Annotated in this window: 46 protein-coding genes and 5 tRNA genes (2 of these 51 only partly in view); 17 read left to right on the forward strand and 34 right to left on the reverse strand. The window is 42.7% G+C overall.

Translation table 11 applies throughout. From position 1 onward, the window contains the following. Positions 1-347 carry the 5' end (the start) of a transposase gene (locus WDV74_RS11710; protein ID WP_338882965.1) on the reverse strand. The gene continues 862 nt to the left of window position 1, outside the view, so 347 of the gene's 1,209 nt are visible here — the first part of the coding sequence; the start codon lies at positions 345-347; the stop codon falls past the left edge of the window. Positions 348-369: 22 nt separating this feature from the next. Here WDV74_RS11710 and tnpA (WDV74_RS11715) point away from each other — a divergent pair, with 22 nt between their 5' ends. Next, a complete protein-coding gene (gene tnpA / locus WDV74_RS11715; protein WP_338885602.1) occupies positions 370-786 on the forward strand; it encodes an IS200/IS605 family transposase in 417 nt (138 codons plus the stop codon). 177 nt (positions 787-963) lie between these two features. Here the strand turns inward: tnpA (WDV74_RS11715) and clpB are convergent, their stop codons facing one another. The 3 genes from clpB to rluD form a co-directional block, all read right to left on the reverse strand. After that, the gene (gene clpB, locus WDV74_RS11720) at positions 964-3,537 is read right to left on the reverse strand and encodes an ATP-dependent chaperone ClpB (RefSeq protein ID WP_338882966.1); all 2,574 of its coding nucleotides are present in this window, start codon (positions 3,535-3,537) and stop codon (positions 964-966) included. A 129-nt stretch (positions 3,538-3,666) separates the two neighbouring features. After that, complete coding sequence (yfiH, locus tag WDV74_RS11725; RefSeq protein WP_338882967.1) at positions 3,667-4,398, reverse strand: purine nucleoside phosphorylase YfiH; 732 nt, start codon at positions 4,396-4,398, stop codon at positions 3,667-3,669. A 7-nt stretch (positions 4,399-4,405) separates the two neighbouring features. Beyond that, positions 4,406-5,383, reverse strand: a complete 978-nt coding sequence (gene rluD, locus WDV74_RS11730; RefSeq protein ID WP_338882968.1) for a 23S rRNA pseudouridine(1911/1915/1917) synthase RluD — start codon at positions 5,381-5,383, stop codon at positions 4,406-4,408. A gap of 147 nt (positions 5,384-5,530) precedes the next feature. Here rluD and bamD point away from each other — a divergent pair, with 147 nt between their 5' ends. The 3 genes from bamD to pheA all read left to right on the forward strand — a co-directional run bounded on the left by bamD (position 5,531) and on the right by pheA (position 8,497). Continuing rightward, positions 5,531-6,253, forward strand: a complete 723-nt coding sequence (gene bamD / locus WDV74_RS11735; protein ID WP_338885603.1) for an outer membrane protein assembly factor BamD — start codon at positions 5,531-5,533, stop codon at positions 6,251-6,253. 442 nt (positions 6,254-6,695) lie between these two features. Beyond that, positions 6,696-7,028, forward strand: a complete 333-nt coding sequence (raiA, locus tag WDV74_RS11740) for a ribosome-associated translation inhibitor RaiA (protein ID WP_047771873.1) — start codon at positions 6,696-6,698, stop codon at positions 7,026-7,028. 314 nt (positions 7,029-7,342) lie between these two features. Continuing rightward, the gene (gene pheA / locus WDV74_RS11745) at positions 7,343-8,497 is read left to right on the forward strand and encodes a bifunctional chorismate mutase/prephenate dehydratase (protein WP_338882971.1); all 1,155 of its coding nucleotides are present in this window, start codon (positions 7,343-7,345) and stop codon (positions 8,495-8,497) included. Positions 8,498-8,546: 49 nt separating this feature from the next. On the opposite strand, the gene tyrA is transcribed toward pheA, so the two are convergent. From tyrA to ffh, 7 genes are all read right to left on the reverse strand, one after another. Beyond that, complete coding sequence (gene tyrA / locus WDV74_RS11750; protein WP_338882972.1) at positions 8,547-9,668, reverse strand: bifunctional chorismate mutase/prephenate dehydrogenase; 1,122 nt, start codon at positions 9,666-9,668, stop codon at positions 8,547-8,549. A 5-nt stretch (positions 9,669-9,673) separates the two neighbouring features. Beyond that, positions 9,674-10,768, reverse strand: a complete 1,095-nt coding sequence (locus WDV74_RS11755) for a 3-deoxy-7-phosphoheptulonate synthase (RefSeq protein ID WP_338882973.1) — start codon at positions 10,766-10,768, stop codon at positions 9,674-9,676. 672 nt (positions 10,769-11,440) lie between these two features. Continuing rightward, positions 11,441-11,794 (reverse strand): 50S ribosomal protein L19, encoded by a 354-nt coding sequence (gene rplS / locus WDV74_RS11760; RefSeq protein ID WP_338882974.1) that lies wholly within the window; start codon positions 11,792-11,794, stop codon positions 11,441-11,443. Between the two features lie 65 nt (positions 11,795-11,859). Continuing rightward, positions 11,860-12,612, reverse strand: coding sequence for a tRNA (guanosine(37)-N1)-methyltransferase TrmD (gene trmD, locus WDV74_RS11765; RefSeq protein WP_338882976.1), 753 nt, complete (start codon positions 12,610-12,612; stop codon positions 11,860-11,862). Positions 12,613-12,649: 37 nt separating this feature from the next. Continuing rightward, positions 12,650-13,198, reverse strand: a complete 549-nt coding sequence (gene rimM / locus WDV74_RS11770; RefSeq protein ID WP_338882977.1) for a ribosome maturation factor RimM — start codon at positions 13,196-13,198, stop codon at positions 12,650-12,652. A gap of 18 nt (positions 13,199-13,216) precedes the next feature. Then, complete coding sequence (gene rpsP / locus WDV74_RS11775) at positions 13,217-13,465, reverse strand: 30S ribosomal protein S16 (protein ID WP_338885604.1); 249 nt, start codon at positions 13,463-13,465, stop codon at positions 13,217-13,219. Positions 13,466-13,602: 137 nt separating this feature from the next. Beyond that, positions 13,603-14,964: a signal recognition particle protein gene (ffh, locus tag WDV74_RS11780; RefSeq protein ID WP_338882978.1), complete on the reverse strand. Its 1,362-nt coding sequence runs from the start codon at positions 14,962-14,964 to the stop codon at positions 13,603-13,605. Between the two features lie 198 nt (positions 14,965-15,162). Here ffh and WDV74_RS11785 point away from each other — a divergent pair, with 198 nt between their 5' ends. Both WDV74_RS11785 and WDV74_RS11790 read left to right on the forward strand, forming a co-directional pair. Then, positions 15,163-15,954, forward strand: a complete 792-nt coding sequence (locus WDV74_RS11785) for an inner membrane protein YpjD (RefSeq protein WP_338882979.1) — start codon at positions 15,163-15,165, stop codon at positions 15,952-15,954. A gap of 51 nt (positions 15,955-16,005) precedes the next feature. After that, a complete protein-coding gene (locus tag WDV74_RS11790; protein ID WP_338882981.1) occupies positions 16,006-17,289 on the forward strand; it encodes an HlyC/CorC family transporter in 1,284 nt (427 codons plus the stop codon). 384 nt (positions 17,290-17,673) lie between these two features. Here the strand turns inward: WDV74_RS11790 and luxS are convergent, their stop codons facing one another. The 18 genes from luxS to gpt form a co-directional block, all read right to left on the reverse strand. After that, positions 17,674-18,189, reverse strand: a complete 516-nt coding sequence (gene luxS / locus WDV74_RS11795; protein WP_338882982.1) for an S-ribosylhomocysteine lyase — start codon at positions 18,187-18,189, stop codon at positions 17,674-17,676. A gap of 163 nt (positions 18,190-18,352) precedes the next feature. Further along, positions 18,353-19,912: a glutamate--cysteine ligase gene (gshA, locus tag WDV74_RS11800; RefSeq protein ID WP_338882983.1), complete on the reverse strand. Its 1,560-nt coding sequence runs from the start codon at positions 19,910-19,912 to the stop codon at positions 18,353-18,355. Between the two features lie 196 nt (positions 19,913-20,108). Continuing rightward, positions 20,109-20,185, reverse strand: a tRNA-Arg gene (locus tag WDV74_RS11805). Positions 20,186-20,270: 85 nt separating this feature from the next. Further along, positions 20,271-20,347 (reverse strand) — tRNA-Arg (locus WDV74_RS11810). 85 nt (positions 20,348-20,432) lie between these two features. Beyond that, positions 20,433-20,509, reverse strand: a tRNA-Arg gene (locus tag WDV74_RS11815). Positions 20,510-20,590: 81 nt separating this feature from the next. After that, positions 20,591-20,667, reverse strand: a tRNA-Arg gene (locus tag WDV74_RS11820). An 8-nt stretch (positions 20,668-20,675) separates the two neighbouring features. Further along, a tRNA-Ser gene (locus WDV74_RS11825) sits at positions 20,676-20,768 on the reverse strand. A gap of 430 nt (positions 20,769-21,198) precedes the next feature. Then, complete coding sequence (gene csrA / locus WDV74_RS11830; RefSeq protein WP_010845367.1) at positions 21,199-21,384, reverse strand: carbon storage regulator CsrA; 186 nt, start codon at positions 21,382-21,384, stop codon at positions 21,199-21,201. A gap of 247 nt (positions 21,385-21,631) precedes the next feature. Further along, on the reverse strand, positions 21,632-24,259 hold the full coding sequence (alaS, locus tag WDV74_RS11835; RefSeq protein WP_338882985.1) for an alanine--tRNA ligase: 2,628 nt from the start codon (positions 24,257-24,259) through the stop codon (positions 21,632-21,634). A 342-nt stretch (positions 24,260-24,601) separates the two neighbouring features. Continuing rightward, positions 24,602-25,678 (reverse strand): recombinase RecA, encoded by a 1,077-nt coding sequence (gene recA, locus WDV74_RS11840; RefSeq protein ID WP_338882986.1) that lies wholly within the window; start codon positions 25,676-25,678, stop codon positions 24,602-24,604. Positions 25,679-25,781: 103 nt separating this feature from the next. Then, positions 25,782-26,285 (reverse strand): nicotinamide-nucleotide amidase, encoded by a 504-nt coding sequence (gene pncC, locus WDV74_RS11845; protein WP_338882987.1) that lies wholly within the window; start codon positions 26,283-26,285, stop codon positions 25,782-25,784. Between the two features lie 116 nt (positions 26,286-26,401). Further along, positions 26,402-28,552 carry a bifunctional acyl-ACP--phospholipid O-acyltransferase/long-chain-fatty-acid--ACP ligase gene (gene aas, locus WDV74_RS11850; RefSeq protein WP_338882988.1) on the reverse strand — a complete coding sequence of 717 codons (2,151 nt, stop codon included), beginning with the start codon at positions 28,550-28,552 and terminating at the stop codon, positions 26,402-26,404. Positions 28,553-28,672: 120 nt separating this feature from the next. After that, the gene (gene aroL, locus WDV74_RS11855; protein ID WP_273558942.1) at positions 28,673-29,203 is read right to left on the reverse strand and encodes a shikimate kinase AroL; all 531 of its coding nucleotides are present in this window, start codon (positions 29,201-29,203) and stop codon (positions 28,673-28,675) included. A gap of 165 nt (positions 29,204-29,368) precedes the next feature. Then, entirely contained in the window at positions 29,369-30,622 is a 1,254-nt protein-coding gene (proA, locus tag WDV74_RS11860; RefSeq protein ID WP_338882989.1) for a glutamate-5-semialdehyde dehydrogenase, read from the reverse strand. A gap of 27 nt (positions 30,623-30,649) precedes the next feature. Continuing rightward, complete coding sequence (gene proB / locus WDV74_RS11865; protein WP_273558938.1) at positions 30,650-31,756, reverse strand: glutamate 5-kinase; 1,107 nt, start codon at positions 31,754-31,756, stop codon at positions 30,650-30,652. A gap of 110 nt (positions 31,757-31,866) precedes the next feature. Then, the gene (gene crl, locus WDV74_RS11870) at positions 31,867-32,268 is read right to left on the reverse strand and encodes a sigma factor-binding protein Crl (RefSeq protein WP_273558937.1); all 402 of its coding nucleotides are present in this window, start codon (positions 32,266-32,268) and stop codon (positions 31,867-31,869) included. A gap of 71 nt (positions 32,269-32,339) precedes the next feature. Next, positions 32,340-33,587, reverse strand: a complete 1,248-nt coding sequence (gene frsA, locus WDV74_RS11875) for an esterase FrsA (RefSeq protein ID WP_273558935.1) — start codon at positions 33,585-33,587, stop codon at positions 32,340-32,342. Between the two features lie 18 nt (positions 33,588-33,605). Further along, positions 33,606-34,064, reverse strand: coding sequence for a xanthine phosphoribosyltransferase (gene gpt / locus WDV74_RS11880; RefSeq protein WP_273558934.1), 459 nt, complete (start codon positions 34,062-34,064; stop codon positions 33,606-33,608). Positions 34,065-34,311: 247 nt separating this feature from the next. Between gpt and pepD the strand changes: the two genes are divergently transcribed. Next, a complete protein-coding gene (pepD, locus tag WDV74_RS11885; protein ID WP_338882990.1) occupies positions 34,312-35,772 on the forward strand; it encodes a beta-Ala-His dipeptidase in 1,461 nt (486 codons plus the stop codon). 63 nt (positions 35,773-35,835) lie between these two features. Here the strand turns inward: pepD and dinB are convergent, their stop codons facing one another. Together dinB and WDV74_RS11895 are read right to left on the reverse strand one after the other, a co-directional pair. Further along, entirely contained in the window at positions 35,836-36,891 is a 1,056-nt protein-coding gene (gene dinB, locus WDV74_RS11890) for a DNA polymerase IV (RefSeq protein WP_338882991.1), read from the reverse strand. A gap of 176 nt (positions 36,892-37,067) precedes the next feature. Further along, positions 37,068-38,276, reverse strand: coding sequence for a transposase (locus WDV74_RS11895; protein WP_338882992.1), 1,209 nt, complete (start codon positions 38,274-38,276; stop codon positions 37,068-37,070). A 22-nt stretch (positions 38,277-38,298) separates the two neighbouring features. Here WDV74_RS11895 and tnpA (WDV74_RS11900) point away from each other — a divergent pair, with 22 nt between their 5' ends. Then, the gene (tnpA, locus tag WDV74_RS11900) at positions 38,299-38,715 is read left to right on the forward strand and encodes an IS200/IS605 family transposase (RefSeq protein WP_338885605.1); all 417 of its coding nucleotides are present in this window, start codon (positions 38,299-38,301) and stop codon (positions 38,713-38,715) included. A gap of 128 nt (positions 38,716-38,843) precedes the next feature. Here tnpA (WDV74_RS11900) and WDV74_RS11905 read toward each other — a convergent pair whose 3' ends face one another. Continuing rightward, positions 38,844-40,886, reverse strand: coding sequence for a choline transporter (locus WDV74_RS11905; protein WP_338882993.1), 2,043 nt, complete (start codon positions 40,884-40,886; stop codon positions 38,844-38,846). Positions 40,887-41,095: 209 nt separating this feature from the next. Here WDV74_RS11905 and betI point away from each other — a divergent pair, with 209 nt between their 5' ends. From betI to betA, 3 genes are read left to right on the forward strand one after another with little or no spacing between them, the layout of a single operon-like run. Then, positions 41,096-41,692, forward strand: a complete 597-nt coding sequence (gene betI, locus WDV74_RS11910; RefSeq protein ID WP_273558931.1) for a transcriptional regulator BetI — start codon at positions 41,096-41,098, stop codon at positions 41,690-41,692. Positions 41,693-41,718: 26 nt separating this feature from the next. After that, entirely contained in the window at positions 41,719-43,197 is a 1,479-nt protein-coding gene (gene betB / locus WDV74_RS11915; protein ID WP_338882994.1) for a betaine-aldehyde dehydrogenase, read from the forward strand. Positions 43,198-43,224: 27 nt separating this feature from the next. Beyond that, entirely contained in the window at positions 43,225-44,904 is a 1,680-nt protein-coding gene (gene betA, locus WDV74_RS11920) for a choline dehydrogenase (protein ID WP_338882996.1), read from the forward strand. Positions 44,905-45,040: 136 nt separating this feature from the next. On the opposite strand, the gene WDV74_RS11925 is transcribed toward betA, so the two are convergent. Next, positions 45,041-45,523 (reverse strand): YtxH domain-containing protein, encoded by a 483-nt coding sequence (locus WDV74_RS11925; RefSeq protein ID WP_338803308.1) that lies wholly within the window; start codon positions 45,521-45,523, stop codon positions 45,041-45,043. Between the two features lie 209 nt (positions 45,524-45,732). Between WDV74_RS11925 and WDV74_RS11930 the strand changes: the two genes are divergently transcribed. Together WDV74_RS11930 and WDV74_RS11935 are read left to right on the forward strand one after the other, a co-directional pair. After that, positions 45,733-48,036 carry a TonB-dependent hemoglobin/transferrin/lactoferrin family receptor gene (locus WDV74_RS11930; protein WP_338882998.1) on the forward strand — a complete coding sequence of 768 codons (2,304 nt, stop codon included), beginning with the start codon at positions 45,733-45,735 and terminating at the stop codon, positions 48,034-48,036. A 111-nt stretch (positions 48,037-48,147) separates the two neighbouring features. Then, on the forward strand, positions 48,148-48,651 hold the full coding sequence (locus WDV74_RS11935; protein WP_338883000.1) for a sigma-70 family RNA polymerase sigma factor: 504 nt from the start codon (positions 48,148-48,150) through the stop codon (positions 48,649-48,651). Positions 48,652-49,091: 440 nt separating this feature from the next. Here WDV74_RS11935 and WDV74_RS11940 read toward each other — a convergent pair whose 3' ends face one another. After that, on the reverse strand, positions 49,092-49,397 hold the full coding sequence (locus tag WDV74_RS11940; protein ID WP_338883001.1) for an RHS repeat domain-containing protein: 306 nt from the start codon (positions 49,395-49,397) through the stop codon (positions 49,092-49,094). A 341-nt stretch (positions 49,398-49,738) separates the two neighbouring features. On the opposite strand from WDV74_RS11940, the gene WDV74_RS11945 reads away from it, so the two are divergent. The 4 genes from WDV74_RS11945 to WDV74_RS11960 all read left to right on the forward strand — a co-directional run. After that, complete coding sequence (locus WDV74_RS11945; RefSeq protein ID WP_338883003.1) at positions 49,739-50,236, forward strand: hypothetical protein; 498 nt, start codon at positions 49,739-49,741, stop codon at positions 50,234-50,236. Positions 50,237-50,296: 60 nt separating this feature from the next. Next, a complete protein-coding gene (locus WDV74_RS11950) occupies positions 50,297-56,083 on the forward strand; it encodes an RHS repeat-associated core domain-containing protein (protein ID WP_338883004.1) in 5,787 nt (1,928 codons plus the stop codon). Continuing rightward, positions 56,076-56,936 (forward strand): hypothetical protein, encoded by an 861-nt coding sequence (locus tag WDV74_RS11955; RefSeq protein ID WP_338883005.1) that lies wholly within the window; start codon positions 56,076-56,078, stop codon positions 56,934-56,936. The genes WDV74_RS11950 and WDV74_RS11955 overlap by 8 nt, the downstream gene beginning before the upstream one ends. A 385-nt stretch (positions 56,937-57,321) precedes the next feature. After that, positions 57,322-57,671, forward strand: the 5' portion of a protein-coding gene (locus WDV74_RS11960) for an RHS repeat-associated core domain-containing protein (protein ID WP_338883007.1). 580 nt of this gene lie beyond the right edge of the window; only the first 350 of its 930 coding nucleotides appear in the window; it begins with the start codon at positions 57,322-57,324; its stop codon lies beyond the right edge, outside the window.

Raw genomic sequence — 57,671 nt, forward strand, 5'->3', positions numbered from 1 at the left:
TGCGGGTAGCGGAATGAGTCATGTTGACCACGTTTTTTGAAGCGGGGGAATGCAGCCCGCTTCTGGAAGAAATTTTTGTAGCCGCGCTCCAGATCTTTCAGTGACTGCTGCAACGGTTGCGAGGGAGATTCTTTCAGCCATTGTGTTTCAGGTACGGATTTCCACTCAATCAGCCATGAAGCCATTTTGGTGTAGGGGAGATATTTATTCCCTGCTGCATGGTTCTCATTCTGGAGTGCCAGTGCACGGTTAAAAACGAAGCGACAAGCCCCTGCGAAGCGTCGCATATCGCGCTCCTGCTGACCATTTGGTCTTAACTGGAATTTGAAGGCTTGAAGTCGTTTCATGACTATCATTATACTTTGGTCTATGACAAAAGAAACTGATAGTCGACGCGGAAGACACGGTGTTTTCCTGATGCACGTCCACTTGGTATTCGTCGCCAAGTATCGACGAAAGATATTCGATCTTGATGCCATCGAAAAGCTACGCAGCTACTTTAGCAGCGTATGTGCTGATTTTGGTGTTGAACTGGTTGAAATGGACGGCGAATACGACCACGTGCATTTGCTGATCAACTCCCCGCCAAAGCTCGCAGTATCGAATCTGGTCAACAGTCTTAAAGGCGTTTCCAGCAGGCTGCTTCGGCGTGACCGTCCAGATATTGCTCTACGCTATTACTACAAAGGCGTTCTGTGGACACCGAGCTATTTTGCAAGCAGTTGCGGAGGTGCGCCGATCTCGATCATCCGGCAATACATCGAGCAGCAGAAAACACCAGGTTAGTCGGAAAACCGCGCCTGATAAAAAGAAAAAAGAGGTGCAAATACACCTCTTATACCAATCTAACGTCAAGATGCGTGTGATTTATCCCCGCTTCGTGGGGATAAATCAGGTTTCATATAGTATTGTAAATTGCAACTTGCAGTTTAATGCGTATTAAAACTTTCTAAGCAATCATTATCATTGTGTTGCAACAATACGATTGTCTTCTAATTTCAACGTTACTAACTTACCTGGTATCAATTTACCAGAGAGAATTTGCTGAGCCAGTGGATTTTCAATCTCTTGCTGGATGGCCCGTTTCAATGGACGAGCGCCATATACAGGATCAAAACCAGCTTCGCTTAGTTTTTCCAACGCTGGCGGTGTTATCTCCACTTGATAACCATGATCTTCCAAACGCTGATATAAACGCTGCAATTGAATATTCGTAATAGATTTCAGATGTTCTTTCCCTAATGGGTGGAACACCACAACTTCATCAACCCGGTTAATAAACTCAGGCCTGAAATGATGACCAACCACTTCCATCACCATATTTTTCATACCCATATAATCCAATGTACCAAAGCGTTCTTGAATCATATCGGAGCCTAAGTTAGAGGTCATAATCACAACGGTGTTACGAAAATCAACTGTTCTTCCTTGACCATCAGTCAAACGGCCATCATCCAATACCTGCAACAAAATATTGAAAACATCTGAGTGGGCTTTCTCTACTTCATCCAGCAAAATGACAGAATAAGGACGACGGCGCACCGCTTCTGTCAAATACCCACCTTCTTCATATCCAACGTAGCCGGGAGGCGCTCCCACCAACCTTGAAACGGCGTGTTTTTCCATAAACTCTGACATATCAATGCGTACCATAGCATCATCACTGTCAAACAAGAAATTAGCCAACGCCTTACACAATTCTGTTTTTCCCACTCCTGTCGGTCCTAAGAACATAAAGGAACCGATTGGACGATTAGGATCAGATAATCCTGCTCTGCTACGACGAATTGCATTCGATACTGCATCAACTGCTTCATTCTGCCCTATCACGCGCTTGTGCAATTCTTGCTCCATACGCAGTAACTTATCTTTTTCACTTTCCAGCATTCTAGATACAGGGATCCCTGTCCAGCGCGCGAGTATTTCAGCAATTTCAGCATCCGTGACTTTGTTACGTAGCAACTTCATATGACGATTTTCTGCTGTTGTTGCTGTTGCCAGACGTTTTTCCAATTCTGGAATTTTTCCGTACTGAATTTCAGACATTTTAGCCAGGTCGCCACTACGGCGAGCTTTTTCTAATTCAATACGGACATTTTCTAATTCAGCCTTGATATTCTGGGTGCCACTAAGTTCAGCTTTCTCCGCTTTCCACTCTTCTTCCAATTCAGAATATTCACGTTCTTTTTCTGCCAGCTCTTCGTTCAGCATCTCTAAACGTTTTTTACTGGCATCATCCGACTCTTTTTTCAGTGCTTGCTGCTCAAGTTTTAATTGAATAACCCGACGCTCAAGGCGATCCAATGCTTCTGGTTTAGAATCCATCTGCATACGCAGACTTGCCCCTGCTTCATCAATCAAATCAATTGCTTTATCAGGCAGCATACGATCAGAAATGTAGCGATGAGATAATGTTGCAGCCGCCACTATAGCCGGATCAGTAATTTGGACGTGATGATGCAACTCATATCGCTCTTTCAATCCACGTAAAATAGCAATCGTGTCCTCAACCGTAGGTTCTGCCACATAAACTTTCTGGAAACGACGTTCTAAAGCCGCATCTTTTTCTATATATTGACGATATTCATCAAGTGTTGTAGCTCCAACACAATGCAGTTCCCCACGAGCCAGAGCGGGTTTTAGCATATTACCAGCATCCATTGCGCCTTCGGCTTTGCCAGCGCCTACCATAGTGTGCAACTCATCAATAAACAGAATGACTGAACCTTCCTGTTTGGCAAGATCGTTCAAAACACCTTTCAAACGCTCTTCAAATTCACCACGATATTTAGCACCGGCTAATAACGCTCCCATATCAAGAGACAGAACACGTTTGTTTTTCAGCCCTTCTGGAACCTCACCATTGACAATACGCTGTGCCAATCCTTCAACAATCGCGGTCTTCCCAACCCCTGGCTCACCAATAAGGACAGGGTTATTTTTGGTTCTACGTTGCAATACCTGAATAGTTCGACGAATTTCTTCATCACGCCCGATCACAGGATCTAATTTGCCTTGTTCAGCACGTTCAGTCAGATCAATAGTATATTTCTTTAATGCCTGGCGCTGATCTTCTGCGCCTTGCTCATTCACTTTTTCACCACCACGCATTTGTTCTATTGCCTTAGTGATTTTATCCTTAGTTGCTCCCGCCGCTTTCAACATGTCACTTAATGTTCCACGTTCTTCTATCGCTGCCAGAACAAAGAGTTCAGAAGAAATGAAGTTATCACCTGATTTTTGTGCAAGTTTGTCACACAGGTTTAAATAACGTCCCAGTTCGTTGGATACCTGCACATCTCCACCATTGCCTTCTACTTTCGGCAATCGGTTCAGAGCCTGATTCAGTTGATCATTGAAACTTCCTGTATCCACCCCTGCCGAGGCCAATAAAGGACGTACTGAACCGCCTTCTTGATTGATTAATGCACTCATCAAGTGGATTGGTTCGATGAATTGGTTATCACGCCCTAACGCGAGGGATTGGGCGTCAGAGAGAGCAAGTTGGAATTTATTGGTAAGACGATCCAGGCGCATAACACCTCCAATACTGGTCAGAATTTGCTACTGGAGACTAGATAAGGTCATTCCTTAAATATTCAAGGTCTTCTGAAAAGTTAATTGGAAACTTACCGCTATACGCCAAAGATCGTCCTGTAAGGTAGGTTATCGCAACCAGATTAAAGTTGCCATTCGCCCTGTATTACCATCACGACGATAGGAGAAAAAGTTTTTTTCCTCCGTGACAGTACATGCGGTTCCACCAAAAATCTCCGTTATTCCTACTGACTGCAACTTTAATTTAGCCAGTAAGTAAATATTTGCCAGAAACTTATTACCATAAGATGTAAAAGCTTGTTCCAGATCAGGATTGGTTGCGATGAAAGCGTCCCTAACCTCACTTCCCACCTCAAATTTTTCAGGACCAATAGCAGGTCCCAACCACACACGGATCATATCTGGTTTTGCGTTAAATCGAGACACGGTATTCTCCAACACTCCGGCACATAATCCGCGCCATCCAGCATGAGCCGCCGCAACCTCATCACCAGAAATACTGCAAAAAAGAACGGGTAAGCAATCTGCTGTCATCACAGCACAAACCTGATCAGGGATATTCGTGTAAACGGCATCGGCCTGATTATTCACCAATGGCTGGCCATCAAGTGTGATAACACGTGTTCCGTGTACTTGCTCCAACCATGTAGGTTGCTGCGGTAATTGAGCATATTCAACCAATCGTGTTCTATTCCATTCCACGTATTCTGGAACGTCCCCAACATGATTACCTAGATTTAAACTGTCATATGGGGATTGGCTTACTCCACCTAAACGGGTAGTACTGCAAGCGCCAACATTATCAGGCTGTGGCCAATCAGGAAAAATCAGTGATGTCATTGACTACCTACCAATCCATCTCATCTTTGAAAGTCTCGGCATCCACTTTCATGACTTCAATTAATTTAACCATGTCGTCCGGTAATGGAGCGTGCCATTCCATCTCAATTCCAGTGATCGGATGGTAAAGACGTAACATGGTTGCATGCAATGCCTGACGATCAAAATTACGCATCACTTCGCGAAATTTATCAGAAGCCCCTTTTAAGGGACGAGGCCGACCGCCGTACAGAGGATCACCCACCAACGGGTGTTTTATATGTGCCATGTGCACACGAATTTGGTGGGTTCTGCCTGTTTCCAAGCGCAAACGCAAACGGGTATGTGCCCGGAAATGTTCCATAACACGATAATGGGTAACAGCAGGTTTTCCCATAGGATGTACCGCCATATGTGTTCGTTTTGTTGGATGGCGGGAGATAGGTTCTTCTACCGTTCCTCCTGCCGTCATACATCCCAAAGCAACCGCTTCATATTCACGAGTTATTTCACGTAGTTGCAAAGATTCCACCAAACGAGTTTGTGCCGGAACGCTTTTTGCCACAACCATTAGCCCTGTCGTATCTTTGTCAAGACGATGAACAATACCTGCACGGGGAACATCTGCAATTTCAGGATAATGATATAGCAAAGCATTCAATACAGTACCGTCAGGATTACCGGCTCCCGGATGAACAACCAAATCACGAGGTTTATTAATGACCAAAATATCGTCATCTTCATAGACAATATTCAGTTCGATATTCTGAGGCTCCCAACGTGCATCTTCTTCAATGATAGCATCAACGGAGATTTCTTCACCGCCCAAGACTTTTTCTTTTGGTTTGCTAATTAATTTGCCATTAACTTGAACTTTATTATCCAAGATCCACTCTTTTATACGTGACCTAGAGTAATCGGGGAACAATTCAGCCAAAGCTTGATCTAAGCGTTGACCAAGCTGAGATTCAGCGACTATTGCATTAAGTCGGATTTGTTGTGCCATATATAACTTCTATATTTTACGTTGAGTTTTGACGGCGAGGCCGTTTCATTTAAAATAGTGTGCTATTGTAACCCCATATTTTGCCGGGAGCTTCACGGACAGTCTCCCAGAAAACACTCAGAGGATAATCAACACGTGATGATTCGCATGAAATATCTGGTGGCAGCGACCACATTGAGCCTGGTTCTATCTGGATGCTCCAGCAATAAGGATGCTGTTCCTGATATCCCGCCATCTCAAATTTATTCAATTGGGCAAGAAAAGCTGCAAGAAGGTAACTATAAAGCGGCTATCAAGCAATTGGAATCCCTTGATAACCGATATCCTTTTGGCCCATACTCCCAACAAGTTCAACTTGATCTGATCTACGCCTATTACAAATCAGCGGAATACCCACTGGCTCTCGCATCCATTGACCGTTTCATGCGCCTGAATCCAACCCACCCTAATATCGACTATGTGCTTTATATACGTGGTTTAGTTTCGCTAGCTCTGGATGACAGCCTATTACAAGGCCTTTTCGGCATTGATCGATCAAATCGTGATCCTGAACATGCCCGTGCTGCATTCCGTGATTTCAATCAGCTGGTGCGTTATTATCCGAACAGTCAGTATTCAACTGATGCTACCAAGCGGTTAATCTTCCTCAAAGAACGTTTAGCCAAATATGAACTTGCAGTTGTGCAATATTACACTAAACGCAGTGCTTATGTAGCTGTCGTCAATCGGGTAGAACAGATGCTACGAGATTATCCTGATACTAATGCAACTCAGAAAGCACTCCCTTATATGGAGTTAGCTTATAAAGAATTAGGGCTGACGGCTGAAGCCAATAAAGTGGCACAGTTAATCGCTGCCAATCCCGTATAAAATCTCATTCCATCAGATTTGAACAAGTGATCAAAAACAGCAGCCATTTAGCTGCTGTTTTTTTATCTAATAATGGAGTTCTAAAGTTGTATCGTTATCAGAAAATATCGCTGCTAGAAGTATGATTTTGTAAGACTTGCTTTTTGTTCTATTTGACCAACAGACTGAGCATATTTGGCTATATCCATATCTTCATTATTTTCATCTTGAAAATAATTCATATTTTATGACTATAACGCCATTTAATAATTCCATAACTGACCAATAATGGCGCATAATTCCTCCCTTCGCAACAAATATTCTCCATATCTTCCTTGGCTATCACAATTTCGTTACTCACTGCCAAAATCACTCAATAAAAGTGATTTAGATCATTCTTTTTATGCAAAATGGCGTTATGCTGGATGTATCAAAGACGGAGTAACATCAAAGAGGTAACTATATGTTAGTGAACATTACCAGCAAACAAATGGAAATTACCCCCGCAATTCGTAGCCATGTAGAAGACCGTCTAAGTAAGTTGAGCAAATGGCAAGTCAATCTAATCAATCCACATATCGTACTATCAAAAGAACCACAAGGATTCTTGGTTGATGCCACAATCGGTACACCGAATGGAACGTTAGTGGCTAGTGCTAAACATGAAGATATGTATGCAGCAATCAATGATCTGCTGACAAAATTAGAACGTCAACTCAATAAAGTGCAGCATAAAGCAGAAGCTCGCCGTACAGACAATAGTGTTAAAGAGTCCAATCTCAACTTAGAAGTATAGTCCTTCCTGATTATTTCCCTAACGCGCTCAATGAGCGCGTTTTTTACTGGCTGTTGACACTCCATGCTAAATAGGTTAATTAAACTACATTATTGAAACTATAAAGTAGCAGGCTAAAGGCCAAATGATTATCAAACCGTCTTTGTACTTTTTCTTTTTTTTCACCTTCTCATCAGGAGGTTGATTCGTTTCAAAGAAAATTTCAGAAGACGAATAAAAGCCTCCCATTGACAGGGAGGTTTTTTGTTTTACTGATCCCAAACATATTTACGATACACAGGCTACACTCATAATAAGAATATCAGGAACATACTATGGAACGAGACTTAGTGAGTTTACGAGAAGAAATTAGTCATATTGATGCGGAACTGCTGGATCTACTTGCTAAACGCCGAAAATTAGCCAGTGACATTGCCCAGACAAAACTGCTCGATCATCGCCCTATCCGAGATAAAAACCGTGAACGAGAGTTATTGAATGCATTGATTGATAAAGGAAAATCACGTGGATTAGATGGATTTTACATTACACGATTATTTCAGATGATCATTGAGGACTCTGTTCTCACCCAACAGGCTTTATTACAGCAATATCTGAATCAGACACCTTACGATTCCGCCCGTATTACTTTTTTAGGGCCAAAAGGTTCATATTCTCATATTGCCGCTCGACAATTTGCCGCTCGTCACTTTAATCAGTTGGTTGAGTGTAGTTGTCACAAATTCTCAGATATTTTCTCACTGGTTGAGATTGGTCAGGCTGATTATGGCATCCTGCCACTGGAAAATACCAGCTCAGGGGCAATCAATGAGGTTTATGATTTATTGCAACATACCCCTTTATCCCTTGTTGGAGAGATAACTCTGCCAATCAACCACTGTCTACTGGTTGCCGGACAAACTGATATCTCAAGGATAAAAACCGTTTATAGCCATTCCCAACCTTTTCAACAGTGTAGCCAATACCTCAATAAATATCCTAACTGGAATATTGTCTACTGTGAAAGCACCGCTGCTGCGATGCAAAAAGTGGCTGAACTCAACTCGCCAGAAATAGCCGCATTAGGCAGTGAGGCCGGCGGCACTCTTTATGGATTACATGTTTTAGAAAACAACCTGGCAAATCAGCAAGAGAATAGCACTCGCTTTATTGTCGTTTCCCGCAAATCTATTGACGTATCCGAGCAAGTTCCTGCCAAAACCACGTTTATTATATCCACCGGACAGCGAGCTGGAGCACTGGTTAATGCTCTCATTATCCTAAAGAAACATGATATCCCTATGAGTAAATTGGAGTCTCGCCCAATAAATGGCAAACCGTGGGAAGAGATGTTTTATATCGATGTACAAGCCAATCTGCGCTCTATGAAAATGCAACAAGCATTGAAAGAGTTGACGGAAATTACACGCTTTCTGAAAGTGTTAGGATCTTACCCATCAGAAAATGTAATACCGATTGATCCTGTCTAAAGTAAAAAAACACAAAACCGGATAGACGTATCCGGTTTTGAAATAAGGCCTATATTCGGTTGTCACTAGCCTGCTGCAAAAGCACCCTGCTTTCCTTCATAAATCGAGCTGCTTCATCACCAAACCAATCTCTCACTTGGTTAAAACTCTCAATAAAAGCTGATTTATCTTGATGATCCAAGATGTTCAGCACTTGTCCGAAACTTTGGTAATACCGACGTATAAGTGCAATATTTTCAGGACTAGACATAATAATATCAGCATACAGTTGGGCATCTTGTGCAAATAATCGACCTACCATCGCTAGCTCCAATCGATATATCGGTGAAGATAATGAAAGCAATTGTTGTAAGTCGATATTCTCCTTTGCAAGATGCCGTCCGTAAGAGAAGGTAGTGAAATGACGTAACGCCTGAACGAAACTCATATTTTTATCATGCTTCTCTGCGGTAATTTGATGCAACCTTGCTCCCCATACTGATATCTGTTCCAAAAACCATTGATACGATTCTGGATAGCGCCCATCACAATACACAACCACTTGCTTAGCAAAGCTACCTACATCTGGCCCAAACATAGGATGCAATCCTAAAACCGGCCCTTTATGTACTTCAAGCATCGCATTTAGCGGTTTTTGCTTGATTGAAGCCAAATCAACTAAAATGCATTGTTCTGGCAACGGGGGTAATTGACGGATAATCTTCTCTGTCAAGTGAATAGGGACACTGACGATCACCATCCCTGCTCCGGCTAATATATGTTCGGCGTTATCCCAATCGTCAGCTTCGAGCACCCTGACTTCATAGCCAGACAGTGTCAACAATCGACTGAATAATCGGCCCATTTTGCCAGAACCACCTACAATGACAACAGATCCCAAATGAGTACTGAGTTTTTTAAAGCCTTTGTTATTTTCACTGACATAAGATTCTCGCATAATTCGGCGTAAGACATCTTCAATCAAATCAGGCGGAATTCCCATATTTTCCGCCTCCTCACGGCGGGAAGCCAACATAGCAGCTTCCCGGTCAGGATCATAAATCGGTAAGCCAAGTTGACTCTTAACTTCACCAACTTGCGCCACTAAATTCATTCTTTTTGCCAGCAACGATAATAAAGTTTTATCTGCCTCATCAATTTGAGCTCTCAGCTGTGACAATTCTGCTGTCATATTGATTATCCTGCTTTTTCCATCATTATGTTTCGATTAGCTAAATGTGGAGCGATTTGTTGGTGCAGTTTTTTCAATATTTGCTCCGTAGTCTGCCAGCTAATGCAGGCGTCTGTCACCGAAATACCATACTTCATCTCAGAACGAGGTTGTTCAGAGGATTGATTTCCCTCATGAATATGGCTTTCCAACATAATCCCAGTGATGGATTGATTTCCGGATATAATTTGTTCAGCAACAGAATCCACAACGATACTCTGGCGACGAAAATCTTTACTGGAATTACCGTGACTACAATCAATCATCAGCGATGGTATCAACCCTGCCTTAATCATCTGACGTTCACAATCAGCAACGTGTTCTTCGCTGTAATTCGGCACTGCACCACCACGCAATATCACATGTCCATTCGGATTACCTTGAGTTTGTAGCAAACAAACTTGACCTGACTGATTTATCCCCATAAAGCGATGAGGCATTGCTGCTGCTTTCATGGCATTAATTGCTGTATTCAAACTACCATCCGTGCCATTTTTAAATCCGACGGGTACAGACAATCCTGATGCCATTTCACGATGAGTTTGAGATTCCGTTGTTCTTGCACCAATTGCTGACCAGCTAAATAGATCCCCTAAGTATTGGGGATTATTGGGATCAAGTGCCTCATTAGCCAATGGCAATCCCATTTCGACCAAGTTCAACAACAGACGACGGGCAATATGCAGCCCCGCATCCATATCAAATGAACCATCCATATAAGGATCACTAATTAACCCTTTCCAACCAACGGTTGTACGAGGCTTTTCAAAATAGACACGCATAACAATATACAGACAATCACTCAATTCAGCAGAAAGCACTTTCAAACGACGGGCATAGTCTAGGGCTGCATCCACATCATGAATTGAACATGGACCACATACCACTAATAAACGAGGATCACGATGCTGAATAATGTCAGCGATAGTATTACGCGCGTTTGTGATGGCATGTCGATCATGGCTATTCAACGGATATTTCTGTTTCAACTCCTCCGGTGTAATGAGGACTTGTTCACCAAGGATATGAACGTTATTCAGGGCGTCTTTTTGCATGATCATTTCTACCTGCCTTATCTGTTTAATGTTTATCTAAGTGTCTGATGAATAACATACCATGAGCCGTAAAGAATACAATCCAAAATCGTAAATTAATTCCACAAACCGTAAATATTTTTTTACAAAAATACAGAGACTATTTATAGTATGAACAGTCAAAAAAACCATTGAATTTTATTTTCATGTAAAAATATATAAATAATTCTTAAAACTAACCCATTGTAAATTAAATTTCACAATCACATAAAAATAATCTATCTAAAACTTATGTATCACTTGTTACAAAAAAATATTCTTATAAATAAATCAATAAAAACAACATCTCAATCTTATTTTTATTTAAATAAAACAATAATATTAATGTTTATATGAAACTATAAAACAATATCTATAAACGATAGCTATACCCAGAGATCTAAAGCTACGATTAGCAGCCTGGAAGTGAAGATATAAATCAAACCGATACAAAAGCCTGTATTACCAATTTTTATTTTTCTCTCAAACATATAGTAAGGATAAATATGATAACACTAATATTTACCATAATAATCAAATAGTTATATATATTATGCAGAAATGAAATTGGACAGGCAGACGGAATCTTTGAAATTTAGAATGTAAAAAGGCCAGCATATATGCTGGCCTTTAATAACTTTCGGATGTAGCAAAAGCGTATTATTTTGCGTTCAAACGCTCTTTAATACGAGCCGCCTTACCAGAACGCTCACGCAGGTAGTACAGTTTAGCTCTACGAACAGCACCACGGCGTTTAACAGTAATGCTGTCTACGACTGGGGAGTGAGTCTGGAATACACGCTCAACGCCTTCGCCGTTAGAAATCTTACGAACAGTGAATGCAGAGTGCAGACCGCGGTTACGAATCGCAATAACCACGCCCTCGAATGCCTGCAGACGCTTTTTAGAACCTTCAACGACCCATACCTTAACTTCCACGGTATCACCCGGACGGAATGAAGGTACGTCTTGCTTCATCTGCTCTTGTTCAAGTTGTTTAATAATGTTGCTCATAATAACTCTCTTACCCTAGGTAAACTGATATATCAAAGACATCCCTTCAACGGAATATGTCTGGATTAATTCGTTGCCTGATCTCGATATTCCCGTTGGAATTCAGATAGCAACATCCTTTGCTCGTCAGTCAGAGCTAGGTTTTCTAGAAGTTCGGGCCTTCTTAACCAGGTTCGGCCAAGCGACTGTTTCATTCGCCAGCGATTAATTTCCGCATGGTTTCCCGACAGCAAAACTGGGGGTACTTCCATACTATCTAACACTTCAGGGCGAGTATAATGTGGGCAATCCAACAATCCATCAGCGAATGAGTCTTCTTCTGCCGATGCTTGACGCCCCAATACTCCCGGAATAAACCGTGATATCGAGTCAATCATCGTCATTGCAGGAAGCTCTCCCCCACTGAGAACATAATCACCGATAGACCATTCTTCGTCAATTTCGGTTTGGATGATACGCTCATCAATACCTTCATAACGCCCGCAAACCAGAATTAATTTCTCATTTGCTGCCAGTTCACAAACTCCCTGTTGATCGAGTTTGCGTCCCTGAGGTGAAAGATAAATCACCTTTGCACCATCACCTGCCGAAGATTTAGCTGCATGAATGGCTTCCCGTAATGGTTGCACCATCATCAGCATGCCTGGACCACCGCCATAAGGGCGATCATCAACAGTACGATGCCGGTCGTGGGTAAAATCCCGCGGATTCCAGCATTCGAGACTCAACAGGCCATTTTTTACTGCCCGACCAGTTACCCCGTAATCGGTTATTGCGCGGAACATTTCAGGAAACAGGCTAATAACCCCAATCCACATACTGCGTCCCACTCATTTAAACCGTTTTTACCGGAGATTAAAAACCAGGATCCCAATCTACCTCAATAGTTTTGGTAGCGAGATCGACTTTCTTGATAACCTGCCCATCAAGAAACGGAACCAGCCGCTCCTTGATACCGAATGCATCTTTCAGGTTTGCTTTTATCACCATCACATCGTTAGAACCCGTTTCCATCATGTCATGAATGATTCCAAGGTTATAACCAGCTGTATTTATTACTTGGCAGCCAATAAGGTCTTTCCAGTAATAATCACCTTCTTCCAGTTCTGGTAATTGGCTACAATCCACTACAACTTCACAGTTAGTGAATAAATTCGCCGCATCCCGATCATCAATACCTTTGATTTTGATGATAATATCTTGGTTATGGTATTTCCATGCTTCTAGTTCAATGTGTTGCCATTGACCTAAGCGTTGAATAAACCACGGTTGATATTCAAAAATGTCTTCGGTGTGTTCGGTGGAAGAAAAAACTCTGAGCCAACCACGAATGCCATATGAAGATCCTAATTTCCCCAATACAATTGGCTCAACAGGGGGCTTCAGGCCAGATTGTTTGCTCATTGTTACCACCGCGACAGATTAAGCTACTTTCTTAGCGTCTTTGATCAGTGTAGCAACACGATCAGACACAGATGCACCCAGACCAATCCAGTGTTCGATACGGTCCAGATCTAAACGCAGAGCTTCTGCTTTTCCTGAAGCGATTGGGTTGAAGAAACCAACACGCTCAATAAAACGACCATCACGCGCATTGCGGCTATCGGTCACGACTACTTGATAAAACGGACGCTTTTTTGCGCCGCCACGAGCTAAACGAATTGTTACCATAACATCCTCATTAGTTAGCAAAACAACCAGACGCCATCGAGGAATGGCGTCCGGCTGTCCATTTAAAAGCCCGAAAATTTTACTCACTTTGGCGCAAAAAGCAATCCAAAGAACATTTTCTTTCGTAACTTTGTTGATTATCGCCCCATAAATCCCGGTGGCAGCATACCTTTCATGCCTCGCATCATTTTTGCCAACCCCCCTTTCTTCATTTTTTTCATCATACGCTGCATTTCATCAAACTGTTTCAACAATCGGTTGACATCCTGCACCTGTGTACCCGATCCCATCGCAATACGGCGCTTACGGGAACCTTTGATGATTTCTGGTTTTTCACGCTCTTTGCGGGTCATGGAATTAATGATGGCTTCCATTTTAACCAGAACCTTGTCATCCATTTGAGATTTAACAGCGTCAGGGATCTGTGATATTCCCGGCATTTTGCTCAACATGCTAGCCATTCCGCCCATGTTACGCATCTGTTTAAGCTGTTCAAGAAAATCGCTTAAATCAAAACCATCCCCTTTTTTCAGTTTAGATGCCAATTTTTCCGCTTGGGTACGATCCACTTTGCTTTCAAGTTCTTCGATCAATGAAAGCATGTCTCCCATGCCCAAAATACGGGATGCAATGCGATCAGGATAGAAAGGTTCTAATGCATCCGTTTTTTCACCAACACCGAGGAATTTGATGGGTTTACCCGTGATATGGCGGATAGAAAGCGCAGCACCGCCACGCGCATCACCATCTACTTTGGTCAGAATAACCCCTGTTAATGGCAATGCTTCATTGAATGCTTTTGCTGTATTTGCCGCATCTTGACCTGTCATTGCATCAACAACAAACAAGGTTTCAACAGGATTAATAGCCGCATGAACCGCTTTGATTTCATCCATCATAGCTTCATCAACATGCAAACGGCCTGCTGTATCGACTAATAGCACATCATAGAATTTCAGCTTAGCATGTTGGATTGCTTTATTGACAATATCAACGGGTTTTTCCTGTGGTTCGGAAGGGAAAAAGTCAATTCCAACCGTTTCAGACAGAGTTTCAAGCTGTTTGATTGCCGCTGGTCGGTATACGTCAGCAGAAACAACCAAGATTTTTTTCTTGTTTTTCTCTTTCAGCAACTTACCTAATTTAGCAACGCTGGTCGTCTTACCTGCACCTTGCAAACCAGCCATAAGAACCACCGCGGGAGGTTGTGCGGAAAGGTTCAATTCACTGTTAACCTCTCCCATCGCCTTAACCAATTCATTCTGAACGATTTTGACGAATTCCTGGCCTGGAGTCAGACTTTTGTTAACCTCATGCCCCACAGCGCTCTCTTTAACGCGTGCAATAAAATCACGCACAACAGGCAATGCAACATCCGCTTCGAGCAAAGCCATACGAACTTCGCGCAGCGTATCTTTAATATTATCTTCAGTCAGCCGTCCACGACCACTGATATTGCGCAATGTGCGCGATAGTCTGTCAGTTAAATTATCAAACATTGTCTCAGCTCAGATATCTACAAGTGGGTCTACCTGTAAGGCAAATTTCGCAAATTATAGCACGATGCTTATGTGATCTCTGCAAAGAGATTCCCAAGTATGATTAACAACGGTTGGAGGCTACTCTTGCTAGCGGTATACTTAAATTTCAGGTTCAATCCATACCCAATGGATTTAATTGCGAAAACGATAAACGTTATGCTGATATTTTCAATTATTGCTTTACTTGCCTATCTCATAAACCTGACACTCATCGTGCCCGGTTTATTGCGCCAACAAAACAGTTATCAAAAACTGGCACTTTCTTTTGCAATTGTAGCGTTAGTCACTCACGCAATTGCATTGAAATACCAAGTTTTTCATGTCAGCAGTGGACAAAATCTCACGTTATTGAATTTAGGCTCAATTGTCAGCTTGCTTATGTGCATCATCATGACAGTCGTCGCTTTCCGTGGACGTGCATGGTTTTTACTACCTATTGTTTACAGCTTTGCCATGATAAATTTGATACTAGCTAGCATGATGCCGGGAGAATTTATTACGCATCTTGAAGGCAGTGTCGAATTATTTATTCATATTGGGCTGGCATTACTCGGCTATGCTACTTTACTCATCGCAGCACTTTACGCATTGCAACTTGGTTGGTTGGATCATCAACTTAAAAAGAAAAAACTCACATTCACCTCTGGCATTCCTCCATTGATGACAATTGAGCGCAAAATGTTTCACATCATCCAAGTTGGTGTAATTTTACTAACATTAACACTATGTACTGGCATCATGTACATGGATGATATTTTTAGTAAAGAAAATATTCATAAATCTGTTTTATCTATCATTGCATGGTTTATTTACGTTATTTTGCTTTGGGGACATTATCATGAAGGGTGGCGCGGAAAGCGTGTTATTTGGTTCAACTTAATTGGCGCATTTATTTTAACGCTGGCTTTTTTCGGTAGCAGGTTATTGCAGGAAATGATGATTTATTAATGAGTTAATTATCATCGCCAATTTGTATAATTATTAGGAAGGAACTCTGTTTTGGAGAACGTTTCAACAAGTACATTGATTATAATTCTTATTGTCATGGTTATTGTTTCGGCTTATTTCTCTGCCTCAGAAACTAGCATGATGACAATCAACAGATATCGCTTACGCCATTTGGCTAAACAGGGGAACAATCCCGCACGCAGGGTAGAATCTCTGTTGCGCCATCCAGACAGACTCATTAGTCTGATACTTATCGGTAATAATCTCGTCAATATCTTAGCGTCCTCTCTTGCTACTATCGTTGGTATGCGTCTCTATGGTGATGCCGGTGTTGCTATTGCAACAGGTGTACTCACATTCATTATTCTTGTTTTTTCTGAAGTGATGCCAAAGACCATCGCAGCGCTTTACCCTGAAAGAGTTGCATTCCCAAGTAGCTTCCTGTTACGCCCACTCGAAAAAATTATGCTACCCCTTGTTTGGTCATTTAATAAAATCAGTTTACTACTTATGCGCTGTTTGGGTATCAAAACCTCTAATATCCGCAGTGATGCCGTCAGTAAAGACGAGCTACGCACAATTGTGAATGAATCAAACGCCAATCTATCACGCCGTAATCAAGATATGCTGCTCTCAATATTAGATCTTGAGAAAGTCACCGTTGGTGACATTATGATCCCACGTAATGAAATTGTCGGTATTGATATTAACAATGATTGGAAATCCATTATCAGGCAACTGACACACTCTCCACATGGACGTATTGTGTTATATCGAAATTCCCTTGATGATGCTATCGGTATGCTCCGAGTGCGTGAGGCCTATCGACTGATGATGGAAAAAAAAGAATTCACAAAAAGAAATTTACTCAAAGCCGCAGATAAAATCTATTTCATCCCTGTTAGCACACCACTAAATATCCAACTTATTAATTTCCAACATAACAAGCAAAAGGCGGGATTAATCGTTGATGAATATGGCGATATTCAAGGATTAGTAACTGTCGAGGATATTTTAGAAGAAATCGTCGGTGATTTTACTACATCCATGTCTCCAACTCTGGCAGAAGAGGTTCTTCCGCAAAGTGACGGCTCCGTTCTGGTTGGTGGTACAACTAATATCCGTGAATTAAATAAAGCTTTCTGTTGGGCGCTTCCCGAAGATGGTCCAAGGACAATGAATGGAATGATTTTGGAAGAACTCGGCGAAATTCCTGAATTAAACACTCAAGTGCAGATCAATGAATATAATTTTGAAGTTCTTGCGGTACAGGACAATGTTATCAAGCAAGTTCGTGTAACACCGATAAACCACGATATAAAATTCAGTGGATAATTTAATCGACATATACACTTAAGCCAATATTCAGCTTTACCTATTTTTAACAGACAGTAAAACTGAGTATGTATTTTTTTATTTAATTAAAAACCACCTTTTTAATTTTATCTTCTAATGATTTCTATTAACTATCAGATTGTTAAATTCATAAGGCTCATACCATGATTTAATGCAATAAAGAAACTTCCCTATTATTATAAATCAATACATCATATTCCATTTTTCTATATGTCGATTCTCAAGTAAATTAGAAAAAAAAGAACCATCAATATAGGGCTAGTAAGATAAGCTAGCCCTTCAATAACATAAAGCAAATTTGGCTGCTTAACCGAAAACTCCATAGCCAAATGTCATCGTTGTTGAGATACCATATCTAACAAACTAAACCTGAAGCTCCACTAGTTTTTCTTCAGGCAATGCCAATTCATCGTTATAATTGACACGAACACCAGAATCAAGAATACGCTGAGCAATATCTTGAGCTTCTTTCAATGAGTGCATTTCATATGTACCGCACTGATAAATGTTCAATTCTGGGATCTGGCTCTGATCTTGAACTTTTAGCACGTCTTCCATTGCAGCTTTCCAAGCATCAGCTACTCTCAATTCTTCTGGAACACCGATCAAGCTCATATAAAAACCAGTACGACATCCCATTGGAGAGATATCAATGATTTCAACACCATCACCATTCAAATGATTGCGCATAAAACCCGCAAACAAATGTTCAAGTGTGTGAATACCTCGTTCTGGCATCACTGCATTATTAGGAACACAAAAACGTAAATCAAATACTGTAATAGTATCTCCATGGGGAGTTTTCATTGTCTTTGCAACTCTAACAGCAGGTGCCGCCATACGGGTATGGTCAACTGTAAAACTATCTAATAAAGGCATAATATTACCTCCTAAGGTATCAGATTTTTTACGAAGATTTTTTTAAGATGGATGAAACCTTTTCATTTGTAGCTAGTCATAATATAGGAAGACGCGCAAAATTGTTATCATCCTATTCTCTAAGATATTTTATTTGGCCACCATCGGTGGCCATTTTCTTTTTTTAATACCCCGCATGAAGTTTTAAATACTCTTCAAAACTCATACTATCTTGCTGTTCAAGGCTATGCTGACGTGATACAGAAGCTTCACGCTCAATGGAAAAATTTTCATCATCCAAAATTGAATAATGTTCTTCAACCAATTCACTATGATACTGCTCTGCCAGTTCTAACCCAAATCCAACTATCCCCTGAGATTTCATCTTGTTCAGGACTCGTGCTGAAAACGTTAGCGATGGATCTTCAAACATATTAACCAATTCTTTACAAACTGATTGATATTGGGTTCCTGAACAGGCATCCAAGACTTCAGCAACTCGCTCTAAATCCCTGAATAATTCCTGCCCTACGATCTTAAATGGCTGTTGCTCAATTCCATAACCAAGGTTAATAGACAACCCTGGCTTGCGTCCTTCTAAGATAATTTTATTCCAGTTTCCACGACAACATGCAAGCTCCTCATTTCCCATTTCAGGAGCATCAGCCAAAGCACACCATATCAAAAATAAGTCAAGAAAACGAATTTGCGTCTCATCAACGCCAATAGAGGAAAAAGGATTAATATCTAAAGAACGCACTTCAATATATTCTATACCACCTCTCAATAAAGCGTCTGAAGGTGATTCTCCTTCTTTCGTAACTCGTTTTGGACGTATCGGTGCATACAGCTCATTTTCAATTTGAAGAACATTAGTGTTGAGCTGTAAATATTTATCTCCTTTTTTGATACCGATTGCCGCAAATTCTTTAGATGGCTTATGAATTGCTTTCTTGAGACCTTCTACATAAGTATGAAGATTATTAAAAGTAATATTCAGATCACTTTGCGATTTGTTGGTATACCCCAGATCACTCATCCTCAACGAAGTCGCATAAGGCAGATAACAAGTCCCTACCTCTGTTTTTTCAAAAGATAATGCTGTATTTCGTCCACGTAAGAACGAAGAACAAATTGCCGGTGATGCACCAAATAAATAAGGGATTACCCAGCCAAAGCGGTAATAATTACGGATCAAACGCAGGTAACCATCTGAAATCAGATCTTTTCCTGTTTCGGCATCTTTAATACCTAACCATGCCTGCCAAAAACTCATTGGTAGAGAAAAATTATAATGCACACCAGAAATTGTTTGCATTAGAGCGCCATAACGGCTCTTTAATCCTTCACGGTACAAGGTCTTAAAGCGGCCCAAGTTAGATGTACCATATTGAGCCAAAGTGATATTTTCTTCTTCCTCGATAAAACATGGCATACTTAAAGGCCACATCTTTTCATTACTCAGATTCCGGGCGGTATAGATATGCAAATCTTTAAGGAAAGCAATGGTTCTATCTAAATTGCTATCAACAGGGGTAATAAACTCCAATAAAGATTCAGCAAAATCAGTTGTAATCCATTTATGCGTTAAAGAAGCACCAAGTGATTTTGGATGCTCTGACTTAGCTAAATGACCGTCTGGAGTAACACGCAATGTTTCACGTTCAATACCACGACAAATACCATTTAATACAGTAGGGTTTGACTCTAACCATGACAATGCTTTTGATACGTCCGGGATCAATTTGTCCTCCCGTGGAATTTAAAAGATTATTACTAAGAGGTTACTTTATCTGAAACAAGTCAAGTTGTCGCTGATTACATAGGGGTGACAATACACCACAGACCAAATAATAAACAGGATTAATGAAACGAATGTTATATTCAAATAGAAATAAAAAAAGAAAACCCCTGCCTTTATTAAGGCAGGGGTTTTAATCTGGTGCATCCAGGAGGATTCGAACCTCCGACCGCTCGGTTCGTAGCCGAGTACTCTATCCAGCTGAGCTATGGATGCATTGTCGATTTTCTATTTCTGTTCAGGTGCTATTGATTACCTGGCTAGATATAATTGGGATACTCAAAAATTCGGATATCTAAAATGGTGCATCCAGGAGGATTCGAACCTCCGACCGCTCGGTTCGTAGCCGAGTACTCTATCCAGCTGAGCTATGGATGCATTGTCGATTTTCTATTTCTGTCCAGGTGCTATTGATTACCTGACTAGATATAATTGGGATACCCAAAAATTCGGATATCTAAAATGGTGCATCCAGGAGGATTCGAACCTCCGACCGCTCGGTTCGTAGCCGAGTACTCTATCCAGCTGAGCTATGGATGCATTGTCGGTTTTCTATTTCTGCTCAGGCGCTAATGATTGCCTGACTAGAATTGAGATACCTAAAAAATCGCGGTATTTAAATGGTGCATCCAGGAGGATTCGAACCTCCGACCGCTCGGTTCGTAGCCGAGTACTCTATCCAGCTGAGCTATGGATGCATATTAAATGGCGGTGAGGGAGGGATTCGAACCCTCGATGCAGCTCTTAACCACATACTCCCTTAGCAGGGGAGCGCCTTCAGCCTCTCGGCCACCTCACCATTTTTAAAACCTGCGACTTAGAATTTTTACTTCCGGTATTCACTCAGAAGCTTTTCTTCAAGCTCTTCGTCGCTGCGATGGCGCACATATTACTTTCCCTGTCTGATAAGTCAAACAATTTTTCGCAACTTTTTTCCGTTTGAATATTTAACACGCAAAATGCTGGGTTTAACATCTAACAGACTGTTTTATCAGCAGTGAAATTATCTAATAACTGTCAAAAATTACGAAAATGATTATTCATCTCTATGACCTTATGAATGAGGCTTTTTCAACAGATAGAAAATAAAAAAACATGAGAGAATAGAATCAAGGTATTGAAAAAGGATGAACAGAGTAAAGTTACAAAACAGAAAAGTGGAAAGAGACGGAGAAAAGGAAGTAAAGTAGCGCCCATGTCTTAAAAAAAGCGTGGACGCCATTCTTGAATTAAAAAGTTGTAGGCTGAGATTTCTCTGCCTGAATCCGTTGATAAATCTCTTCACGGTGAACAGAAACTTCCTTGGGTGCATTTACACCAATGCGAACTTGGTTGCCTTTAACTCCCAGTACTGTGACTGTTACCTCATCGCCTATCATGAGCGTTTCACCAACTCGACGAGTCAGAATAAGCATTCTTTGCTCCTTGAAAATTTAAAAGAGTCGGGTCTCTAGGTTTCCCCGCTATTATCCATCAAACACCGTGAAAACGTAAAGCAATGATATCTACTTAAAGTATAAGCAGTTTTGAACACATTTCCTATATCTATAGGATAGCTAAAATATAAGTATGTGCCCAACATTTCAACAATTTCACAACAAAAAACATCCGGCACTATAAAAAAACGCTTTCATAGTGCCGCTGCTGTCACAGCAATACCAACTATAACCGCAATGTTACCCACTCTTCTACACTAGCTAACGCGGAAGGAAGAGCTGCGATATCAGTCCCGCCAGCCTGAGCCAAATCAGGACGTCCTCCTCCTTTACCTCCAACCTGTTGGGCAACAAAAGAGATTAAATCGCCTGCTTTTATTTTAGCAGTCAAATCCTTCGTTATACCAACAGTTAGACTGACTTTATCACCAGTCACCGTAGAAAGCACAATAATTGCTGATCCTAACTGATTTTTTAAATCATCAACCATTGTTCTGAGCATTTTTGGTTCTATATCACCTAATTGTGTCACCAGTAGACGAACACCTTGGATTTCTTTGGCTTGACTCGCCAAAGAGGAACTTTCCTGAGCTACTTGCTGAGATTTCAACTGTTGCAACTCTTTTTCCAATTGTTTCGCTCTGTCCAGTGCCGTTTTCACTTTCTCATTTAGGCTACTGATATCAGCTTTCACCAGATGAGCAATATCTTGCAGTAAATCAGCCTGTTGATGGATAGAATTTAACGCAGTTTGCCCCGTAATAGCTTCAATACGGCGAATACCGGCTGCTGTACCTGATTCACTGGATATACGGAACACCCCTATATCACCGGTGCGACTCGCATGAGTACCACCACATAGTTCGGTAGAAAAACCGCCCATGCTAAGCACACGCACCTTTTCTTCATACTTTTCACCAAACAATGCCATAGCACCTTTGGCTTTTGCTTCTTCCAACTCCATTAATTCTGTAACAATAGGTGAATTTTTGCGAATTTCTTCATTCACCAAATTTTCGACTTGACGGATCTGTTCTGGCTTCATGGCTTCAAAATGAGAGAAGTCAAAACGCAGATACTTATCATTTACCAAAGAGCCTTTTTGGGCAACGTGTTCTCCCAAAATTTGACGTAATGCTGCATGTAATAAGTGGGTCGCTGAGTGATTCAAACGAATAGCGTCTCTGCGTACCACATCAATTTCAGCATTAACTGTATGATTAACGCTTAAACTACCACTTTTCAATTTACCAATGTGGCCAATTGCCTGAGCATATTTTTGTGTATCGACGACGTCGAATACACCAGTATCGTTCGACAATTTACCCGTATCACCGACCTGTCCACCAGACTCAGCGTAAAAAGCGGTCTTATCAAGTATAACGAGCGCTTCTTCACCGGCATGAATTTGCTCAACAGCTTGGCCATTGCGGAAAATAGCGATAACAGAAGATTGCTGTGAATTATGTTCATAACCGCAAAAATCACTGCGTCCATCAACCTTGATAAGCTCATTGTAATCTGCACCAAAACCACTGGATTCACGAGCACGACGACGCTGGTTCTCCATTGCTGTATCAAAACCAGTTTCATCAACTTTGATATTACGTTCACGACAAACATCTGCAGTCAGATCAACAGGGAAACCATAGGTATCATACAAGCGGAAAACGGTTTCACCGTCGAGCGTATCACCAGATAATTTAGCCAGCTCTTCATCCAGCAACTGCAAACCACGTTCCAAAGTACGGGCAAACTGTTCTTCTTCGGTTTTTAATACCTGCTCAACCAAAGTCTGCTGCTGTTTCAGCTCTTCACCGGCTGCTCCCATAAATTTAATCAATGGTGCAACGAGCTTGTAGAAAAAGGCTTCTCTTGCCCCCAACATGTTACCATGACGAACAGCACGGCGAATGATACGACGAAGCACATAGCCGCGGTTTTCATTGGATGGAATAACCCCATCGCAAATCAGGAACGCACATGCACGGATATGGTCTGCAACAACACGCAGAGATTTATTGGTAAGATCTGTCGCTCCTGTCACTTCTGCAACCGAAGCAATTAAACTCTGGAATAGATCAATCTCGTAGTTTGAGTTGACATGTTGCAAGACGGCGGTGATACGCTCCAACCCCATGCCGGTATCAACGGAAGGTTTTGGCAACGGCTCCATAGTACCATCGGCATGACGGTTGAATTGCATGAAAACGATGTTCCAAATTTCAATATATCTGTCACCGTCTTCTTCTGGGCTGCCTGGAGGACCTCCCCAAATATGTTCACCGTGGTCGTAGAAAATTTCCGTACAAGGACCACATGGGCCAGTATCCCCCATTTGCCAGAAATTATCTGACGCATATGGAGCACCTTTGTTATCACCTATACGGATGATTCTTTCTGCTGGAACACCGACTTCTTTATGCCAAATGTCATAAGCTTCATCGTCTGTCTCATAGACAGTAACCCACAGTTTTTCTTTTGGCAGGTTAAACCACTTTTCGCTGGTCAGTAACTCCCATGCGTATTTAATTGCATCTTGTTTAAAATAATCGCCAAAACTGAAGTTGCCCAACATTTCGAAGAAAGTGTGGTGACGAGCTGTATAACCCACATTTTCTAGATCGTTATGTTTACCACCAGCACGAACACAGCGCTGAGCCGTTGTTGCTCTAGAATAAGGTCTATTATCCAATCCTAAAAAGACATCTTTAAACTGGTTCATCCCTGCGTTGGTGAACAACAATGTTGGATCATTGGTTGGCACCAACGAGCTGCTTGGCACTATCTGGTGCCCTTTAGTATGAAAAAAGTCAAGAAACGCTTGACGGATCTCAGCGGTGCTTTTGCTCATAATTGTCCCGAAATCAAGCTGAAAAAACAGATCTATGAATGGTTGAGGTGGTATATCGCGTCACCATTTCAACTCACGAATAAATTAAAGTAGGGTTAAGATAGAATGTCTTCCATAAGAAGTAAAATCCCATATAAATCCATTCGCCATCGAGCATTGTAATTCGTCTAAAGATTTTCTGAAAGCCTGTTCGTTACACCTGTTTCAATACGCCTATTTCAAGGATGTTTATTTCCTCCAGAGAAACAGGTATAAAAATAAAAACCACACCCGATATGGATGTGGTTTTTTAAAAGCCAAATTAGCTCTATATTATGACTGAATTGGAAGGCAAATGAGTAATTAAAACTCTTCGGGATTCACTTCTTCGCCGTTGTCTTCATAATCTGTCACGTAATCCGTAGCTGCACTATTGAACTCACCTGTATTATTCAACAGTAAATCGCGCAATTTCTTATCCAATTCGGATGCAATTTCTGGATGCTCTTTCAGATACATAGTGGCATTGGCTTTACCTTGTCCAATTTTTTCACCATTGTAGCTATACCATGCACCTGCTTTTTCTACCATTTTGTGTTTAACACCCAGATCAACCAACTCGCCAAAAGTATTAATGCCTTCACCATAGAGAATTTGGAATTCGGCCTGTTTAAATGGCGCAGCAACCTTGTTCTTGACCACTTTCACACGTGTTTCGCTACCAACCACTTCGTCGCCATTTTTCACCGAACCAGTACGGCGAATATCCAAACGGACAGATGCGTAGAACTTCAGCGCATTACCACCTGTAGTCGTTTCAGGGTTACCAAACATCACACCAATTTTCATGCGGATCTGGTTGATAAAAATCAACAGAGTATTCGAGTTTTTCAAATTCCCCGCTAACTTACGCATCGCTTGGCTCATCATACGTGCAGCCAGACCCATATGAGAATCGCCGATTTCGCCTTCAATTTCTGCTTTTGGTGTTAACGCTGCAACAGAGTCAACAATAATCACATCAACAGCACCAGAACGTGATAAAGCATCACAAATTTCCAATGCCTGTTCGCCAGTATCAGGCTGAGAACATAACAGGTTATCAATATCTACACCCAGTTTTTTCGCATAAACTGGGTCAAGAGCATGTTCGGCATCAATAAAAGCACAAGTTCTGCCTTCGCGCTGGGCAGCGGCAATGACTTGCAGTGTCAGCGTTGTCTTACCAGAAGATTCTGGCCCATAGATTTCAACAATACGGCCCATCGGCAAACCACCCGCACCCAATGCAATATCCAGTGACAGGGAGCCAGTAGAAATAGTTTCCACATCCATTGAGCGGTTTTCACCCAAACGCATGATGGAGCCTTTACCAAACTGTTTCTCAATTTGGCCCAGCGCTGCTGCTAGTGCTTTTTGTTTGTTTTCATCGTTAGCCATATTTACTCCTTCGCAAGCAATGAAGGGGCTGCCTCACTGCTGATAAACTGTTTCTGATACCAAAGTGCTGTATGATTATACAGTATAATCATACAGCATCAAGCTAATTTTTTATGACTTCATCCAATAAGGTTTTTAAAGAAAAAATGACGGCTTGTAGACGCACTGCATTACGATCACCCGAAAAATGCTGGCGATATACTACAGTCTGAATGTTTTTGTTAACGTAAAAAGCAAACCCAAACCAAACTGTGCCGGTTGGTTTTTCCTCACTGCCCCCTTCTGGCCCAGCAATACCGCTGACTGCAACAGAAATATCTGCCTTAGCAACAGCCAATGCTCCTGTCGCCATCTCTCTTACGACCTGCTCACTGACCGCACCAAATTGCGCCAATGACTCTGGCAAGACGCCCAGCATTTCATGTTTAGCATCATTACTATAAGTCACGAAACCACGATTGAAATAGGCTGAACTTCCCGCGATATCTGTAATCACTTTAGCTATCCACCCCCCTGTGCAAGATTCTGCACAGGTCACGGATAATTTTTTACGTATTAATCTCTTGCCAAGTTCAATACTAAGCTGATTCAGGAATTTTTCATCCATAACAGGCCTTCAATTCTATAAGAAATTAATTTTTCCGAAGTAGATCCCAAATCCATAGCCCGTAATTGCCAAAGAGAGTGAGTAACGATTGTCTTTCCACTGTGATATCCATTTCCTTACTCTTGTTCGGCCATTTCTCTTAGGATGACAAAATCCGGTTTACCACTACCGAGCAAAGGAAATTGCTTCACATAACGAATATCTCGTGGAACCGACAACTCAGGCATACCCATTTCACGTGCCACTCCTAGCATTCTGTTTCTATTTAGATTCGCATCTGTAGTGAACAATACCAGTGCTTCACCTTTGCTTCGATCACTTCTGGTTATAGCCGCATGTAGCCCATCAGTAGAAACATGAGAAGCGATTTGTTCTACCGCGTCGAGAGAAACCATTTCCCCTGCAAGTTTGGCAAATCGTTTCACACGTCCTTTGATCGTACAGAAACCCTCTTCATCAATAGAAACAATATCTCCGGTATCATACCAACCAATTTGATTATTTCCTTCTGAGTCTTTCGCAGCGGGTGGCTCTAAACGCTCAGGCGCTTCAACTCGCAGATATCCTTTCATAACATTTGGCCCGCGTAGCTGTAACCGCCCCCCTCTCTCAATACCCTGTATAGGCAGCAAGCGCGCTTCCATACCTGGTAAAATCCGCCCAACTGTTCCTGTTTTTGCCGCCATCGGTACATTGATTGCGACTATCGATGCACATTCCGTTATCCCATAACCTTCTAAGATACGGATACCAAATTTATTTTGCCAAATTCGCTTCGTGTTTTCTGACAGTTTTTCCCCCCCAGCCACGACATAACGCAGACGGGCAAAATCATAAGGGTGGGCAAAACGAGCATAATTCCCCAAGAAAGTTGACGTTGCGAACAACACAGTACAATTTTGATCATAGACCAATTCAGGCACAACACGATAGTGCAAAGGGTTTGGATAAAGGAATACCCGACTACCTGTCATTAATGGAGTAAATAGACCCATTGTTAGACCAAAAGCATGGAATAGAGGTAAAGAAGACATAAAACGATCTAGTGGAGTAAAATCAGCGATTGTTTTTATCTGCTCAACGTTTGCCAACAAACTGGTATGACTATGAACAACGCCTTTGGGTACACCTTCTGAGCCTGACGTAAACAGGATCAATGCATCATCATCCGGTTTTTGCGCAGCCAAAATAGCTTTGGAAGGGAAAATCAAATACCACAATATCCAAAACTTATCTTCCGGCGTGAGCATGCCCTTTAAATCTTCGAGATATACCCAATTAGCTTCGGTTACTTGTTCTGGTAGATGAGCTAACTGCTCGTTTTCCAGGAATTGGCGGGAGGTTACAATAGTTTTAATGGATGCCGCTTGCATAGCAAGTTTAATGCCACGGCTTCCTGCCATATAATTCAAAAGGGCTGGCACCCGTCCTTTTAACGAAGCACCATATACGGCAGCTGCCATCACAGTTGCATTTGGAAACAGCAGACCAATTCGCTCACCTTCTTGTGTAAAGTGTTCTAAGCTCCGACTGATAGTCAATATTTTTTTCAGTAATGAATGATAGCTATCTTCTTTAAAGTTCACATCTTCAATACAGGGCTTAAAACGGCCAAAACGTTTTTGCGCAGTAAGGTAAGCATTGAATAACGTCTCCTTTGGGCGCGTCTGCATTCTCACTTCCATCATAATGGCATGGAGGTGTTCTCCTACCAAACGACGACATGTTGCTGAATCGGGTGCATCAGGCATTGGCAGGTCAATGGCAGGTAAAATCTTGAGAGTGATTTTCGGGAACCAATGCAATTTCATAATTCCTTTTAACCGACCAAAAACCGTTTGCTCTGCACCATCAATTCGGATTGGTATTACTTTCGCACCTGATTTTGCGGCAATAAAAGCGGCACCATCATAAATTTTCATAAGGGAGCCTGTTACAGTGATCCTTCCTTCAGGAAAAATCACAATCGGACGCCCTTTGTCCACTTCTTTAACCAATGTCCTAACTGCCATTGAGTTAGTAGGATCTAAAGGTACAATATCTGCATAAGGCTTGATAAATTTGAAAAAACTGCGGGTTGCAATATTAGAATAAATAGCAAATACAGGCTTTATTGGCAGGAATAACCCAATTAACAGACCATCCAGAAACGAAATATGGTTGGGAGTAATAATGCATTTAGGGTATTGTTGTAACTGTTTGGTATCACCTTCGATTGTAATCCTAAAGAGTACACGAACAAGTAACCGAATAAAATTTAAGAGCATGTCCATATCTCAAATATAATTAATAAAATTAAAGTGAGTAAATAGGGTGATACTATAAGTTATACGGGCAATTTGTTATATAAGGCTTCCCTAAAAAATACACTTAAATGCCTTTATCCATCAAATTAATTTATTTTTCTGGTTTAGAATGTAAGACTTAATGTGAGATACGATCTCTTCTGTTGCAAGATTGGCATCGACAATAAAATGGGCACACTCCTGGTATAATGGCTCTCTTTCAACCAATATTCCTTCCATTTCTTCTATGATAGATTTCCCTGTTAGACTAGGACGTTGCGTATTTTCTGGATTGAGAGATAATCGATTACTCAAAACGCTTGCCGTTGCCTGTAAATAAATAACAATACCATTGTGTTGCATATATTGGCGATTCTCAAGCGACAACACCATTCCGCCACCTGTTGAAATGACATGTTCATTCTGGCTAACCGTTTTCAACGTTTGGCTTTCTAATTTTCTAAAATGTTCCCAGCCATATTGTTCAACAAGATCGGCTATCGTCATTTTATTCATGGTCTGAATACTTTCATCGGTGTCAATAAATTTATACGACAGCGCATCAGACAGTAACTTACCTATTGTTGTCTTTCCTGCACCCCGTGCACCTACGATGAATAGCGTTTTTTTCATTTCATTGTTTCCCCGAAGAGTCTATAAAATTAAACCTAAACATAACGTTTAGAAACCAAACGATTACACTATGTAAAAAAGCATTTTTAATGGTTCAAAAAGTCACACTTAGAATTAAGTGTGACCCAACATAGTTCAATAAAGTCTAATCAAAATAAGAGATGGTCAACTCCGCGGTAAATAATCACCATAACCAATCCACTTATATGTTGTCAGTGCATCAAGCCCCATTGGGCCACGGGAGTGTAATTTCTGGGTACTGACAGCCACTTCCGCTCCCAAACCAAATTGTCCACCATCAGTAAAACGCGTGCTGGCATTCACATATACCGCAGCTGAATCCACATGGCGCACAAAGTACTCAGCCTGTTGCAAAGATTCCGTCAATATCGCATCGGAATGGGATGTACCATAAGTACGAATATGCTCAATAGCCAGATCGATATCGCTGACAATATCCACATTCATATCTAAAGATAACCATTCATCACAGTAATCTTCCTCTGCCACTTCAACGACAGTTGCAGGGCCATCTTTCAGCAATGTCATCGCTGATTTGCTGGCGTGTAATGTCACACCCTGCTCCTTCATTCTGATACTCAAAACTGGCAAGAAATCGGCTGCTATTTTTTCATGCACCAATAATGTTTCCAGTGAATTACAAGCGCTTGGACGCTGGACTTTCGCATTAGTAATGATTTCCAACGCTTTTTCGATATTGATGGTTTCATCCACAAATGTATGACAAACACCAATACCGCCAGTAATTACAGGGATTGTCGATTGTTCCCGGCACAATTTATGTAACCCCGCACCGCCTCTTGGGATCAGCATATCGACATAACGATCCATTTTCAGCAATTCAGCCACCAACTCACGATCAGGTTTATTGATAGCCTGAACCGCGGCCGCCGGCAATCCACTTTGTTCCAATGCCTGCTGGATAACCTTAACCATCGCTTGATTAGTGTGGTGAGTCTCTTTACCCCCACGTAATATCACTGCATTACCGGTTTTCAGACATAACGATGCCACATCAATAGTGACATTGGGCCGGGCTTCATATATCACGCCAATCACACCCAACGGAACTCGGCGACGGCTCAATTGCAATCCATTATCCAATAATTGCCCGTCAATAACTTGCCCGACAGGATCAGCCAAACGGCAGACTTGGCGCACATCATTGGCAATGGCATTCAGCCGCTCAGGTGTCAGTAATAACCGGTCGAGTAGTGCTTCGCTCATCCCCTGTTCACGAGCTTGCTTCATATCTTGCTGGTTAGCAGCAAGAATCATTTCAATCTCCGTCTCCAACAAATCAGCAATGTGATTTAACGCTTGGTTTTTCTGACTGGTACTCAATTGCGCCAATTGCCACGATGCGGCTTTGGCTGCTTTTCCCATCTGCTCTAGCATGGTGAAGTCCTTAACTCACGCAATTCATTAAATTACAATCAAATCGTCACGGTGAACCGCAACAGCGCCATATTCATAACCCAATATCTGGCTAATTTGCTGTGAATGATGGCCAGCTATCAGGCGTAGTGCATCACTATTGTAACGGCACACGCCATGGGCCAAATCTTTACCCGATAAGCTACGGATACAAATGACTTCACCGCGGGAAAAATCACCTTTAACGTTTTTGATCCCTTTTGGTAGCAACGAACTACCTTTCCCTATAATCGCCGCTTCTGCACCATGATCGACAATAATTTCCCCTGCCGGAGGTGCCCCAAAAATCCAACGTTTACGGTTTTCCATTGGGCTAGCCAGGCCATGAAAACGTGTTCCAACCGATTTCCCTGAGATTACATCAGCAATCACATCCGGCCTATTACCCGCGGCAATAATGACATCAATGCCAGCACGTCCAGCTACACCTGCCGCCTGAAGTTTTGTTGCCATTCCCCCCGTGCCTAACCCCGAAACGCTGTCCCCTGCCATCATTTTCAGTTCATCACTAATGTCATACACTTCAGGGATCAAGGTTGCATCAGGGTTACTACGAGGATCTGCGGTATAAAGCCCTGCTATATCTGTCAGAAGCAACAGCTTATCTGCACTTCCCAAAATAGCAGCCAGTGCAGAAAGGTTATCATTGTCACCCACTTTAATCTCTGCTGTCGCAACAGCATCATTTTCATTAATAATGGGAACGATGTGATTATCAAGCAAAGCCTGAAGGGTATCCCTTGCGTTTAAGAAGCGCTCACGATCTTCCAAATCTGCACGGGTCAAGAGCATTTGCCCGACGTGAATACCATAAATAGAGAAAAGCTGTTCCCACAATTGGATCAGGCGACTTTGCCCAACAGCTGCCAGCAATTGTTTTGAAGCAATAGTTGCTGGAAGATCAGGATATCCTAAATGTTCACGTCCAGCGGCAATCGCACCAGAAGTCACAATGATAATGCGGTGACCTTTTTCATGCTGTTTAGCACATTGACGAACCAGTTCCACAATATGGGCACGATTCAAACGACGAGAGCCACCGGTCAATACACTCGTCCCCAGTTTCACAACCAATGTTTGGCTGCCATTCATCATATTTCTGCCATTACAGTTAATTTGAAAAAACAGTGCTCAGTTTTAACAGGAGAGAGGCGTTATGCCAACTGACATAACGCAAAATTTAGCAAAAGCAGGTTAAAAACAAATTACGCTATCAATTGCGTCTGCAGGGTGACGGTGTTTTCAGATGGGATCAATGTGAGTTTGAGCGTTTCACAAGAATCAACCAGACGTTTGTGAAATGCCTGTAGCATTGATTCAAGGTACTCAAGATCGGCTTTTTTTTTGATCTTCATGACACGCCATTCACCCTGTTTATCGAATAAGCCTATCTGATAGTTATAAACAAAACCTTGATCCTGCTCTTCTAACTCTAACCACCATCCCCAAAATTCACGTTTTTCTGGCGCTACTTTGGCACTGACACAAACAGCTAAACAGTCAAAGAAAAAATAACCATTTTGGCACTTTAATTCACGTACATACGGCCCTAATGCAGAAAAGCGCTTTAACAACCTATTTTTAGAATAACTGACAGGTAAAGTCATACAAAGGTCTCCTTATATACAGAATACCTTTGTATCAAACGATTAAAAAATATCAAGTGATAAATTTAATTTTATAAAACTTTATCTTTCAACCATACACTTATCTCGTGTAATGCCTTATTGAAACCACTATAAACTGAGGTTGCAGGAATAGCTCGTACTAAACCTTCCATTGATGACATCGCAATCAACGTTGAGTCTTTCCTTGGGCTGAAAATATCATCTTCCCAATACACTGAAAACATGGGCACAGTACAACGACGGCCCAATAGCCCTTGATTCTTCAACGAATAACACGCTAATTCTGAACGTAATCTCTTTTCATCAACGTGATAAATACCTAAACGACTAGCCAAGACGTCAATATACATTGACGGGATTTTCTGCTGTAATTTTTCATCATGCAGTAATTCATGCACAATCGGGCCTACCACCGATACGCCTTTAATCAGTTTCGGTTCCAGATAAGCAAGCCGAACAGCGATATTCGCCCCAAAACGAAAACCAAATACGCCTACACGGGTATGATCAATCCATGGCACGCTATCTAGCTGTTGTAAAACTTGTTGATGAAGTACGCAGGTATCCTGCGTTAACGTAAATTTAGCGGAATAACCAACAGAAGGCATATCCAGTGTTAACATGGCAAAGCCAAGAGGCGATAAGTATTCACGAAACAACCGCCAGCAATCACTCTGGACATTATCAAGGCTGGCACAAACTAATATCGTCGGACAAGGTCCTGGTACATGGGAAGGCAGGTGTAATAACCCGGTAACGCTTTTGCCCCCTTCCAACTGAAATTCCAGCTTTTTTAATTCGTAGTCAGAAAAACGCGCCGCGTTTTCATAGGCTTTATTAGCCAACACAATGGCCTGATCGGCCAGTTCATCACCGCGCAAATGAGGATAAGCTGCAATACTATATAGCGTTGCAGCCTTTAACCAACATGACCCGGCTTTTTCCGTATCTTCAGTATGCAACGCTTCCTGTTGCCAGTACATTGCCTGCTGAGACCACTCAAATGCCCAGTTTCCTTTACGATAGCCGACCACAGTATCCAACAAATGTTCAGTACTGCGTTCGGCATCCGTCACGGCAATCCGGCTGAGGACATCTTGAATTTCTAGCGGATTTACCCCCCTCCAGATCCAAGCGAGCCAATTAATCATACGATACCACCGCTCGCGGCGCTCCCCACCAAGCATACTATCACTGGTAGTTACGGACTGTGGGCGAGTATATTTTACCAGTGTAGAGGTCTCCCGATGTTTAAACCGAGGCTTAAACAGCGATTCTGAAAGGTTTTGTTTCGTCATGGCAAAAGAAAAATCTTACTACTTTTCACAAACGGGTGGAACGAACACGACTCCCATATCCCAAGGCTGCTCAATCCATGTGTTTTGGGGAATGTCAATAACATAATCATCCACAAGAGGGCGTCCGGCGGGTTTGGCAAAAATCGTTACAAAATGCGCTTTCGGATACATGTCACGGATTGCCTGGGCTGTACCCCCAGTATCAACCAGATCATCAACAACAATGAACCCTTCACCGTCACCTTCCGCTTTTTTTAATACTTTCAACTCGCGCTGGTTATCGTGATCATAGCTGGAAATACAAACCGTATCGACATGGCGAATTCCCAACTCACGAGCCAGTAACGCTCCCGGAACCAGACCACCACGGCTAACGGCAATAATGCCTTTCCACTGTTCTACGGGAAGTAAACGTTGCGCCAATTGACGGGCATGCATTTGCAACATATCCCACGTTACAACATATTTTTCACTCATAAAATTACATCCTGGAAACTAAAGAATATTTCAGAAAAGCGTTTTTTGCGGAAAAAAGGTTGCGCGAGATTATAGTGATTTGAACCAACAAAAACCAGTAAAAACAGGGTAAGCCCTCATTCTCACAGCCCATTGCTGACAATAAAATGATATTCTCAAGCCTAGGGTCAATGCAGATGATAAAAACTCCCTGATGCACCAAACATTACCATTTCTCTCACCAAGATTCAGTTATAGGAGATTCGCCGTGTCCGAATTATCAACGCTATCCCCACAACCCTTATGGGATATTTTTGCCCAGATCTGTTCCATTCCTCACCCCTCTTATCATGAAGAAGCTCTCGCATCCCATATTATTGCGTGGGCAAAAAGCAAAAGATTCCATGTAGAGCGGGATGAAGTGGGTAATATTTTGATCAGAAAGCCAGCGTCAAAAGGTATGGAAAATCGCAAGGCGGTTGTCCTTCAAGCACACCTTGATATGGTTCCACAGAAAAATAACGATACTCAACACGATTTCACAAAAGATCCTATTCGCCCTTATATCGATGGTGACTGGGTTACGGCTGATGGTACAACTTTAGGCGCAGATAACGGTATTGGTATGGCTTCTGCTCTGGCCGTTTTGGCGGACGAATCCGTTAAACATGGACCATTGGAAGTTTTGCTGACCATGACCGAAGAGGCCGGCATGGATGGTGCATTCGGCCTGAAATCTGGCTGGCTGCAAGCTGACGTTCTGATCAATACAGATTCAGAAGAAGAAGGCGAAATCTACATGGGTTGTGCAGGCGGCATTGATTTTTTCACAACCTTACACCTGTCCCGTGAAGCGCTGCCAGCTAACTATAAGACACTACAATTGACGATTAAGGGATTAAAAGGCGGTCACTCTGGCGGTGATATTCATCTGGGGTTGGGTAACGCCAACAAATTACTGGCTCGTTTCCTGGCCACGTATTCCGACGAGTTGGAACTGAAATTAATTCATCTGCAAGGTGGAACCCTGCGCAATGCTATTCCTCGTGAAGGTTCTACCGTGATTGCGGTTCCTGCTGACAAAGTTGAAAAACTCCATCAATTGAAAGATAACTATCTGGAGACATTGAAAAACGAATATTCTGTCGTTGAAAACAATCTCACTCTCTTGTTGGATGAAACCAAAGCATCATCACACGCATTAACCACGGATTGCCAGACACGCTTCATATCCATGCTCAATAGTATGCCGAATGGTGTTATTCGTATGAGCGATGTTGCCAAAGGTGTGGTAGAAACTTCGCTAAACGTAGGCGTTATAACCATGGACGAAGAGAAAGCCGAGGTTATTTGCCTGATCCGTTCACTTATCGAAAGTGGCAAGGTTTATGTTGTTGAAATGCTGCATTCTCTGGCAAAACTGTCTGGAGCCGAAACCGTAGCAAGTGGCAGCTATCCGGGCTGGCAACCTGACGCCAATTCGCCCATCATGCATTTGGTGCGTGAAACTTATCACCAACTCTTCGATAAGACACCGAATATCATGGTGATCCACGCGGGTTTGGAGTGTGGCCTGTTCAAAAAACCGTATCCTGATATGGACATGGTTTCTATTGGACCAACTATTCGGGGTGCTCACTCCCCTGATGAGAAAGTACACATTAAGAGTGTCGGTCAATATTGGCAGCTACTCACCGCAATTCTCAAGGCTATTCCGGCTAAAGAATAATAGAAAATTATATTGCCGCTCCCCTGCCATCTTGTTTGTGGGGGAGATTGCGTCCTTTACACCTTACCATTCCAATAAAAGCTGCCGCTCCAGTTGTGGATTTTGTAACGTCACCTGCAACCCAACCAGCCTGACTCCCCGCCCTTCCCTGCGTGTTTCCCAAGCCTGCTTTGCTATTTGAATCAGATCGCGTTTATCCAATATGGGATGGACATGTTCCTGTGTTGTCAATTGAAAATCGTCAAACTTTAATTTGATACCTTGACGAGCTATGCGGAGATCGGGTTTTACCTTTTCCAATCGTTTTTTCAGTTCAGGATAAAGTTTTTCAATGAGTTCAACACATTCATGCCATTCATGGATATCCTGTGCCAAAGTTTCCTCCACCCCAACGGACTTACGCAAACGTTCTGGCGTGATCTGTCGTTCATCAATACCATGACAACGCTGCCAAAGCGTCAAACCAAACTTACCTAAACTTTTTATTAGTGCCAGCTTGTCATAACGCTGCACGTCAGAACAGGTCGCTAACCCCATGTCTGACAACCGCTTAGCGGTAACCTTTCCAACACCGGGAATTTTGCATAATGCCAGCGACTTGATAAAAGTTTCAACTTGTTCAGGAGAGATAACATATTGCCCATTGGGTTTATTGATATCAGACGCTATTTTGGCTAAAAACCTCACTGGTGCTACACCAGCCGAGGCCGTTAACTGCAATTCATCAAAAATGACCTGACGGATTTCTTGAGCAATCAACGTGGCGGAACCGTGACAATAATGGCAATCCGTCACATCCAGATAGGCCTCATCTAAAGAAAGTGGTTCGATCAACTCAGTGTAACGGGAAAAAATTTGACGAATATGTTGAGACACTTCTTTATAATGCGCCATTCTGCCAGGGATGACTTTCAATTGAGGACAAAGTCTTAATGCCGTAGCCGTAGACATCGCACTATGCACCCCGAAACGGCGGGCAAGATAATTTGCCGTACTAATGACGCCCCTTCGATCAGCGCTTCCCCCGACAGCAATGGGAATATTACGGAGTGATGGATTATCCCGCATTTCAACGGCAGCAAAAAAGCAATCCATATCAATATGAATAATTTTGCGCATCTGATCTCCTCACATCAAAATACTGTATAAATATACAGAAAGAGATCATGAAACTCTAGTCAATTTTTCAGCAAAACTTCAACGAACGGATTTCTTCGAATGTAAACAGGCATTCGACTCCCGCCAGGATGAATTGACATCCTCCCCGCCCTAAAGGACGGGGATTCCTACAGCGTTCAGACCGAAGCCTGACTCACCTCGGTGGGTTCCTGCTTCAACGGGCGGTCTGACTGCACCATCCCTCCACAGGCAAGCACGGCATGTCCTGCCGCTAAAATATTACGTGCGGCGTTTACATCCGCGTTCGCGGTGTAGCCGCATACCTGACACACGAATTGACTTTGCGTCTGACGGTTTTCTTTCGCCGTATGACCACAGCAGGCACACCGCTGGCTGGTGTATGCCGGAGGTATCGCCACTACCTGACCACCGCGCCAGAGCTGCTTGTACTCAAGCTGACGGCGCATTTCATGCCAGCCTTGATCCCGTATCGAGCGGTTCAAGCCTGATTTGCCTCTGACGTTTCTTCCGTGCTTCTCTGCCGTGCCTTTTGCCGATTTCGACATGTTACTGACCTTCAAGTCTTCAATGACGATCATCGCGTGGTTTTTGCTGATTTCACTGGTGACTTTGTGAAGGTAGTCGCGCCGGATATTGGCAATGTGCGAGTGCAAACACTGGATTTTCCGTTTTTGTTTCTGCCAGTTTGCGCTGAATTTTACTTTGCGACTCAACTGCCGCTGGAGTGTTGCCAGCTTACGTTGGTTTGCTTTGAAGCTGCTTACTGGCTGATATACCGTGCCATCTGAAAGCGTGGCAAGTTTTGTTACTCCGGCATCCAGTCCGACCATTGATTCTGCATTGTGAGCAGGGTCAGTCACTTCGTATTCAGTCTGGATACTGACGTACCATTTGCCGCATGACTGGCTGACCGTGACGTTTTTCACTTCGCCAATGACTTCACGGCTGTTGCGATAGCGTATCCACCCTAACTTTGGCAACGAGATTCGACTGTTGGGCTGATCGAGCTTCACGCCCTGCGGGTAGCGGAATGAGTCATGTTGACCACGTTTTTTGAAGCGGGGGAATGCAGCCCGCTTCTGGAAGAAATTTTTGTAGCCGCGCTCCAGATCTTTCAGTGACTGCTGCAACGGTTGCGAGGGAGATTCTTTCAGCCATTGTGTTTCAGGTACGGATTTCCACTCAATCAGCCATGAAGCCATTTTGGTGTAAGGGAGATATTTATTCCCTGCTGCATGGTTCTCATTCTGGAGTGCCAGTGCACGGTTAAAAACGAAGCGACAAGCCCCTGCGAAGCGTCGCATATCGCGCTCCTGCTGACCATTTGGTCTTAACTGGAATTTGAAGGCTTGAAGTCGTTTCATGACTATCATTATACTTTGGTCTATGACAAAAGAAACTGATAGTCGACGCGGAAGACACGGTGTTTTCCTGATGCACGTCCACTTGGTATTCGTCGCCAAGTATCGACGAAAGATATTCGATCTTGATGCCATCGAAAAGCTACGCAGCTACTTTAGCAGCGTATGTGCTGATTTTGGTGTTGAACTGGTTGAAATGGACGGCGAATACGACCACGTGCATTTGCTGATCAACTCCCCGCCAAAGCTCGCAGTATCGAATCTGGTCAACAGTCTTAAAGACGTTTCCAGCAGGCTGCTTCGGCGTGACCGTCCAGATATTGCTCTACGCTATTACTACAAAGGCGTTCTGTGGACACCGAGCTATTTTGCAAGCAGTTGCAGAGGTGCGCCGATCTCGATCATCCGGCAATACATCGAGCAGCAGAAAACACCAGGTTAGTCGGAAAACCGCGCCTGATAAAATCATTCTCTGTTTTAATAAAAAATCGCCTGTCATTTCAGATAACACAGGCGATTTTTTATCATTTACTCTTATCCTTTACTCTATTTCGCTTATCTTCCTGCCAATTAACCTCCACTGGGAAAAATCAATGTTTGCCCCGGAGCTTCTCGGTTCAGGTGAATAAAATTCAGATGTTTTTCATAGTGATCAAGAATATCGCTAATGATTTGCTCTTTCGTATAGTCCATCAAATCATTACCCTGTGTTCCTTCCATCAGAAAAGTCTCCAACCGATAATAGTGAGACTTGCCCGCTCTCGCCCGATAGGTAAATCCAGGTACAGAATAGCGTTGCGGCCAGATTTGATAGATAAAATTCTGTTCATCCCCTAAATCAACAATTAATTCTAGTGGATTCAGCCGTTTGTTCTCTTTAGCTGGCAGTGCATTAAACTGCACTTTCGCACCACGTACAACTAACTCTTTAGCCACTTCTAACATCGCGGGACGGCACACCATATCCAGCATTCGCTGAGTGTTTTTCGTACCAGGAAAGTGCATCATACGGCTCAAACGCTGCTTCCAATTCAATGAGCCATTGTCATGCATAAGAGTGGGGGAGGTATTTTGCAGCGAGCTGGCTTTACGGAAATCCTCTACCCGCAAAGACTTATATAGCCCCGCCATGACAAAGAAGATCACAAAACTAAAAGGTAGCCCCATGATAACCGTGGTATTTTGCAAAGCAGGAATACCATCCGTCATGAGGATACCCAGCGTTAATACACCGATTGCCACCGACCAAAAGATACGCAACCAATTCGGTGCATCATTATTGATATCACTTAGATTAGAGGTGAAATTTCCCAGCACTAACGAACCAGAATCCGCCGACGTGACATAAAACAGCAATCCGGTAATGGTGCCCACAGAAGCACTGAACGTGAATGCCGGATAAAGTGCCAGCAAACGATAAAAACCTTGTTCTGGGTGTTGTAACACGGTTTCCGCCAACTGGCGATTACCATGCAGAATTTCATACAACGCACTGTTACCAAAAATCGATAGCCACAGCAGTGTAAAAACAAATGGAATGACTAATGTTCCCATAACAAACTGGCGAATCGTTCTGCCACGGGAAATGCGCGCCAGGAACAGCCCTACAAACGGCGACCAGGCCACCCACCATGCCCAGAAAAACAGAGTCCAGTTATTCATCCATTCAGTGGGGCGTTCAAAGGCAAAACTGTTCAGCGTCATACCCATAAAACGGCTGATATAATCCCCGACGTTCTGCACTAATCCGTTAAGCAGGAATTCGGTATCGCCCATAAACAAAATGAATAAAACCAAGCCAAGAGCCAGCAGGACATTCAATTCAGACAAAAATCGAATGCCTTTGTTTACGCCGGAAGTTACGGAGATAATGGCTATCCCCACAGATAATAGTATCAATCCACCCTGGATCCCCAATCCTTGCGGTAAGTCGAAAAGAACTTTCAGACCATAATTCAACTGCACAACCCCAATTCCCAGCGTCGTTGCAATACCAAAAATGGTCCCTATTACTGCCGCAATATCCACCGTATGACCGATTAATCCTTTAATGCGATCACCAAAAATAGGATAAAGTGCCGAGCGGATAGTCAAAGGCAAATTATAACGATAACTAAAATATCCCAGTGCAATTCCCATCAAGGCGTACATAGACCAGCCCGTCAGGCCATAATGGAACAGCGTCCACACCATCGCCTGACGAGCTGCTTCAATAGTTTCCCCTTGACCCGTTGGTGGCTGCATATATTGCGTGACAGGTTCAGCCACCGAGAAAAACATCAAATCAATGCCGATCCCAGCGGCAAACAGCATCGCCGCCCAACTTAGCAAACTGAATTCCGGCTTAGATTGTTCCGGTCCCAATTTGATTGAACCAAAACGGGAAGCCGCGACAAAAACAACAAACACAATGTAAAGCGTCGCAGCCAGTAAATAATACCAACCGAAAGTTTTAGACACCCAATTCAGTGTATTTTTTATCCAAATACTGGTTGCATCTGTGAAAAAAATAGTGAACAGAGAAAATGCAATAATCAGTCCGGCAGAGGTAAAAAAAACGACAGAATTCAGGGTGTCCTTCTGGGTGTTTTTTGGACTGTCTTGTGTATTCATAGGCAGTTCCTGAAATTAATAGCATTAAAACAGATGAAAAACATAATTCATATAACAGTTTGAATTAAATATAAAATTTAAGATACCTTAAACAAATTCACTCCCTCATTGTAAAATTATTGTGATAAAACATATTTAATTTTGATTGAACATTCAATTAAAAAAAAGTTTAATACTGTCCGAATAATTGATTTTCTGAGCATAAAATCATGCCAAAAATTGGAATGCAGTCGATAAGAAAACAACAACTCATTGATGCAACATTAATCGTTGTGAATGAAGTGGGAATGCAGGAAGCAACTATTGCACAAATAGCCCGAAAAGCGGGGGTTTCCAACGGAATTATCAGCCACTATTTCAAGGACAAGAACGGCCTATTAGAAGCGACCATGCGTTATCTATTGCATCAGTTAAAAATAGCTGTCGCACGCCGATTACGCTTGCTAGATAACGCAACCCCCACGCAAAGGTTGAAAGCCATTGTCGAAGGGAATTTTGATACCAGCCAGATCAACAGCGCAGCAATGAAAACCTGGTTGGCATTCTGGGCAAGTAGCATGCATCAACCAAAGCTGTATCGGTTACAACAAATCAATGAGCGCCGTTTGCATTCCAATCTTTGTGTTGAATTTAAACGTGCCATGCCAAAAGCAGAAGCTCGGCTAGCTGCACAAGGTCTTGCTGCATTGATTGACGGCATTTGGCTGCGAAGTGCATTAAGCAAGAAGCCTTTTGATATAGCAGGGACATTCAAAATTACTATCGATTACATCGAACAGAAACTCGGAGCATCTGATAAGTTCTGACTTGGATAGACGCTTAAGGAGAATCTATGACCTATTTTGGATTACAAAAACTTTATATCCACGGTGCTTATGTTGATAGTACCAATCCTAATAATACAATTTTTGACGCAATTAACCCAGCTAATGGTGACGTTATTGCTCAATTTCAGTCTGCAACAAAACAAGATGTTGATTTAGCAGTCGAAAGCGCCCATAAAGGACAGCAAATCTGGGCAGCCATGACCGCGGTGGAACGTTCACGGATCTTACACAAGGCGGTGAATATCTTGCGTGAACGCAATGATGAACTGGCTGAATTGGAAACACTGGATACCGGTAAACCCCTTGCTGAAACCCGGCAGGTTGATATCGTCACAGGTGCCGATGTACTGGAATACTATGCGGGATTAATTCCAGCCCTTGAAGGCCAGCAGATCCCATTACGTGAATCTTCTTTTGTGTATACACGCCGTGAACCATTGGGTATCGTAGCAGGCATCGGCGCATGGAACTACCCTATCCAAATTGCCCTGTGGAAATCAGCACCCGCACTGGCTGCCGGTAATGCCATGATTTTTAAACCAAGTGAAGTCACCTCTCTTACCGCTTTGAAGTTGGCTGAAATCTACACCGAAGCCGGTTTGCCTGATGGTGTTTTCAATGTGTTGACCGGAGCCGGCCATGAAGTCGGACATTATCTGACTGTTCACCCTAAAATCGCCAAAATGTCTTTCACCGGCGGTATTGTGACCGGCAAAAAGGTGATGGCAAATGCTTCCGCTTCTACCCTAAAAGAAGTCACGATGGAATTGGGTGGTAAATCTCCACTAATCATTTTTGATGATGCCGATCTGGATCGCGCTGCTGATATTGCCATGATGGCCAACTTTTTCAGTTCAGGTCAGGTTTGTACGAACGGGACACGGGTCTTTGTCCCCAAGGCACTGCTTCCACCGTTTGAAGCAAAAATTCTTGAGCGTGTTAAGCGCATTCGAATTGGCTCACCTCTTGATCCCAACGCTAACTTTGGTCCGCTGGTAAGTTTTCCACACATGGAGTCCGTTTTACGCTATATCGAAAACGGTAAAAACAGCCATGCCCGCCTGCTGTGTGGTGGTGAGCGTCTGCTGGAAGGCGAATTAGCAAAAGGGGCGTTTGTTGCACCGACAGTATTCAGTGACTGTACCGATGATATGTTGATCACACAGGAGGAAATCTTTGGGCCTGTGATGTCTATCTTGACTTATGAAACGGAAGATGAAGTCATTGCCCGAGCCAATAATACCCATTATGGCCTGGGTGCAGGATTAGTCACCAAAGATCTCTCCCGCGCACATCGTGTGATCCACCGGCTAGAAGCTGGGATCTGCTGGATCAATACCTGGGGAGAATCCCCGGCAGCCATGCCTGTCGGTGGCTATAAACATTCTGGTGTTGGCCGGGAAAATGGACTGGCTACACTACAAAATTACACACAAACCAAATCAATACAGGTGGAATTAGGCAATTTTGAATCCCTATTTTAATCCACGCCTGAAACAGAGGAGATAACAATGGTTTTTGATTACATTATTATCGGTGCTGGTTCAGCGGGTAACGTGCTTGCAACTCGTTTAACGGAAGATACCAATGTGACGGTCCTGCTGCTGGAAGCCGGTGGACCTGATTACCGGTTCGACTTTCGTACTCAAATGCCAGCGGCGCTGGCATACCCCTTGCAGGGAACCCGTTATAACTGGGCTTATGAAACCGATCCCGAACCCCACATGAATAACCGACGCATGGAATGCGGGCGCGGTAAAGGGTTGGGGGGATCTTCACTTATCAATGGCATGTGTTACATCCGTGGCAATGCACTGGATTTTGATCATTGGGCAACCCAGGCAGGGCTGGAAGACTGGACTTACCTTGATTGCCTTCCCTATTTTCGCAAAGCGGAGTCAAGGGATATTGGCGCAAATGACTATCATGGTGCCGACGGGCCTGTCAGTGTCACGACACCCAAAGCAGGAAATAATGAACTCTTTCATGCAATGGTAGAAGCAGGTGTTCAGGCGGGTTATCCCGTTACTGACGATCTGAATGGCTACCAGCAAGAAGGCTTTGGCCCTATGGATCGTACCGTTACCCCTCAAGGACGCCGCTCCAGTACAGCCCGTGGCTATCTGGATCAAGCTCGTTCACGCGCCAATCTCACCATCATGACTCATGCGTTAACGGATACCCTCGTCTTTGAAGGAAAGACGGCTGTTGGCGTCAATTTTTATCAAGGCCATAGCTCAACGTTAACCCAGGCAAAAGCACGTAAAGAAGTTTTACTCTGCGCTGGTGCCATTGCATCGCCACAGATTTTGCAACGTTCAGGTATTGGTCCCGAAGAAGTATTGAACGAGCTTGGTATTTCTGCTGTGCATGTCTTGCCTGGTGTTGGACAAAACCTGCAAGATCACCTTGAAATGTACTTGCAGTATGAATGCCTCAAACCCATTTCCCTTTATCCCGCATTGAAATGGTACAACCAACCTCAAATTGGCGCTGAATGGCTATTCAAAGGAACAGGTATTGGTGCCAGCAATCAATTTGAAGCCGGTGGCTTTATTCGCACCGATGAAAAATTTGCCTGGCCAAATATTCAGTTTCATTTCCTGCCTGTTGCCATTAATTACAATGGCAGTAATGCCATCAGCCAACATGGTTTTCAGGCTCATGTTGGCTCTATGCGTTCTCCAAGCCGTGGTCGGGTGAAAATTAAGTCGCGAAACCCACGTCAGCATCCCAGTATTTTATTTAACTACATGTCAACAGAACAGGACTGGCAAGAGTTCCGCGCGGCTATTCGCATTACGCGGGAAATCATGGCACAACCTGCGCTGGCGCCTTATTGTGGACGTGAAATCAGCCCAGGTGTTGAAAATCAGTCAGATGAACAGTTGGATGCCTTTATTCGTCAACATGCTGAAACCGCATTTCACCCCTCATGCAGTTGCAAAATGGGGACAGACGAAATGGCAGTTGTGGATGGTCAAGGAAGAGTACATGGCATTGAAAACCTACGTGTTATTGATGCTTCTATTATGCCAACCATTATTACCGGTAATTTAAATGCCACAACAATCATGATGGCTGAGAAAATAGCTGATAACATCAGGGGAATCTCTCCTCTGCCACGCAGTCAGGCAAAATATTATGTTGCCAATAATTCCCCTGTCCGCCAATCGGTCAAAAATAGTTAATCAATTCATTCTCACAAAAATTAGATAAATCACTAATACGGGAAATTGAGATATTCAAGGAATACTCATTTTTCCCGTATTTATATTACTCACAGTGATTATTATCTTATTACGATATTAAATTCAAAGTCATAAATTACTTTTCCTCTTTTTTATCACTGTCATCTTTAACATCATGACCTTTAAGACGATTGATTAAGTCATCTGCCTTTTTATCAGCCTCAGACTTTATTTCTTCCGTCTTCGATTTCATCGTATCTGAAAGCTGATCGAGTTTATCATTAGCCTGATGCCGGATATCATCCGTTTTCGCTTTCATCACCTCCATCACATCATTCGCTGTTTTAGTTGCTTGACTCTGTATATCTGTCGCAGCTTCCTTTGACTTATCAATCAAACTATGGCCTTCGCGCGAAGCATTTTCCTTTATCTCCTGTGCACTTTTTTTCGCATTATCCATTATGCCCGTGGCCGTTTTTTCAGCATCAGTTGTCTTTTGTGCTGCGCTTTCTTCAGTTTGCTGAACCGGATCTTCCGCTTTTTTAGATGCGTCATCACAGCCAGCGATCAAGGCTACGATAGCAGCCAAGATCAGAGAACCAAGGATCTTTTTTTTCATTGACGAACCCCTTTGTACGTAAGGAAATTGAACTTAAATTTCAATGCCAAAAATCTCACTACCCATGGGATAAATCTCATCATCGTATGGTATGCTTCCCAAGATCATATGCAAACAAAAATAATTCTCATTTTTATTTACCTTTTTTGGTTTCTCAGGTGACTTATTACTTTGAATAATATTTCACTTGATCACGTTTCAGGAAATTTATGGCAAATAATAGTCAAAAATTAGAAAAACGCCCAATCGCTACCATGGTTCAGAAAATTTTAACCGGTACATTAGTATTGGGAGCGGCATTCTCCAGCGCTGTTTACGCGACCACAGATCCCAAAGAACAAAAATCAGAAAAGAAAAATGAGGTGATAATATTACCCACACTTTCCGTTGTTGAAAGTTTGCGCAACAGCACCAGTGCGGGAAGTTCTGTGCTCAAAAAAGCGGATATTGACCGTACCCAAGCCGATAATATTGCCCAGTTACTCGACCAGCTTCCTGGTGTTTCAATGTCAGGCTCTCCACGCCCTGGTGGGCAAACACTGAATATCTGGGGGATGGGCGACCAGGAAGATATCAAAATCACGTTGGACGATGCGCCAAAAGGATTTGAAAAATATATGCAGGGTTCTGTCTTTATTGAGCCTGAATTAATCAAACGAGTCGAGGTTGATAAAGGGCCACACAATTTACTTAACGGCAATGGTGGATTTGGTGGTTCGGTCAAACTGGTGACAAAAGAAGCGAACGATTTACTGCGCCCCGATGAAGATTGGGGGGGTTTTGTCAAACAAAGCTACCACACAAATGACAGACAGTGGATCAATAGTGGCGCACTATACGGCAGGGATCCCGATGGCTTTGCCGATGGGTTGCTCTATGTGAGCAAGCGAAATGGGCACAATATTAAACGCCCTGATGGCACACGTTTTAAGTTTTCACAAAATAACCAAATATCTTATTTATTGAAAACCAACTTTTATCCCAGTGACGCTCATACGATTAGCCTGTCCGCAATGCGATCTGAATCGGATGGTTGGCAACCCTGGGCGGCTAACCGTGATGAGATGGCCGTTCCATCAGCCGCTGATATAAAGAAATACGGTTTGGATGGTGCCTGGAAAAGAAAATTGGTCTTTCGTGATCAACTTGATCAGAACTACACTGCCAAATGGAATATCGCACCAGAAAATAACCCGTGGTTAAACCTGACGATGCTCTATGCCTATTCCAAAACCAAGCAAGACGATACTCGCCCAGAAAATGCTTCCTCCTATTTTAGTAGCTCAATGGGTAATAAAAGCTGGGTTGATTACACCGATAATCTGGTTGATATCAACAACAAAAGCGTATTCTCAACCGGTATGATTAAACACGAATTACTGGTGGGAACCCGCTGGCATAAAAACGAACGCAATGTGCTGATGTTCAATAAGGACAAAATAAAAAACAAAAACTATAACTATGGTTATTATCAACCAGGCTATATGCCTGCTGGCGATCAATTCGCTTACAGCTTCTATATGCAAGATTCCCTGAAGATAGGCAGCGTCACCGTCACACCGGGTGTTCGTTATGATCATGTCAAAAATAGGGGTAAAAAAAATAACGCGCCACTGTATAACGATACATCGCCAGAAGCTAATCATGACTATAGCAGTGTAACCTATACCGGCTGGTCACCCCATTTAGGCATTCTGTGGCAAGCAAATAAAAACCTTTCATTGTTTGCAGATATCAGCCGCACATGGCGTGCACCAATAGTTGATGAACAATATGAAGTACAAGGATTAGGTAACCTTAAAGGTTCCAGCCGCGATCTTGGCGTTGAACGAATGGCAGGAGTACGCCTCGGTGCAATTCTCGATTTCGATAACTTAATACTTGAAGAGGATAGCCTGCAAATCCGTACCACCTTATTCCGTAACCGTGGTAAAGATGAGATCTTTAGAAGACGTGGTATTTACTGTGAAGCCCAACTTGATAGTGGATCAAGTAATTTATGTGGAACATCGTTGGGAAATTACCGCAATTTACCGGGATATACGATTGAAGGCTTAGAAATAGAAACGTTCTACGACAGCTCCACACTGTTTGGAAAATTATCGTTCTCTACCATGCGTGGGCAACGTGACGCTTCTCCACGTGATCCGTGGTTAGGGCATAAAACCTGGATTGCGGAAATACCGCCAACTTCTGCCCATGCCATGTTAGGGTTTAAAATTCCGCAATGGCAGATGGCAATGGGATGGAAGGGTGATTTTATCCGCAAACAAGATCGCTCCCCTATAGATGGAGATCCAAAAGCAGATTCTTGGTCACTACTTAAAAGCAAGGGCTACGCCCTGCACGGCTTGTTTGCAAGCTGGCGTCCTTCTTTTATAAAAGGATTTGAAGCACGGGTCACTGTCGATAATCTGTTCAACCGTGATTACTATCCGTACCTGGGAGCGCCAGAAGAGACGATTTCAGGTATCGGCCGGAATTACAAATTCAGTATCTCACAGCAATTCTAACTGACACGTTCCTAACCCTCTTAACCTAAAGAGGGTTAGACTGCATTGACTTCCGCATAGCAAATACAAATAATAACCATTATTAGTTACATCCCATCAGGCAATATCATTATGGCGGTGCAAAAAAGCACATTTAAGCACAATCAAATCACCCAGAAACTCTATACCGATTATCATCACTGGTTACGCAACTGGATCAGACAAAACAGCGCTTGTCCCTATCAAGCTGAAGATCTCGTCCATGAGGTTTTCATCAAATTGATGCAATCTTCGGATCTTGAAAATATCCACCAGCCAAGAGCCTTTTTAATGACGATAGCGCGCAGAACCCTCTCCAATTACTGGCGCAGGAAAAAACTGGAAGACCATTATCTGGAATATGTCAGTGAACAACCTGAAATCTCAGCAAACTCTTCTGAGAATCAACTTATGCTGTTAGAACAGCTAGAAAAAATAGATGAAACATTGGATGAACTTCCGGCAAAAGTCCGACAAACATTTCTGCTTATCCAACTCCAGGGCTTACGTTATCAAGAAGTTGCGGAAAATTTGGGTATCTCAATAAGCTCGGTGAAAAACTATTTACACCAAGCCCACAGGGAATGTCATTTTTGATACGCATTGAGCGTAAACGTCCGGTGATCTCACCTTGTTCCGTCCATTCGGCTCCTGCACGCTACGGATTCTGATTTTTCATTTCGAGACCCCATCATGCTTTTAGGCGGTGGGTTGAAAACCAGGTCTGGAATTCGTTCGTAAATCAAACGAAATGTCTGTTAATGGTCTGTTCTGAATAGCTTCACTGAGTAATTCAAGGTTCAAATCGGTCGTAAAAGCAGACCGAATGCGCTTTGGATGCTGACACCGCACCATTTTCGGGACGTTTATCATAATGAATTCAATAAGGCATAATCGTCATTTGTAAAACTCTATACGCATTAAACTTCAAGTCGCAATTTACAACACGATATGGAGCCTGATTTCTCCCCGCTTCGCGGGGGAGAAATCACACGCATCTTGAAGTTAGATTGGTATATAACCAATATCGTTTTCTCCTATTTTTGCTGTTTAGTTGATGTCGAGAGACGATTCCCTGCAGAGTCATAGTCATATTTATTTGTACTGACCTGCTCTGTTGTATCTGAAATCAGACGCCCAAGACTGTCATAGGAATATGTGATAGTACTCTGTATTTCGGTATCTTGTGTTTCAGTACCTTGTATTTCTATATTTTGTAGTTCATTACTCTGAATTTCAATCATATTAGCCTGAAGCGATGGAACAATCATAAAATTTATCAAGATAAGTACCATGAACATTACTATGGTTATAATAGATCTTTCCTGGCTATTTTTTAACATATTATGCATCCTCCCAAAAGAATATTTTATTTAAAATAATATCAGTAACATATATTTTCTAAAGTACATAAAATCAAATTTTCAAATAAATCTTTAACGAAAAACATTTCGCACCTGCTTTAAACAATCAATGAAACAACAATAAAATTCACCGTGATATCGTCATCTTGGTTTTAATTTAATGATGCTTGCCTAATTTTTACATTAGCAAAATATCATTAGATGTCAGCGGATATATATATTTTGAAAAACATATTCATTTACATTTCAGAATTAAAATTCAAATCTTTAATGGAATATATTTTATCTTTTTTTAAAAAAATTTTTTGGAGGATACCAATATGTTTCAAAAGTTATATCAACTCCCATTTTGTTTAGGGATGCTCTTATTGACGAGTTTGGGCAATAACGCTTTCGCTGAAACCGCCACAAGCTCGGAACCCCCTACAGTTGGCATGCTGAATATGCCACCTGTCACACCGCAAGAAGCCGCTGAATATCTTAACAAACGTGTTGTTCCGCCTTCTTCTTTGCCCCGACATACGAAAGCAGAGAAATATTTCAACGCGCAGGAATATGCCGAAAAAGAAGGTAGAGTAAGGCTCAATGTTGATGCAATATTGGGTCATGAACCACCCGCAGGGACGATGACAAAGTATGGCTTCAAACGTGCGGATTTAGCGCCCAAATCTTCCTCGGTAATAAAACGTTCAGAAAATACCGACGCTCAAGAAACCACCACAACAGTCATTATCAAAAAAAACCAACCCTCGCCTGCGCAGATTACGACTATAGAACTGCCTGAAATTCGTGCAAATAAAGAAATTTTAACTAAATAAATGTTGCCATGAATGTATTTTATTCTGCACTCGGCAGTTTTTTAACAAGGATTGCTTATCATGAATAAACTTCTTAAATTCTTGTCCCAAATTTCATTCGCTTTATTCGTTTTTCTCGTCTCTTTCGCCAGTCTTGCTTCAACAAAATCCCCATTTCAAGCAACATCAAATCTTACTAATACCTTAGCTTGTACACCACCGCCAGCCGATCCGGAAATCAGGGATCTCGCACGTGCTCTTAATTACAGTCTCGATCTAATTTATGAATATGTCTATTACGGTATTGATTACTCGCCGACATTCGGCCTGAAGAAAGGCCCATTGGGTACTTTCCTTGATCGGCGAGGCAATAATATGGATCAGAATACCCTGTTTGTCACACTGTTGCGCCAGTCCTGTATCAAGGCGGATTATCGCTATGGTGTCTCAACTATCCCTGCTGAAATGATAGCCAATCTGCTTGGTGTCGAAAATAATGCTACCCTTTTGGCCAATAACCTTGGAAATAGTGGTATCCCTGCCTGTGTAAAGATAGAAGGTAACGAACAGTGTGTTAAGACTGGTGGACAGGCAAAAACAGTTAACCTTCAGCATGTTTGGACAGAAGTCACGTACGACGGTAAAACCCATCAACTGGATCCCTCATTTAAATCGTATCAACACTTTACACCCATCAATGTGGCATCAATAATGGGCTTCGACAAACAGGAATTTTTGACTGCTGCAGCAAAAGGCGCTTCTTCCATTCCCGGTGTACCTGCCAATATTAATTCGATCAGAAATCTGAATAGAGACAATATCCGGGCAAAACTCAATGCCTACGCAGAAATGCTCGCCAATGAAATTGGTAAAAAATACCCCGACAAATCCATGACAGAGATTTTTGGTGGACGCAAAATTACAAACACAAATTATCTTACATCTTTTTCTGCTAACGGTAGTACCCTTTGTACAGAAATAGAAACTTGTTTACCCGTACCGAATACGCTTAGGAGCGCTTTTACAGTAAAAATTTCTGACTCACCATCATCTCCTGCTTCTATCAATATGACGTTTTACGCCGATCAGATATCAGGCAAGCGTCTGACTTTAGACTACAATAACGCCAATCAGCCCGTTTTGACATTGAATGGCACTGTTATTGCTACAGGAAGTACAACCAAAACAGAAACACAACTCATCACTACAACACTGTCAACCCCCTATGTCGCTAGCTATGATAACTATTCAGGACGAAATGTTGTCAAAACAGGTGGGACCTATTCCATTATTCTGGCTGCCGGCGAAATTGGTCGTGACACACTCACCCATTATCAAAATACAGCCGTTAGAGCACAGGCTGCAGGAAAAGCCGATACATCTGAAGCAGTATTAGGGGCGGGTCTTGCTGCTATCGGATATGCTTACTTGAGCCAGTCCCACAGTTCGGATTTGCTTGCCGCCAATCTTGGTGGTTTTAATAATAAGCACCACTTTACAGTAGGGGTTGCCGGATATAATGGGAGCGTCTATGTGGATTTTCCCGTTCAGCTTGTAAGTAATTCAGGTAAAACGCTCTCTTTTTCTCCCGATGATCTTACAGGCATTGCATTCAACAGCGCCATTCGTCAAAGCTCTCTGGAATCCAGCAGTGTCAAACAGCTTCAGGAAGTCGAGGCGATTTCAACCACGCGCATGTTTGATTATTCCAACACAAGCGGCATCGGCTTTCTTGAGGCCACTTTGCCAAACTGGTCTTCTGTCAAACCCCTCCTGGTTAACTGGGATGCTTCATCTCTTGCTGATATGGAAGCGTATCTAACAGAAAAAGGAGGAGATAATCGTAAAGTTTTTGTACCACAAAATGGTTCACGCACAGTCAATGCCTGGAGTGGAAATGGTTATTACCTACAGGAAAATGACAGAGCAAAACCAAAAAATTCCATCGCATATAAAATCAGTGGCGGGTTTAAAGGCGGTTTTGCCTCTGAAAAAAGATCCTGGATGAGCGATAAATGGAATATGGTCAAGGCAAGTGCTCAATCAGCCTATCAGGCTTTCAAGAGTGTTGACCCTATCGATCTTCGTAGCGGTTATTTTCTTTACGATCACGAGGATATTAGTACAGGGTCTGCCACCTATCCTTTCGGGTTGACACTCACCCGTAGCTATAATTCTGGTCAAAAAAACACAAAAACAGCGCTTGGCTATGGATGGCGTCATAATTTCATGCTAAGCGCCAAACGTGACAGTGACCCTTATGAAGCCTTCGGGCAATATAACCCCTTAGCAGCCGTGACATCCATTGTTGCCACACAGGTTATACAAGATCTGGAAACCGATCCGACGCTGACTAATACAGCAATTTCCTCGATTATTGGCAGTTGGTTGATGGATCAGTTAGTCGATAATGCCATTACCGTTCAAACGAACGAAGGAACACGAAAATTTATTAAAATTCCGACTGCCTCTGGAGGTGTTACTTTTGTTCCCCCGCCCGGTGATGGCTCAACCTTGATCCTCGGAGAGGGGAATGCCGTTACCATCACAGACAAAACAGGTGTTGTCACACGCTTTGATAAAGAAGGGGATATTCAGTCCTGGGAGGATAAAAACAAAAATACGGTGACCTTTACCTATTCAGGTACAGGAAAAAATAAAAATTTAATAACCGTTTCCAATGGCATGGGGCGAAAACTTGAGTTCTCCTATAGTGGCAATAATCAGTTAACATCGGTTTCAGACGGCTCTCGTTTAGTCAGCTATGGTTATGACGGAAATGATAACCTGCTAAACTTTCAAAATTCGCTTAACGCCATCTATCGCTATGGTTATGAAGGGTTAGGTCTGCTCACGACTATGTATAACCCTGCCTTCCCTGAAACAACTACCGTCAGAAATACTTACGATAATTCAGGGCGCATCCAAACTCAGGCTGACCCTTTTGGCAATCTCTGGCATTACCTCTTTGCCAATGAGACCCGGACACAAGAAACAGATCCTCTCGGTCATAGTCGCGTTATTTATTATGACAGAAATGGCAACATGTTAGCTGACTTTAACCAAACAGGAGCTGCAACACGTTATACCTATAACGGCATAGGGCTGCGTACACAGGTTGTTGGTCCTCGCGGTTTATCAGAAAGTTTTACTTATGATGATAAAGCCAATATTTTAACAAAAACCATTTCTCCAACGCCACAATCTGTCGATGCTATAACCGGAAAACCTGCCGAGCCAATTACCGAAAAATGGACCTATTCCGCCCTTTCCCTGCCACTCACCCATACTGATTTTTTAGGTAGAGTGACAAAATATGACTATGACGGACAAGGCAATCTTATTCGAATAACGCAACCTGAGGTCTCAAAACCCGGCATAGATGGCACACATTCCCCCATAACCTTGACCTCCTATAACGCCCAGGGTTTACCTTTAACGACAACCGATCCAGAAGGACGCGTAACCCAAAATACCTATGACCCGCAATCGCTTGATCTCATTTCAACAATAGTCGATCCGGGAACAGGGCATTTAAACCTGACCACAACCTATGCTTATGATGGTGCTGGCAATAAAACAGAACAAAAAGATCCAAAAGGTTTTACAACCCACTACCTTTACGATACTGAACGCCGTTTGGTGCAAGTGACTGCTCCACAAGGCCTTGGCATTACACAATATGTTTATGATGCCAATGGCAACCTCAGTGAAACAAAAATTGCAACCGGTGATGCTGAATCGCCCTTTCTTATCACAAAAACACAATATAATGAAGCCAATAACCCACTTATCGTCACTGAGCCGGATGGCAAAACAACGACGACAGCTTATGATGCCTTAAACCGTGTGGATACAGTCACGTCGTCATCGGGACGGCGTACCCGCACAACCTATGATGCTGCTTCACGCCCCGTCAAGATTATTGATGAAATTACCAGTCATCATGATGCCTCTATCACGAAAAATCTTGGTACGGTTGTACGGGAAACCCGCAGCTATACCCCGGGTGGTCTTCTCGCAACACTAACTGATGCCAACAACAATACAACCCTCTATAAATATGACGCCTTTGAACGCCAATCTGAACGCCATTACCCTGATGGCTCTTATGATATGTATGTGTTCAATGCTGTGGGGAAAGATATTGTTTTTCAGCGTCGCGATGGAAGCCAAATCTGGTATGAATATGATAATCTTGACCGAATCATAAGCAAAAAACCGGATAATCAGTCTGTTATCCATTATGAATATGATTATAGCGGGCGAATTCTCTCCCTTACCCCCAGCGCCAATCCGGAGTTTGCCGTTTCTTACACTTATGATACGGCAGGAAGAACCCGCTCTGAAACAACAGCAATATTCGGCACTACGCAATTCACGCTTGATAATAATGGCAACCGTTTTTCCATGGCGCTGCCCTCCCTTGCCGGTGGACTGAATGTTTCCAATGTTTATGATGCCTTGAACCGTATGACAGGGGTTTATCAAGGCCCGCCAACAGCCGCAACCCCCCTTGTTCACTATGGCTATGATCCGGCAGGCAGGCGTATTGTTGCGATTTACGGTGATCTTCAACAGCCCCTTGCAAAAAAGGAGCTAGCGTATAATCAGGCAAGCCTGCCTACAACGATATCCCATCAGTGGAATGGCTCGCAGCTAAACATCGGTTATCAGTACAACGCTGATCGCCAGAAAACGCACGTAAGCCTGTCAGATAAAAGCTTTGCCCCCGCGGCATTACCCGACTCAAGTCAAACCTATAAGAGTAACAATCTTAACCAATATACGGCTGTCAATGACTCCGCGCTTGAATATGATAAGCGTGGCAATCTGATCAACGATGGGGTTTGGGGTTATCGATATGACACGGAAAACAGGCTGGTTAGTGCTGAAAAAGCCGATATAAAGATTGGGTTTGGTTATGATGCACTGAGCCGGCGTGTGATTAAAAAGGTCCTCAAAGATAATGTCGTCACCACTTATGTTTATCTCAGTATCGGTGATCAGGAAATGGCGGTGTTCAGTGGTACCGGCACACCCGATTTTAGCGGTGCCTATATCTATGGTGCCGGGCTTGATGAAGTGGTTGCTGATATTACAGCGCGTGGCCATAATTTTTATTTTCAGGATGCGTTAGGCTCGACCATTGCCCTTACCAATGCGCAAGGTGAGGTAATAGAAAAACACGGCTATACTGCTTATGGGTTAGAGAGTGATCCCGGTAATGCGGCTTTCCGCTTTGCCGGTCGGCGTATTGATCCTGAAACCGGCCTGTCTTACAACCGGGCACGCTATTACTCTCCCGCTCTGGGCCGCTTTTTGCAGACTGACCCCGCCGGAACAGAGGATGGCCTGAACCTCTATGCCTATACCGGCAACGACCCCGTTAACCTCGTTGACCCGACAGGACAATGGGGGGAGACTGCAAGTACAGTTCTGGATTACATACCTATTGTTGGTGGAGCTAAAGGGATCTACGAAGCCTACCAAGACCCGACATGGACAAATATTGCGGCGGCAGGTGCTGGAATTTTCGGGCCTCCCGGAAAAGCGCTTGGAAAAGGCGGGAAGGCGATAGTAAGCTCACCAATCGTTGAACGTGGAACGCAGGGTATCTACGAGTTTATTGGTAAATCTGGTAAAAAATATGTCGGCCAGTCATCCAATATTCCAAAACGTCTTGAGCAGCATTTACGTTCCGGTAAGCTACCGGCTGGCAATTCAGTCACAACTACGCCTGTTCCCGGAGGAAAACTACAAAGGGAAATTGCAGAACAAAGAAGAATAGAAGAACTTGGGATTGATAACCTAGAAAATAAGGTTAACCCAATTGGTCCAAACAGAAGGCATCTAATGAATGATTAAATCTGACATCACCTATGAAAAAGGGCAATATGGTATTTTGGCCATTATACGCTCGGAATGGAATAAAAGAGTAGAAGAGGATATCTTAAGAAAAGGTTGTACCGAGATTGAGTTTAATCACGCAAAAGGTTGGAAACGGGGGGGGGATGAACTCCCCTCGCTTGAGGCATTTCCTGACCTTCTCGGAGTATCTGTCACAGAATTGAATATTGAATCTGTTGATTCAATCCATTCATTAAAAAAATTACGTTATTTAAAGATTTTTACATACTGTAACACTCCAATACGGTTTGAAAATTTTCCAGATCTTGAAAAATGCAGTATTGAATGGCGAAAAAAATCTGACAGCCTGTTTGAATGCCGAAAATTAAAAGATCTTTTTATTAATAAATACCCCTATGATGATTTAAAGCCACTGCAATTATTAACCAAACTTGAAATACTGGGTTTGCTTAACTCAAGGCTGAAATCTTTTGAAGGAATGGAATATCTAAAAAACATCAGGAGATTACGCATTGCCAATTTAAGGGGTTTAACGTCATTGGATGGTATAGAGCACCTATTAAAACTGGAACAGTTGGATATAAACACATGTAGAAAGATTACCCATATCAATCAACTGGAAACGCTTGAAAACCTGAAAGAGGTTTTTATCAATAACTGCAATGAGATTGAATCCCTCAAGCCTTTAAGAAACCTAAAAAAGCTTGAAAAGGTTCTCTTTTATGAATCCACCAATATTGTTGACGGTGACTTATCACCATTGCTGGATCGTAATCCCCCTTTGACTGCGGTCGCATTTATGAAACGCAAGCATTATTCCCATAGTTGGGATGATTTTAAATGTAACTGATTGGGTTACGATTTTGCCCGCTATTAACGCTGAGAGAATCTCATAAGTCAGTGCTAATAGCGGGCTTTTTATATATGTACTAATGAATTAATAATTCCAGCTAAACATCGGTTATCAGTACAACGCTGATCGCCAGAAAACACACGTAAGCCTGTCAGATAAAATCTTTGCCCCCGCGGCATTACCCGACTCAAGTCAAACCTATAAGAGTAACAATCTTAACCAATATACGGCTGTCAATGACTCCGCGCTTGAATATGATAAGCGTGGCAATCTGATCAACGATGGGGTTTGGGGTTATCGATATGACACGGAAAACAGGCTGGTTAGTGCTGAAAAAGCCGATATAAAGATTGGGTTTGGTTATGATGCACTGAGCCGGCGTGTGATTAAAAAGGTCCTCAAAGATAATGTCGTCACCACTTATGTTTATCTCAGTATCGGTGATCAGGAAATGGCGGTGTTCAGTGGTACCGGCACACCCGATTTTAGCGGTGCCTATATCTATGGTGCCGGGCTTGATGAAGTGGTTGCTGATATTACAGCGCGTGGCCATAATTTTTATTTTCAGGATGCGTTAGGCTCGACCATTGCCCTTACCAATGCGCAAGGTGAGGTAATAGAAAAACACGGCTATACTGCTTATGGGTTAGAGAGTGATCCCGGTAATGCGGCTTTCCGCTTTGCCGGTCGGCGTATTGATCCTGAAACCGGCCTGTCTTACAACCGGGCACG

It is taken from the genome of Xenorhabdus sp. TH1, from assembly GCF_037260955.1.
Taxonomy (GTDB): domain Bacteria; phylum Pseudomonadota; class Gammaproteobacteria; order Enterobacterales; family Enterobacteriaceae; genus Xenorhabdus; species Xenorhabdus griffiniae.

What these genes read in the sequence shown, in the direction of transcription:
- tnpA (WP_338885602.1), top strand. Translation starts at nt 370, where the DNA reads ATGACAAAAGAAACTGATAGTCGACGCGGAAGACACGGTGTTTTCCTG.
- clpB (WP_338882966.1), bottom strand. Translation starts at nt 3,537, where the DNA reads ATGCGCCTGGATCGTCTTACCAATAAATTCCAACTTGCTCTCTCTGAC.
- yfiH (WP_338882967.1), bottom strand. Translation starts at nt 4,398, where the DNA reads ATGACATCACTGATTTTTCCTGATTGGCCACAGCCTGATAATGTTGGC.
- rluD (WP_338882968.1), bottom strand. Translation starts at nt 5,383, where the DNA reads ATGGCACAACAAATCCGACTTAATGCAATAGTCGCTGAATCTCAGCTT.
- bamD (WP_338885603.1), top strand. Translation starts at nt 5,531, where the DNA reads ATGAAATATCTGGTGGCAGCGACCACATTGAGCCTGGTTCTATCTGGA.
- raiA (WP_047771873.1), top strand. Translation starts at nt 6,696, where the DNA reads ATGTTAGTGAACATTACCAGCAAACAAATGGAAATTACCCCCGCAATT.
- pheA (WP_338882971.1), top strand. Translation starts at nt 7,343, where the DNA reads ATGGAACGAGACTTAGTGAGTTTACGAGAAGAAATTAGTCATATTGAT.
- tyrA (WP_338882972.1), bottom strand. Translation starts at nt 9,668, where the DNA reads ATGACAGCAGAATTGTCACAGCTGAGAGCTCAAATTGATGAGGCAGAT.
- WDV74_RS11755 (WP_338882973.1), bottom strand. Translation starts at nt 10,768, where the DNA reads ATGATCATGCAAAAAGACGCCCTGAATAACGTTCATATCCTTGGTGAA.
- rplS (WP_338882974.1), bottom strand. Translation starts at nt 11,794, where the DNA reads ATGAGCAACATTATTAAACAACTTGAACAAGAGCAGATGAAGCAAGAC.
- trmD (WP_338882976.1), bottom strand. Translation starts at nt 12,612, where the DNA reads ATGTGGATTGGGGTTATTAGCCTGTTTCCTGAAATGTTCCGCGCAATA.
- rimM (WP_338882977.1), bottom strand. Translation starts at nt 13,198, where the DNA reads ATGAGCAAACAATCTGGCCTGAAGCCCCCTGTTGAGCCAATTGTATTG.
- rpsP (WP_338885604.1), bottom strand. Translation starts at nt 13,465, where the DNA reads ATGGTAACAATTCGTTTAGCTCGTGGCGGCGCAAAAAAGCGTCCGTTT.
- ffh (WP_338882978.1), bottom strand. Translation starts at nt 14,964, where the DNA reads ATGTTTGATAATTTAACTGACAGACTATCGCGCACATTGCGCAATATC.
- WDV74_RS11785 (WP_338882979.1), top strand. Translation starts at nt 15,163, where the DNA reads ATGCTGATATTTTCAATTATTGCTTTACTTGCCTATCTCATAAACCTG.
- luxS (WP_338882982.1), bottom strand. Translation starts at nt 18,189, where the DNA reads ATGCCTTTATTAGATAGTTTTACAGTTGACCATACCCGTATGGCGGCA.
- csrA (WP_010845367.1), bottom strand. Translation starts at nt 21,384, where the DNA reads ATGCTTATTCTGACTCGTCGAGTTGGTGAAACGCTCATGATAGGCGAT.
- alaS (WP_338882985.1), bottom strand. Translation starts at nt 24,259, where the DNA reads ATGAGCAAAAGCACCGCTGAGATCCGTCAAGCGTTTCTTGACTTTTTT.
- recA (WP_338882986.1), bottom strand. Translation starts at nt 25,678, where the DNA reads ATGGCTAACGATGAAAACAAACAAAAAGCACTAGCAGCAGCGCTGGGC.
- pncC (WP_338882987.1), bottom strand. Translation starts at nt 26,285, where the DNA reads ATGGATGAAAAATTCCTGAATCAGCTTAGTATTGAACTTGGCAAGAGA.
- aas (WP_338882988.1), bottom strand. Translation starts at nt 28,552, where the DNA reads ATGCTCTTAAATTTTATTCGGTTACTTGTTCGTGTACTCTTTAGGATT.
- aroL (WP_273558942.1), bottom strand. Translation starts at nt 29,203, where the DNA reads ATGAAAAAAACGCTATTCATCGTAGGTGCACGGGGTGCAGGAAAGACA.
- proA (WP_338882989.1), bottom strand. Translation starts at nt 30,622, where the DNA reads ATGCTAGAGCAGATGGGAAAAGCAGCCAAAGCCGCATCGTGGCAATTG.
- proB (WP_273558938.1), bottom strand. Translation starts at nt 31,756, where the DNA reads ATGATGAATGGCAGCCAAACATTGGTTGTGAAACTGGGGACGAGTGTA.
- crl (WP_273558937.1), bottom strand. Translation starts at nt 32,268, where the DNA reads ATGACTTTACCTGTCAGTTATTCTAAAAATAGGTTGTTAAAGCGCTTT.
- frsA (WP_273558935.1), bottom strand. Translation starts at nt 33,587, where the DNA reads ATGACGAAACAAAACCTTTCAGAATCGCTGTTTAAGCCTCGGTTTAAA.
- gpt (WP_273558934.1), bottom strand. Translation starts at nt 34,064, where the DNA reads ATGAGTGAAAAATATGTTGTAACGTGGGATATGTTGCAAATGCATGCC.
- dinB (WP_338882991.1), bottom strand. Translation starts at nt 36,891, where the DNA reads ATGCGCAAAATTATTCATATTGATATGGATTGCTTTTTTGCTGCCGTT.
- WDV74_RS11895 (WP_338882992.1), bottom strand. Translation starts at nt 38,276, where the DNA reads ATGAAACGACTTCAAGCCTTCAAATTCCAGTTAAGACCAAATGGTCAG.
- tnpA (WP_338885605.1), top strand. Translation starts at nt 38,299, where the DNA reads ATGACAAAAGAAACTGATAGTCGACGCGGAAGACACGGTGTTTTCCTG.
- WDV74_RS11905 (WP_338882993.1), bottom strand. Translation starts at nt 40,886, where the DNA reads ATGAATACACAAGACAGTCCAAAAAACACCCAGAAGGACACCCTGAAT.
- betI (WP_273558931.1), top strand. Translation starts at nt 41,096, where the DNA reads ATGCCAAAAATTGGAATGCAGTCGATAAGAAAACAACAACTCATTGAT.
- betB (WP_338882994.1), top strand. Translation starts at nt 41,719, where the DNA reads ATGACCTATTTTGGATTACAAAAACTTTATATCCACGGTGCTTATGTT.
- betA (WP_338882996.1), top strand. Translation starts at nt 43,225, where the DNA reads ATGGTTTTTGATTACATTATTATCGGTGCTGGTTCAGCGGGTAACGTG.
- WDV74_RS11925 (WP_338803308.1), bottom strand. Translation starts at nt 45,523, where the DNA reads ATGAAAAAAAAGATCCTTGGTTCTCTGATCTTGGCTGCTATCGTAGCC.
- WDV74_RS11930 (WP_338882998.1), top strand. Translation starts at nt 45,733, where the DNA reads ATGGCAAATAATAGTCAAAAATTAGAAAAACGCCCAATCGCTACCATG.
- WDV74_RS11935 (WP_338883000.1), top strand. Translation starts at nt 48,148, where the DNA reads ATGGCGGTGCAAAAAAGCACATTTAAGCACAATCAAATCACCCAGAAA.
- WDV74_RS11940 (WP_338883001.1), bottom strand. Translation starts at nt 49,397, where the DNA reads ATGTTAAAAAATAGCCAGGAAAGATCTATTATAACCATAGTAATGTTC.
- WDV74_RS11945 (WP_338883003.1), top strand. Translation starts at nt 49,739, where the DNA reads ATGTTTCAAAAGTTATATCAACTCCCATTTTGTTTAGGGATGCTCTTA.
- WDV74_RS11950 (WP_338883004.1), top strand. Translation starts at nt 50,297, where the DNA reads ATGAATAAACTTCTTAAATTCTTGTCCCAAATTTCATTCGCTTTATTC.
- WDV74_RS11955 (WP_338883005.1), top strand. Translation starts at nt 56,076, where the DNA reads ATGATTAAATCTGACATCACCTATGAAAAAGGGCAATATGGTATTTTG.